The organism is Mucilaginibacter puniceus (assembly GCF_054783175.1).
The window spans coordinates 576,257-631,530 of record NZ_BAAGRB010000001.1; the positions used below are offsets into that span (position 1 = coordinate 576,257).

At 40.7% G+C, this 55,274-nt stretch carries 71 protein-coding genes (2 of these 71 running past the window's edge); 59 read left to right on the top strand and 12 right to left on the bottom strand.

Going from position 1 to position 55,274, the window contains the following annotated elements:
* Together ACYVJ6_RS02625 and ACYVJ6_RS02630 are read left to right on the top strand one after the other, a co-directional pair.
* A protein-coding gene (locus ACYVJ6_RS02625; RefSeq protein ID WP_460692477.1) for a type IIG restriction enzyme/methyltransferase crosses the window boundary here: on the top strand, positions 1-245 show its 3' portion. Its footprint begins 3,514 nt before the window's first position; the window shows 245 of its 3,759 coding nt (coding positions 3,515-3,759); its start codon lies off the left edge, out of view; the stop codon is at positions 243-245.
* Complete coding sequence (locus ACYVJ6_RS02630) at positions 242-910, top strand: hypothetical protein (RefSeq protein ID WP_460692478.1); 669 nt, start codon at positions 242-244, stop codon at positions 908-910. The genes ACYVJ6_RS02625 and ACYVJ6_RS02630 overlap by 4 nt, the downstream gene beginning before the upstream one ends.
* Positions 911-985: 75 nt before the next feature.
* Here ACYVJ6_RS02630 and ACYVJ6_RS02635 read toward each other — a convergent pair whose 3' ends face one another.
* Positions 986-1,177 carry a hypothetical protein gene (locus ACYVJ6_RS02635; protein ID WP_460692479.1) on the bottom strand — a complete coding sequence of 64 codons (192 nt, stop codon included), beginning with the start codon at positions 1,175-1,177 and terminating at the stop codon, positions 986-988.
* A gap of 90 nt (positions 1,178-1,267) precedes the next feature.
* On the opposite strand from ACYVJ6_RS02635, the gene ACYVJ6_RS02640 reads away from it, so the two are divergent.
* Positions 1,268-1,486, top strand: a complete 219-nt coding sequence (locus ACYVJ6_RS02640; protein ID WP_460692480.1) for a helix-turn-helix domain-containing protein — start codon at positions 1,268-1,270, stop codon at positions 1,484-1,486.
* 216 nt (positions 1,487-1,702) lie between these two features.
* Here the strand turns inward: ACYVJ6_RS02640 and ACYVJ6_RS02645 are convergent, their stop codons facing one another.
* Positions 1,703-2,410: a 3-keto-disaccharide hydrolase gene (locus ACYVJ6_RS02645; protein ID WP_460692481.1), complete on the bottom strand. Its 708-nt coding sequence runs from the start codon at positions 2,408-2,410 to the stop codon at positions 1,703-1,705.
* A 1,183-nt stretch (positions 2,411-3,593) separates the two neighbouring features.
* On the opposite strand from ACYVJ6_RS02645, the gene hemC reads away from it, so the two are divergent.
* The 13 genes from hemC (at position 3,594) to ACYVJ6_RS02710 (ending at position 15,000) form a co-directional block, all read left to right on the top strand.
* Positions 3,594-5,168, top strand: a complete 1,575-nt coding sequence (hemC, locus tag ACYVJ6_RS02650; RefSeq protein WP_460692482.1) for a hydroxymethylbilane synthase — start codon at positions 3,594-3,596, stop codon at positions 5,166-5,168.
* A gap of 81 nt (positions 5,169-5,249) precedes the next feature.
* Positions 5,250-6,221 (top strand): porphobilinogen synthase, encoded by a 972-nt coding sequence (gene hemB / locus ACYVJ6_RS02655; RefSeq protein WP_460692483.1) that lies wholly within the window; start codon positions 5,250-5,252, stop codon positions 6,219-6,221.
* Position 6,222: 1 nt separating this feature from the next.
* Complete coding sequence (gene hemL, locus ACYVJ6_RS02660; protein ID WP_460692484.1) at positions 6,223-7,539, top strand: glutamate-1-semialdehyde 2,1-aminomutase; 1,317 nt, start codon at positions 6,223-6,225, stop codon at positions 7,537-7,539.
* A gap of 6 nt (positions 7,540-7,545) precedes the next feature.
* Complete coding sequence (locus ACYVJ6_RS02665; protein ID WP_460693292.1) at positions 7,546-8,421, top strand: sensor histidine kinase; 876 nt, start codon at positions 7,546-7,548, stop codon at positions 8,419-8,421.
* Positions 8,422-8,432: 11 nt separating this feature from the next.
* Positions 8,433-9,137: a response regulator transcription factor gene (locus ACYVJ6_RS02670; protein ID WP_460692485.1), complete on the top strand. Its 705-nt coding sequence runs from the start codon at positions 8,433-8,435 to the stop codon at positions 9,135-9,137.
* Positions 9,137-9,658, top strand: coding sequence for a tetratricopeptide repeat protein (locus tag ACYVJ6_RS02675; protein WP_460692486.1), 522 nt, complete (start codon positions 9,137-9,139; stop codon positions 9,656-9,658). Before ACYVJ6_RS02670 ends, ACYVJ6_RS02675 begins: the two co-directional genes overlap by 1 nt.
* A gap of 75 nt (positions 9,659-9,733) precedes the next feature.
* A complete protein-coding gene (gene hemE, locus ACYVJ6_RS02680; protein WP_460692487.1) occupies positions 9,734-10,759 on the top strand; it encodes a uroporphyrinogen decarboxylase in 1,026 nt (341 codons plus the stop codon).
* Between the two features lie 104 nt (positions 10,760-10,863).
* Positions 10,864-11,403, top strand: a complete 540-nt coding sequence (locus tag ACYVJ6_RS02685; RefSeq protein ID WP_460692488.1) for a CopD family protein — start codon at positions 10,864-10,866, stop codon at positions 11,401-11,403.
* A 122-nt stretch (positions 11,404-11,525) separates the two neighbouring features.
* Complete coding sequence (locus ACYVJ6_RS02690) at positions 11,526-12,098, top strand: RNA polymerase sigma factor (RefSeq protein WP_460692489.1); 573 nt, start codon at positions 11,526-11,528, stop codon at positions 12,096-12,098.
* Complete coding sequence (locus tag ACYVJ6_RS02695; RefSeq protein WP_460692490.1) at positions 12,088-12,840, top strand: hypothetical protein; 753 nt, start codon at positions 12,088-12,090, stop codon at positions 12,838-12,840. The genes ACYVJ6_RS02690 and ACYVJ6_RS02695 overlap by 11 nt, the downstream gene beginning before the upstream one ends.
* 40 nt (positions 12,841-12,880) lie before the next feature.
* Complete coding sequence (locus ACYVJ6_RS02700) at positions 12,881-13,729, top strand: outer membrane beta-barrel protein (RefSeq protein WP_460692491.1); 849 nt, start codon at positions 12,881-12,883, stop codon at positions 13,727-13,729.
* Positions 13,730-13,804: 75 nt separating this feature from the next.
* Positions 13,805-14,803, top strand: coding sequence for an ABC transporter ATP-binding protein (locus ACYVJ6_RS02705; protein ID WP_460692492.1), 999 nt, complete (start codon positions 13,805-13,807; stop codon positions 14,801-14,803).
* A gap of 74 nt (positions 14,804-14,877) precedes the next feature.
* Positions 14,878-15,000: a hypothetical protein gene (locus ACYVJ6_RS02710; RefSeq protein WP_460692493.1), complete on the top strand. Its 123-nt coding sequence runs from the start codon at positions 14,878-14,880 to the stop codon at positions 14,998-15,000.
* Between the two features lie 99 nt (positions 15,001-15,099).
* Here the strand turns inward: ACYVJ6_RS02710 and ACYVJ6_RS02715 are convergent, their stop codons facing one another.
* Complete coding sequence (locus tag ACYVJ6_RS02715; RefSeq protein WP_460692494.1) at positions 15,100-16,395, bottom strand: sensor histidine kinase; 1,296 nt, start codon at positions 16,393-16,395, stop codon at positions 15,100-15,102.
* A 197-nt stretch (positions 16,396-16,592) separates the two neighbouring features.
* Between ACYVJ6_RS02715 and rpsL the strand changes: the two genes are divergently transcribed.
* From rpsL to ACYVJ6_RS02745, 6 genes are all read left to right on the top strand, one after another.
* Positions 16,593-17,003 carry a 30S ribosomal protein S12 gene (gene rpsL / locus ACYVJ6_RS02720; RefSeq protein WP_460692495.1) on the top strand — a complete coding sequence of 137 codons (411 nt, stop codon included), beginning with the start codon at positions 16,593-16,595 and terminating at the stop codon, positions 17,001-17,003.
* Between the two features lie 19 nt (positions 17,004-17,022).
* Positions 17,023-17,490, top strand: a complete 468-nt coding sequence (gene rpsG / locus ACYVJ6_RS02725; protein WP_460692496.1) for a 30S ribosomal protein S7 — start codon at positions 17,023-17,025, stop codon at positions 17,488-17,490.
* Between the two features lie 102 nt (positions 17,491-17,592).
* The gene (fusA, locus tag ACYVJ6_RS02730) at positions 17,593-19,704 is read left to right on the top strand and encodes an elongation factor G (RefSeq protein WP_460692497.1); all 2,112 of its coding nucleotides are present in this window, start codon (positions 17,593-17,595) and stop codon (positions 19,702-19,704) included.
* A gap of 132 nt (positions 19,705-19,836) precedes the next feature.
* Positions 19,837-20,142, top strand: coding sequence for a 30S ribosomal protein S10 (rpsJ, locus tag ACYVJ6_RS02735; protein WP_022830652.1), 306 nt, complete (start codon positions 19,837-19,839; stop codon positions 20,140-20,142).
* Positions 20,143-20,238: 96 nt separating this feature from the next.
* Positions 20,239-20,445, top strand: a complete 207-nt coding sequence (locus ACYVJ6_RS02740; RefSeq protein ID WP_460692498.1) for a hypothetical protein — start codon at positions 20,239-20,241, stop codon at positions 20,443-20,445.
* Positions 20,446-20,449: 4 nt separating this feature from the next.
* The gene (locus tag ACYVJ6_RS02745; RefSeq protein ID WP_460692499.1) at positions 20,450-20,737 is read left to right on the top strand and encodes a type II toxin-antitoxin system RelE/ParE family toxin; all 288 of its coding nucleotides are present in this window, start codon (positions 20,450-20,452) and stop codon (positions 20,735-20,737) included.
* A gap of 38 nt (positions 20,738-20,775) precedes the next feature.
* Here the strand turns inward: ACYVJ6_RS02745 and ACYVJ6_RS02750 are convergent, their stop codons facing one another.
* Together ACYVJ6_RS02750 and ACYVJ6_RS02755 are read right to left on the bottom strand one after the other, a co-directional pair.
* Positions 20,776-21,468 (bottom strand): DUF92 domain-containing protein, encoded by a 693-nt coding sequence (locus ACYVJ6_RS02750; RefSeq protein ID WP_460692500.1) that lies wholly within the window; start codon positions 21,466-21,468, stop codon positions 20,776-20,778.
* Positions 21,469-21,505: 37 nt separating this feature from the next.
* Positions 21,506-22,291 (bottom strand): hypothetical protein, encoded by a 786-nt coding sequence (locus ACYVJ6_RS02755; RefSeq protein WP_460692501.1) that lies wholly within the window; start codon positions 22,289-22,291, stop codon positions 21,506-21,508.
* A gap of 131 nt (positions 22,292-22,422) precedes the next feature.
* Between ACYVJ6_RS02755 and ACYVJ6_RS02760 the strand changes: the two genes are divergently transcribed.
* Positions 22,423-23,682 (top strand): NAD(P)-binding domain-containing protein, encoded by a 1,260-nt coding sequence (locus tag ACYVJ6_RS02760; RefSeq protein ID WP_460692502.1) that lies wholly within the window; start codon positions 22,423-22,425, stop codon positions 23,680-23,682.
* Between the two features lie 42 nt (positions 23,683-23,724).
* Here ACYVJ6_RS02760 and ACYVJ6_RS02765 read toward each other — a convergent pair whose 3' ends face one another.
* On the bottom strand, positions 23,725-24,117 hold the full coding sequence (locus tag ACYVJ6_RS02765; protein ID WP_460692503.1) for an acyl-CoA thioesterase: 393 nt from the start codon (positions 24,115-24,117) through the stop codon (positions 23,725-23,727).
* A gap of 243 nt (positions 24,118-24,360) precedes the next feature.
* Between ACYVJ6_RS02765 and rplC the strand changes: the two genes are divergently transcribed.
* From rplC to ACYVJ6_RS02925, 32 genes are all read left to right on the top strand, one after another.
* A complete protein-coding gene (gene rplC, locus ACYVJ6_RS02770) occupies positions 24,361-24,978 on the top strand; it encodes a 50S ribosomal protein L3 (RefSeq protein ID WP_460692504.1) in 618 nt (205 codons plus the stop codon).
* A 1-nt stretch (position 24,979) separates the two neighbouring features.
* On the top strand, positions 24,980-25,609 hold the full coding sequence (rplD, locus tag ACYVJ6_RS02775; RefSeq protein WP_460692505.1) for a 50S ribosomal protein L4: 630 nt from the start codon (positions 24,980-24,982) through the stop codon (positions 25,607-25,609).
* A gap of 1 nt (position 25,610) precedes the next feature.
* Complete coding sequence (gene rplW / locus ACYVJ6_RS02780) at positions 25,611-25,901, top strand: 50S ribosomal protein L23 (RefSeq protein WP_460692506.1); 291 nt, start codon at positions 25,611-25,613, stop codon at positions 25,899-25,901.
* A 7-nt stretch (positions 25,902-25,908) separates the two neighbouring features.
* Complete coding sequence (gene rplB / locus ACYVJ6_RS02785; protein WP_460692507.1) at positions 25,909-26,736, top strand: 50S ribosomal protein L2; 828 nt, start codon at positions 25,909-25,911, stop codon at positions 26,734-26,736.
* A gap of 2 nt (positions 26,737-26,738) precedes the next feature.
* A complete protein-coding gene (gene rpsS / locus ACYVJ6_RS02790) occupies positions 26,739-27,005 on the top strand; it encodes a 30S ribosomal protein S19 (RefSeq protein ID WP_114005430.1) in 267 nt (88 codons plus the stop codon).
* 2 nt (positions 27,006-27,007) lie between these two features.
* Positions 27,008-27,436: a 50S ribosomal protein L22 gene (gene rplV / locus ACYVJ6_RS02795; RefSeq protein WP_460692508.1), complete on the top strand. Its 429-nt coding sequence runs from the start codon at positions 27,008-27,010 to the stop codon at positions 27,434-27,436.
* A gap of 6 nt (positions 27,437-27,442) precedes the next feature.
* A complete protein-coding gene (rpsC, locus tag ACYVJ6_RS02800; RefSeq protein ID WP_460692509.1) occupies positions 27,443-28,303 on the top strand; it encodes a 30S ribosomal protein S3 in 861 nt (286 codons plus the stop codon).
* A gap of 49 nt (positions 28,304-28,352) precedes the next feature.
* Positions 28,353-28,775, top strand: a complete 423-nt coding sequence (gene rplP, locus ACYVJ6_RS02805; RefSeq protein WP_460692510.1) for a 50S ribosomal protein L16 — start codon at positions 28,353-28,355, stop codon at positions 28,773-28,775.
* An 81-nt stretch (positions 28,776-28,856) separates the two neighbouring features.
* Positions 28,857-29,066, top strand: a complete 210-nt coding sequence (gene rpmC / locus ACYVJ6_RS02810; protein ID WP_460692511.1) for a 50S ribosomal protein L29 — start codon at positions 28,857-28,859, stop codon at positions 29,064-29,066.
* Between the two features lie 18 nt (positions 29,067-29,084).
* Positions 29,085-29,339: a 30S ribosomal protein S17 gene (gene rpsQ / locus ACYVJ6_RS02815; protein ID WP_091149797.1), complete on the top strand. Its 255-nt coding sequence runs from the start codon at positions 29,085-29,087 to the stop codon at positions 29,337-29,339.
* Position 29,340: 1 nt separating this feature from the next.
* Positions 29,341-29,709, top strand: coding sequence for a 50S ribosomal protein L14 (gene rplN / locus ACYVJ6_RS02820; protein WP_073405786.1), 369 nt, complete (start codon positions 29,341-29,343; stop codon positions 29,707-29,709).
* Positions 29,710-29,711: 2 nt separating this feature from the next.
* A complete protein-coding gene (rplX, locus tag ACYVJ6_RS02825; RefSeq protein ID WP_460692512.1) occupies positions 29,712-30,056 on the top strand; it encodes a 50S ribosomal protein L24 in 345 nt (114 codons plus the stop codon).
* Positions 30,056-30,631: a 50S ribosomal protein L5 gene (rplE, locus tag ACYVJ6_RS02830; protein ID WP_460692513.1), complete on the top strand. Its 576-nt coding sequence runs from the start codon at positions 30,056-30,058 to the stop codon at positions 30,629-30,631. Before rplX ends, rplE begins: the two co-directional genes overlap by 1 nt.
* Positions 30,624-30,893 (top strand): 30S ribosomal protein S14, encoded by a 270-nt coding sequence (rpsN, locus tag ACYVJ6_RS02835; RefSeq protein ID WP_460692514.1) that lies wholly within the window; start codon positions 30,624-30,626, stop codon positions 30,891-30,893. Before rplE ends, rpsN begins: the two co-directional genes overlap by 8 nt.
* 136 nt (positions 30,894-31,029) lie before the next feature.
* Positions 31,030-31,428 carry a 30S ribosomal protein S8 gene (gene rpsH / locus ACYVJ6_RS02840; protein WP_460692515.1) on the top strand — a complete coding sequence of 133 codons (399 nt, stop codon included), beginning with the start codon at positions 31,030-31,032 and terminating at the stop codon, positions 31,426-31,428.
* Positions 31,429-31,443: 15 nt separating this feature from the next.
* On the top strand, positions 31,444-32,001 hold the full coding sequence (gene rplF / locus ACYVJ6_RS02845) for a 50S ribosomal protein L6 (protein ID WP_460692516.1): 558 nt from the start codon (positions 31,444-31,446) through the stop codon (positions 31,999-32,001).
* Positions 32,002-32,006: 5 nt separating this feature from the next.
* Positions 32,007-32,366 carry a 50S ribosomal protein L18 gene (rplR, locus tag ACYVJ6_RS02850; RefSeq protein ID WP_460692517.1) on the top strand — a complete coding sequence of 120 codons (360 nt, stop codon included), beginning with the start codon at positions 32,007-32,009 and terminating at the stop codon, positions 32,364-32,366.
* Between the two features lie 12 nt (positions 32,367-32,378).
* A complete protein-coding gene (gene rpsE / locus ACYVJ6_RS02855; RefSeq protein WP_460692518.1) occupies positions 32,379-32,897 on the top strand; it encodes a 30S ribosomal protein S5 in 519 nt (172 codons plus the stop codon).
* A 5-nt stretch (positions 32,898-32,902) separates the two neighbouring features.
* On the top strand, positions 32,903-33,082 hold the full coding sequence (gene rpmD / locus ACYVJ6_RS02860; protein ID WP_460692519.1) for a 50S ribosomal protein L30: 180 nt from the start codon (positions 32,903-32,905) through the stop codon (positions 33,080-33,082).
* A 4-nt stretch (positions 33,083-33,086) separates the two neighbouring features.
* Entirely contained in the window at positions 33,087-33,533 is a 447-nt protein-coding gene (gene rplO, locus ACYVJ6_RS02865) for a 50S ribosomal protein L15 (RefSeq protein ID WP_460692520.1), read from the top strand.
* A gap of 7 nt (positions 33,534-33,540) precedes the next feature.
* Positions 33,541-34,884 carry a preprotein translocase subunit SecY gene (gene secY, locus ACYVJ6_RS02870; RefSeq protein WP_460692521.1) on the top strand — a complete coding sequence of 448 codons (1,344 nt, stop codon included), beginning with the start codon at positions 33,541-33,543 and terminating at the stop codon, positions 34,882-34,884.
* A gap of 6 nt (positions 34,885-34,890) precedes the next feature.
* Positions 34,891-35,682, top strand: a complete 792-nt coding sequence (map, locus tag ACYVJ6_RS02875; RefSeq protein ID WP_460692522.1) for a type I methionyl aminopeptidase — start codon at positions 34,891-34,893, stop codon at positions 35,680-35,682.
* A gap of 64 nt (positions 35,683-35,746) precedes the next feature.
* On the top strand, positions 35,747-35,965 hold the full coding sequence (gene infA, locus ACYVJ6_RS02880) for a translation initiation factor IF-1 (protein ID WP_008506260.1): 219 nt from the start codon (positions 35,747-35,749) through the stop codon (positions 35,963-35,965).
* Positions 35,966-35,973: 8 nt separating this feature from the next.
* The gene (rpmJ, locus tag ACYVJ6_RS02885) at positions 35,974-36,090 is read left to right on the top strand and encodes a 50S ribosomal protein L36 (protein WP_082855993.1); all 117 of its coding nucleotides are present in this window, start codon (positions 35,974-35,976) and stop codon (positions 36,088-36,090) included.
* A 70-nt stretch (positions 36,091-36,160) separates the two neighbouring features.
* Complete coding sequence (rpsM, locus tag ACYVJ6_RS02890) at positions 36,161-36,538, top strand: 30S ribosomal protein S13 (RefSeq protein ID WP_460692523.1); 378 nt, start codon at positions 36,161-36,163, stop codon at positions 36,536-36,538.
* Between the two features lie 118 nt (positions 36,539-36,656).
* The gene (rpsK, locus tag ACYVJ6_RS02895) at positions 36,657-37,046 is read left to right on the top strand and encodes a 30S ribosomal protein S11 (protein ID WP_134335657.1); all 390 of its coding nucleotides are present in this window, start codon (positions 36,657-36,659) and stop codon (positions 37,044-37,046) included.
* A 73-nt stretch (positions 37,047-37,119) separates the two neighbouring features.
* A complete protein-coding gene (gene rpsD / locus ACYVJ6_RS02900) occupies positions 37,120-37,728 on the top strand; it encodes a 30S ribosomal protein S4 (protein ID WP_460692524.1) in 609 nt (202 codons plus the stop codon).
* Between the two features lie 95 nt (positions 37,729-37,823).
* Positions 37,824-38,816, top strand: a complete 993-nt coding sequence (locus ACYVJ6_RS02905; RefSeq protein WP_460692525.1) for a DNA-directed RNA polymerase subunit alpha — start codon at positions 37,824-37,826, stop codon at positions 38,814-38,816.
* 203 nt (positions 38,817-39,019) lie between these two features.
* A complete protein-coding gene (gene rplQ / locus ACYVJ6_RS02910) occupies positions 39,020-39,700 on the top strand; it encodes a 50S ribosomal protein L17 (protein ID WP_460692526.1) in 681 nt (226 codons plus the stop codon).
* 280 nt (positions 39,701-39,980) lie between these two features.
* A complete protein-coding gene (gene dnaK, locus ACYVJ6_RS02915) occupies positions 39,981-41,891 on the top strand; it encodes a molecular chaperone DnaK (protein ID WP_460692527.1) in 1,911 nt (636 codons plus the stop codon).
* Positions 41,892-41,982: 91 nt separating this feature from the next.
* The gene (locus ACYVJ6_RS02920; RefSeq protein WP_460692528.1) at positions 41,983-42,447 is read left to right on the top strand and encodes an RNA polymerase sigma factor; all 465 of its coding nucleotides are present in this window, start codon (positions 41,983-41,985) and stop codon (positions 42,445-42,447) included.
* A complete protein-coding gene (locus ACYVJ6_RS02925) occupies positions 42,437-42,922 on the top strand; it encodes a hypothetical protein (protein WP_460692529.1) in 486 nt (161 codons plus the stop codon). The genes ACYVJ6_RS02920 and ACYVJ6_RS02925 overlap by 11 nt, the downstream gene beginning before the upstream one ends.
* On the opposite strand, the gene ACYVJ6_RS02930 is transcribed toward ACYVJ6_RS02925, so the two are convergent.
* Positions 42,919-45,174 carry a glycoside hydrolase family 31 protein gene (locus tag ACYVJ6_RS02930; protein ID WP_460692530.1) on the bottom strand — a complete coding sequence of 752 codons (2,256 nt, stop codon included), beginning with the start codon at positions 45,172-45,174 and terminating at the stop codon, positions 42,919-42,921. The two genes, ACYVJ6_RS02925 and ACYVJ6_RS02930, sit on opposite strands and share 4 nt — an antisense overlap.
* Before the next feature lie 116 nt (positions 45,175-45,290).
* On the opposite strand from ACYVJ6_RS02930, the gene nhaA reads away from it, so the two are divergent.
* Positions 45,291-46,472 (top strand): Na+/H+ antiporter NhaA, encoded by a 1,182-nt coding sequence (nhaA, locus tag ACYVJ6_RS02935; RefSeq protein WP_460692531.1) that lies wholly within the window; start codon positions 45,291-45,293, stop codon positions 46,470-46,472.
* A 12-nt stretch (positions 46,473-46,484) separates the two neighbouring features.
* Here nhaA and ACYVJ6_RS02940 read toward each other — a convergent pair whose 3' ends face one another.
* The 4 genes from ACYVJ6_RS02940 to ACYVJ6_RS02955 form a co-directional block, all read right to left on the bottom strand.
* A complete protein-coding gene (locus ACYVJ6_RS02940) occupies positions 46,485-47,405 on the bottom strand; it encodes a nucleotidyltransferase family protein (RefSeq protein ID WP_460692532.1) in 921 nt (306 codons plus the stop codon).
* 59 nt (positions 47,406-47,464) lie between these two features.
* Entirely contained in the window at positions 47,465-48,580 is a 1,116-nt protein-coding gene (locus ACYVJ6_RS02945) for a M42 family metallopeptidase (protein WP_460692533.1), read from the bottom strand.
* Positions 48,581-48,679: 99 nt separating this feature from the next.
* Positions 48,680-49,087, bottom strand: a complete 408-nt coding sequence (locus ACYVJ6_RS02950) for a GNAT family N-acetyltransferase (protein ID WP_460692534.1) — start codon at positions 49,085-49,087, stop codon at positions 48,680-48,682.
* Between the two features lie 2 nt (positions 49,088-49,089).
* The gene (locus ACYVJ6_RS02955) at positions 49,090-50,685 is read right to left on the bottom strand and encodes a S8 family peptidase (protein ID WP_460692535.1); all 1,596 of its coding nucleotides are present in this window, start codon (positions 50,683-50,685) and stop codon (positions 49,090-49,092) included.
* Positions 50,686-50,980: 295 nt separating this feature from the next.
* On the opposite strand from ACYVJ6_RS02955, the gene ACYVJ6_RS02960 reads away from it, so the two are divergent.
* The 3 genes from ACYVJ6_RS02960 (at position 50,981) to can (ending at position 53,683) form a co-directional block, all read left to right on the top strand.
* A complete protein-coding gene (locus tag ACYVJ6_RS02960) occupies positions 50,981-51,238 on the top strand; it encodes a hypothetical protein (RefSeq protein ID WP_460692536.1) in 258 nt (85 codons plus the stop codon).
* 75 nt (positions 51,239-51,313) lie between these two features.
* Positions 51,314-52,921: a SulP family inorganic anion transporter gene (locus ACYVJ6_RS02965; RefSeq protein WP_460692537.1), complete on the top strand. Its 1,608-nt coding sequence runs from the start codon at positions 51,314-51,316 to the stop codon at positions 52,919-52,921.
* Between the two features lie 105 nt (positions 52,922-53,026).
* Entirely contained in the window at positions 53,027-53,683 is a 657-nt protein-coding gene (can, locus tag ACYVJ6_RS02970; RefSeq protein ID WP_460692538.1) for a carbonate dehydratase, read from the top strand.
* A gap of 52 nt (positions 53,684-53,735) precedes the next feature.
* On the opposite strand, the gene pruA is transcribed toward can, so the two are convergent.
* On the bottom strand, positions 53,736-55,274 hold the 3' portion of the coding sequence (gene pruA, locus ACYVJ6_RS02975; protein ID WP_460692539.1) for an L-glutamate gamma-semialdehyde dehydrogenase. The gene runs 99 nt beyond the window's last position; 1,539 of the gene's 1,638 nt are visible here — the last part of the coding sequence; its start codon lies beyond the right edge, outside the window — the gene reads right to left on this strand; it ends in the stop codon at positions 53,736-53,738.

A 55,274-nucleotide genomic window follows, 5' to 3' on the forward strand; every position in this document is an offset into this window, starting at 1 on the left:
ACTTGAAAAATTACCCACTAGTATATGATTTAGCGAAGTATAATAACGAGATTAACACTATTTATAATTCATTGTCTTCACGTCAGGCTTATTCAACAGATATTGAATTGCTCAGTTCAGAACATTTACAATTAGACAAAATAATATTTTCTTGTCTTGATATAGTTAAGAAGGATCAAGATCGGATACAATATACAATTAAAGAGTTAATTAATCTAAGAACCCTTAAATCACAAAAAAAATGATTTTACTGGAATATATTACTGTAGTCTATCAGCACGGCGATAAGTCATATCAAATAAGTGGACATACAAATCGGAATCAAAATCCAGCAATTATAATTAGACATGAAGGTCGAAAAGTTACCTTTAATATTATAGGCATTAATGCAGGGCAAATAGAAGACTTATCAAATCAAGAGCCCAGAGAAAACCATTTAGGAATTTATATTTCACTAGATAATTTAACTGAGCAAATTTCAAAATTTCCAATTAAATTATCCCCATTTGCATATCCAGCAGATCCGCCTGTAAATTATACTGATCCAAGAGGTACTGAACGGAGAGCTGGAGCTCGCGTACACATGGTAAATCCACTATATATAATCAGAGGACGTAATTTAAAGATTAATTTTTGCAAGAGTCCTGGTGCGCCTGGAGCAAAAATAGTGCAAGAGGAAATTGATATTAATTTGGATATAGAACATACGCCGAGATATGTTCCTATAATAAGTTTGAGCAAGTGGTTTAGAACTACTCAGCAACTACATATTGGAATTGGATTTAGCACTGGAAGAACCAATAATTCAATTACTATACCTAGAATATCTTTTGAAATGTCTTATGATGAATATGACCAATTTATAGAGGCTTTGAGAGTAATTATTAATGGACATACCATGGGTTATTAGTCAATACGGTGTATAATTCACTTTCCGCCCCCCCCCCAGGGTCTCCTGAAAGTGACCCCGGGATGCGCTAACCTGCTACTTATCGATCGTTATATCTTCTATGTTATTGTCGGTTAACCATTGCCTGAACGCATGTTTATCCGCAGCTGTATAATGAATGATCTCTCCGTTTTTAAGCAAAATAGTAACTACCCCGGCAGAGGAAAGGTACTTCGAAAGTTGGTTGGCTTCGTAATCAAAGCCCGGGTATCTGCTGGATGGTTTCATAAGCAATACCAAGTTAACAACTATTATTTATAAATACAACGGATTTGTTGTACAACATTTAAGTTGTTTATTATACTTATGTACTTCCAAATGGAAAAGGAAGTATTACTTAAAAAGCTGGGCGAACGCATCCGTGAACTACGGAAGGAGAAAGGTATAACCCAGGTGCAACTGGCCCACGCCATTGGTAAGGACCAACAATCTATACAGCGCCTGGAGGCGGGTAATGTAAACGCATCCCTGTACTACCTGCACCAAATAGCCACAGGCCTTAATGTAAGCTTAGGGGCCATCTGTCAAGATATTTAATATGTTTTCCGCTCCCCTCGCTACCGCAAGCACCCCGCTTGTGGAATAATTGCGTTAGGGATAGGAGCGGATACCGGCCCGTGGCTAAGGCCTCGCGCAGTATGAGCGGATAGCCCGGCCAACGCCCAAAACATTAAACTTTTGATGAATATTCCGTTCCGTCTCCGCAGGGTCCTCTGCGAGAGACCCTGCGGGAACAATTAGCGGAACAAGTTTTTATTTCAGCTCGCGCACATACAGCGATTTTACATCAACCACCGTAGGGTTATGCAAATGGCATAGCTGAAAGCCTATCTTCCCGCTATCGAAGCCGCCGGGGTGCACCATATCGATGGTTTTAACGCCATTGAGCCATGCCTGTATATGATGGCCCCTGGCTACTATATAGTAATGGTTCCAGTCGTTAAATTTTACCACTTTAGGTACCAGCGCGTCCGGAAACTTTTGTACCATACTGGCCCTGCGTTCTTCCCAAAGCGATCCCCAGTAGCCTTTGCCCATATCTACCTGGTAGCCGGGTGCATCGTCAAAACTGGTGGGGTTAATACGCACGCATACGCCCGAGTTGGCATCCTCGTCGCCCACCATTTTTATCATGACGTTCAGTTCAAAATCGGTATAGGTTTTTTTGGTATAGCTGTAGTGGTGCTCTTTTTCTTTACCAATGGTGCCGTGCAGTTCATGGTTGCTTAGCTTCCAAAAGGTATCCTCCATGTTCCAGTCGGCGGCGCTGGCCAGCAGGTCAACCCAGCCTTTGCCTTGCGGCTTACCATTGGCCATGATACCGCCGGCGGGTAAGGTGTTTTTTAGCGTGGTATCGGCCTGCGCACAGGCAGATGAATAAATAAATAACGGCAATAAAAGCGCGGTGAGCAAATGCACGGCGCGTTGCTTAAAGTTTTGGTTTAACTTAAGGGTGATCATAAGGTTGGTTTTTTAAAGTAATTGGTTATTAGGTTAATAAAGGTAGTAAAATGTTTTGGTGTTTAAATTGCTGTGGTAAATGTAAGCTTCGCCGGAGGTAGGTAGTGGTAAATGACAACATCATCCCGCTCATGGCCGCGGGGGCTAGTTAGTTTTTAGTAAGTTGTTTTGTTTTTTATAGGTACTCAAGAAGGCTACGCCATTTACCTTAGATGCAAAGTAACCAAGACTAAGCGCAGCGATCTCATGAACTCCATTAAAAAACAAAAACACAAGTGAATACATCAAGCCGGATGCTTCGACAAGCTCAGCATGACAATTGTGTGGGCGGGTGTCACCCTGAGCACCGTCGAAGGGTCCGGCAGGCCTTTGCCCGCTTATGTGCACGGTGGTGTTTATGCTTACGTGCTTATTAATGGTAGTAAAATTTCGTCAGCAGATAAGCTTCGGGCGAAATCAGGTAAAAGCGATGATGGGTTGTGCGGCTGCGGGGCATACAACATTTGCAGAAGCGTGGCTGCGTGCGCCTTGGGGCAATTTTTGCGGCCCCCGCTTTTACCTGATTTGCAGGGCAAAGGCCCCGTGCGGCAAAGAAGCCTCTCTGCTGACTTGATTTTTTGGTACTTTTTCATCAAGGAAAAAGGACTAGGCCACCCGCGGCCATGAGCGGGCGGATGTTATAATCTGGGACTACCTATCTCTGCGAAGCAACCAACCACCTGCGGCCATGAGCGGGACGATGCCCAAACTTAGAATACATACCTCTTAAAATTAGCGTTACGGGCAGTATCCGTTCCCGCGGCCATGGCGGGCCGATGCCCTAATTTGGGACTAAATACGTCTGCGCAGCAACCCATCCCGATAGCTATCGGGGCGGGCATTTTAAATTCAAATATGCTGACAATGGTTTGTCAGTATAAAGGACTAACCGCCGCGTATGGTGGTAAAAATCATGGTTTACACTTTTTGACCTGTTAATTTTATAAACTACTGATTATCAATTAAATAATAAAAAAAATTCTCAAAATGTGTTAAGTTGTGTAAACCATGATTTGCATAGCCGCATAGCTGCCTATTTGCATGACTGCACATCCGCAAAGTCAGCCCAATTTCATATCCTCAATTAATACTATAATGATGTTACTAAAAAGTTAAATTTGCCACAGTAAAAACACCCATCCCGTTGGAAAGAACATTAATAATAGGCACGCGCGGCAGCGATTTAGCTTTATGGCAGGCCAATTTTGTAAAAGATAGCCTGGCAGCAGCCAACATAAAAGCCGACCTGAAGATCATTAAAACCCAGGGCGACCGCATACTTAATTTAAGTTTCGACAAACTGGAAGGCAAGGGTTTTTTCACCAAAGAACTGGAAGAAGAGCTTTTAGCCGGAACTATTGACCTGGCCGTACACAGCCACAAGGACCTGCCCACCGAGAACCCTCCGGGCTTGACCATAGCCGCAGTATCCGAGCGCGAGGACCCCTCTGAATTGCTGTTGATATTGAAGGATTGCGTGGATGTTAAGCAGAAGCTATCGGTAAAATATGGTGCTATTGTGGGTACATCATCCAACCGCCGCAAGGCACAACTATTAGCCTACCGCCCGGACTTAGAGATTGAAGAATTACGCGGTAACGTACCCACCCGCATAGGCAAACTGCGTGACGAAAATTATGATGCCATTATGCTGGCCAAAGCCGGTGTTAGTCGTTTAGGGATAGATCTGAGCGAATTTCACGTAGAGGAACTAACCCCTACTGAACTGGTGCCTGCCCCTGCACAGGGCGCATTAGCCATCCAGATACGCGAAAGCGACACCGAGTTATACCAGGCTTTACAGGTATTACACCACCCCAACGTAGCCGAAGAACTGGCGGTTGAGCGTAAGGTGCTATCACTTTTTGGCGGCGGATGCCATTTGCCTTTAGGTTGTTATTGCCGTAAAGAGGATGGCCAATACCAGGTGTTCACCTCAAAAGCAGATACCGGCGAAGAATTCCCCGACAGGTTGTTTTTAGAAGCGCCAACGGTAGAGGGGTTGTCGCAAAAAGTAGTTTCCTATTTTGAAAAGGACAGGAAGTTGCCGGGCAGTGTATTTATATCTCGCGAGGTATCGGAGCAAAGCTATTTTAGGCGCGCTTTAGAGAAACATGGCATACAGATAGAGGGGCGGTCGTTAATACGCACCGTGCCCATGATAAACAAACTGGATCCGTACATACTTAAACACGTCGACTGGATATTTTTCTCTAGCAAAAACGCGGTTGATTATTTCTTCCGTTTGGAGCCAACTTTACCAATCGGTGTAAAATATGGAGTGATGGGAGCGGGGTCAGAAGAAATGCTGCGCCTGCAAGGACACTTTGCCAATTTTACCGGATCAGGTGGCGATACCGCTGATGTTGCTGTTGAATTTGCCAAATTGGCTAACGGTGGTACTATATTGTTCCCGGGTGCAGAAGACTCATTGAAGAGTATACAAAAAGGCTTATCTGATACCACCAAGATCATTGATCTGCCTATATATGAAACCGTATTAGAAGATGATGTAGAGGCATCGGGTGCTGATGTGTTGGTGTTTACCAGCCCGTCAAACGTGGATGCTTATTTTGAAAATAATTTGTTAGACCCCTATCAAAAAGTTATTGCCATAGGTAAATCAACCGGCAAAAAATTTGACGAAATGGGCGTAAAATATACCCTGCCCTTTGCCCCCGACGAAGTTGGGCTGGCCGAGGCGGTGTTTGGGATTTAAAAAGTCATTAGGTCATTGGGTCACTAGGTCACTGGATAGTGAAAATGACTCAATGACTCAATGACCCAATGAACTAAAAGAATGTTACAACGACCAAGAAGAAATCGCAAAAGCGAAGTAATAAGGCAGATGGTTCAAGAAACGCATATCAGTGCGGCTAACCTGATATTTCCGCTGTTTATTGTGGATGGTACCAATCAGAAAACTGAGGTGACATCTATGCCGGGTATTTTTAGATATTCCATAGATAATTTGCTGCGCGAGGTAGAAAACTGCATGAAACTGGACTTGAAGTCGTTTGATCTGTTCCCTAATATTGAAGAAGCATTAAAAGATAAGTACGCTACTGAAGGAACCCGTGAGGGTAGTTTATACCTGCGTGCCATTAGCGAAGTAAAGAAAAACTTTCCCGAGGCTTGCGTGGTTACCGACGTGGCCATGGACCCATACAGTAGCGATGGCCATGATGGCATAGTAGAGAATGGTGAAATATTAAACGACGAAACGCTGGAAGTTTTAGGCAAAATGGCTTTGGCTCATGCACAATCAGGCGCGGATATTATTGCGCCAAGCGATATGATGGACGGCAGGGTTGGATACATACGATCGGTATTGGATGAGGGTGGATTTACTAATGTATCTATCATGTCCTATACAGCCAAATATGCCAGTGCGTTTTATGGTCCGTTTAGGGATGCTTTAAACTCGGCACCTAAGTTTGGCGATAAAAAAACTTACCAGATGAATCCGGCCAACCAGCGAGAAGCTTTAATAGAGGCCGATTTGGACGAAGCAGAAGGCGCCGATTTTTTAATGGTAAAGCCTGCATTAGCCTATTTGGATGTTATCAAATTAATAAAAGACAATACCGAACTGCCTGTAGCAGCGTATAATGTAAGCGGCGAATACGCTATGATCAAAGCTGCCGCGCAAAAAGGCTGGATAAACGAGCAGCGTGCTACTACCGAAGTGCTAACCAGCATCAGGCGGGCAGGTGCTACCGCGATATTAACCTATCACGCTAAAGAGGTGTTGGAGAATAAATGGATTTAAAATGGTGCAAATAGAAGATATCAGTAGGGAAAAGTCGGCTGAATTATACGCTAAAGCGAAAACATATTTTCCGGGTGGTGTAAACTCGCCGGTACGTGCGTTTAAGTCCGTTTACGGTACACCGCTTTTTATTAAAAAAGGTGATAGCAGCCATATATGGGATGCCGATGATAACGAGTTTATTGATTTTTGCTGTTCATGGGGACCGCTTATTTTAGGTCACAACCACCCAAAGGTTAAAGAGAAAGTGATTGAGGTAATGCAAAACGGCATGTCGTTCGGCGCGCCTACAGCTTTGGAGAATGATCTGGCCGAACTGATCCTTAAAAACAATAAGTTTATTGAGAAACTGCGTTTTGTAAGCTCGGGCACCGAGGCGGTGATGTCGGCCATCAGGCTGGCGCGTGGCTACACCAAACGTGATAAGATATTAAAGTTTGAAGGCTGTTATCATGGCCATTCAGATTCATTGCTGGTAAAGGCAGGTTCAGGACTGGTTACTTTTGGTGAGACCTCATCTGCAGGTGTGCCAAAGGCTTTTGCTGATGAAACTATAGTTGTTGCCCTGGATGATACCGAAGCCCTAAAAAAAGCTTTCGCTGATTTTAAAGATCAGATAGCGGCGGTTATTATAGAGCCTATACCGGCTAATAACGGGTTATTATTGCAAACCAAAGAGTACCTGCAAAACCTGCGAGACATTTGTACCCAAAACGGTACTTTATTAATATTTGATGAAGTGATATCCGGTTTCCGTGTAGGTTTTGAAGGTGCTGCCGGTCATTACCAAATCAAGCCCGACATCATTACTTATGGCAAGATCATCGGTGGTGGTTTGCCGGTGGGTATGTACGGCTCTTCTGCCGAGATAATGGGGCATATTTCTCCCGATGGCGGGGTTTACCAGGCGGGTACTTTATCAGGTAACCCGGTAGCTATGGCAGCAGGTATTGCCCAGTTAACCGAGTTGTTAAAGCCCGGTTTTTATGATGACTTGAAAAGTAAAACCGACGCGTTTGTGGGTGATATTGGAAAATACGCTAACAGTAAAAATTACCAGTTTAAAATATTTAGCATCGGCTCCATATTTTGGTTTGCTTTTAGCGATCAGGAACACATCCGCAAAGCGGAAGATATTGACCCGGCCAGCATGGATAAATTTAAAAAGCTGCACCGCGAATTATTAAATCGTGGTGTTTATATGGGCCCTTCGGGCTATGAGGTTGGCTTCATATCGTCGGCGCATACCAAAACCGATCTGGAAAAAACAAAAACAGCTATATTTGATAGCCTTGACCTGGTATTTAACGAGAAGTAAGTTATGCTGAAGAAGCCACTTGTTATATTTTATGCCCTTATTATTTATGCTGTTGCTCAGCTAATATGGTGGGGTTATCAGCTGGTTAGCCTGCAACCTAACCGTGTAGGTATGGTTTGCAGCGAAGGCTCCATGTTTGTAGTGGTATTGGCGGTAGGTGCTTTTTACCTGCATCGCTCTATTAATAAAGAGCGCAAATTACAGGAGCAAAAGAAGAACTTTTTACTTTCTGTAACGCATGAGTTAAAATCGCCCTTGGCGTCAATTAAGCTATTACTACAAACTATCCAAAAGCGCGACCTGACAAAAGTGCAGATAAAAGATTTTATTGATAAGTCTTTATTGGATATTGAACGCCTTGATGACATGGTAGAGAATATGTTATTGGCATCAAAAATTGATAACCAATCCTATACTTTTCCTAAGGCCAGTTTCAATTTATCGGTATTGGTAGATAGCATTGTTAACCGCCTGCAATTAACCAAATGTGATTGCAACCAAATGATCATTAATGCGGAAATTGAACCTAAAATTGAGATTACCGGGGATAAATTTGCGCTGACATCAGTAGTAACTAACTTAATTGAGAACGCTGTTAAATACTCCAAGCCCTGCCAAACAGTTGATGTTAAATTGTTTGCCAAAAATGGCGAAGTGCATTTTCAGGTTGCTGATCATGGCATTGGTATTGCTGATGAAGAAAAGAGCCGCATTTTTAACAAGTTTTACCGTGTGGGTAGCGAGGATACACGAAATACAAAAGGTACAGGGTTGGGCCTATATATTGTTAAAGAAGTACTGGATAAGCACCAGGCCAGCATCAGGGTCAAAGACAATCGCCCTGAGGGAAGCATATTTGAGGTTGTTTTTGGATTAACATAAATCACAATTAAATGCAAAGCAAAAAAAGAATTTTATTAGCCGAGGATGAAGAGCATCTTTTAGATGCCATTAAGTTAAACCTTGAGCTGGAAGGTTACAAGGTATCAACCGCAAATAATGGTAAAAAGGCTTTACAGATATTTAAAGAGGAGCGTTTTAACCTGGTTATACTGGATGTAATGATGCCCGAAATTGACGGATTTGTAGTAGCCGAAACTATCCGGTTGGAAAACTCGGAAGTGCCTATCATGTTCCTTACCGCTAAAAACACTAACGAGGATAAAATAGCCGGCTTAAAAAAAGGGGCGGATGATTATTTAACCAAACCATTTAACCTTGAGGAGTTGATCTTAAGGGTAAATAACCTGGTTAAACGCAGCTTAAAAGGCGATGACCTGAAAGAGTTTAACAGCTATAAAATTGGCGAAAAAACAATTCATTTCAATTCATTTGAGTTGGTTAATGAGGATGGGTCTATCACCCCGTTAACTAAAAAGGAAACCATGTTGCTGAAGCTATTGATAGAGCGCAGGAATGATGCGGTATCGCGTGAGCAAATACTGGAAACGGTATGGAACTATGATGTTTACCCATCAACACGCACCATTGATAACTTTATATTGACGTTCCGTAAGTATTTTGAGCCCGATCCAAAAAATCCGGTTTACTTTCATTCTATCCGTGGCGTAGGTTATAAATTTACAGATCAGCATTAATGTTTACCAACCGGGTACGGATATTAGTTGTAGGGGCTTTTGTGATCATGATGGTTATTGCTATCGATATGAAAGTATATTCGATAGCGGCAGCCACTGCAATGTTTATAGGTATAGTGATATGGGGCTATTTTAACGAGAGCACCATCATATTAGCCGCCAAAGCGTTTCATAATAAGGATTACGAAAAGACCGAAAGATTACTGGCGCAAGTGCCCAACCCTAATTGGTTAAGCAAAAAGCGCAGGGGCTTTTATGAGTTTATAGCCGGGGGTGTAAGCCTGCAAAAGCAGGATTTTGCCAAGGCCGAAAAACATTACGAACTGGCAGCCCAATATCCGTTACGATCAGCAAATGACCATGTGGCGGCATTGGTGCATGTGGCTAATATTAATATCAGGTTTAATAACATTGAAAAGGCTAAGGCCTATTTACAATTAACCGATAAATACGCAGAGAAAACAACAGCAAAAATGAAGGATGTAATTGCGCGCCTTCATAAGGAGCTGGATAATAAATAATCGTAGAGACACGATACTTCGTGTCTCTTATAATAATACCGGAGTCGCAAAGTATTGCGCCTCTACAAATAAATTATGAGAGATTCATTACTAATAAAAGCCGCATTTTCAGAACAAACCGAGCGACCACCCGTATGGATGATGCGCCAGGCCGGACGCTTTATGCCCCAATATTGGGAGATAAAAAATAAGTATTCGTTTTTGGAAATGTGCAAAACCCCCGAGATCGCTGCCGACGTTACCATGCTGCCGGTTGATCTGCTGGATATTGATGCCGCTATTTTATTTTCGGATATATTGGTTACCGGTGAAGCGATGGGCGGCGACTTGAGTTTTACACAAAACGTTGGGCCAAGGTTTGCCAACCCGGTACGTACCCAACAGGATATTGATAATTTGAATGTTGATTGCATTGATAAGTTACAATATGTAGCTGATGCCATTAAGGTAATTCAACAGCGTTTAAATGGTAAAATACCGTTGATAGGTTTTGCGGGTGCACCATTCACCGTAATGAGTTATTTGGTTGAGGGAGGATCATCAAAAGATTTTAAGCTGACCAAACTAATGCTGCATAACGAGCCCGACATGGCGCATCAGTTATTATCAAAAATTGCAACGGTTACGGCTGATTATCTGAACCTGCAAATTGCAGCCGGAGTAAACGCCGTACAAATATTTGATAGCTGGGCGCAGGCATTGGCTTGGGATGATTATAAAGAATTTTCGCACCGTTACATTGCCGAGATCATCAGCAAGCTGAATAGAAAAGATATCCCGGTAATTTCTTTCTGTAAAGGAAGTTCGGTATTTGCGCCGTTAATGGCCGAGGCCAAACCGGATGTAGTTTCTATAGATTGGAACGTTGACCTGTTAGATATTAAAAAACGCTTACCGCAAGGTGTAGCGGTACAGGGCAATTTGGACCCGCATATTTTGTATGCCGATAAAAAGGTTATTAAAGAACGTATTTACCGCCTGTTTGACCGTATGAAAGGCGAGAATGGGTTTATATTCAATTTAGGCCATGGCATTATGCCGGATATCCCGTTTGATAATGTAAAATACGCGGTAGAGGTGATAAAGGAGTTTAAATATTAGATAAGAAGGGGTGTCACCCTGAGCCCGTCGAAGGGTGTGAGCGTAAAGGCCTTTGCCCACATGCTTCGAGAGCCTCAGCAGGACATCCCGCAAAAAAAAACAATATGGAAGAGTATTACCCATATCTTCTTTCCATACACATCATATTTGTAGTCTGCTGGATGGCGGGGCTGTTTTACATGGTACGTCTTTTTATTTACCATACCGAAGCACAAGCTAAACCCGAGCCTGATCGTACCATCCTCTCTAAACAGTTTGAGATCATGGAAAGTAAGCTGTGGTGGATAATTACTACCCCATCAATGTACCTGGTAATAGTTGCCGCCATCGGCATGTTATACATAAGGCCTTTTTGGTTGCAGCAACCCTGGATGCATGTAAAACTCACCTTTGTAGCAGGATTGATAGTTTATCATTTTATCTGCCAAAATAAAATGAACCAAATGCGTATCGGCATCTACAAATGGACATCCACCCAGCTACGCTTATGGAATGAGTTGGCTACCTTGTTGCTTTTTGCCATTGTGTTTTTAGTGGTACTTAAAAACGCGGTTAACTGGATATATGGCGTAATAGGTATTGTCGCCTTGTCCATAGTATTGATGATGGCGGTTAAAATTTACAAGCGCTTCAGGACTAAATAAGCCCCTCACTTAGCTTTATTCTTTTCCTTCTCATTGCCCTTATATCTCTATATATTTAGGTAATCAAAAAATATTTCATTTACCATGCAACCATTTGCAGCCAGGTTCCATCTTAGCATTAAATGATTTTATTGAAACCTACTTACACAATTGCTGAATTATTAAATCGTTGCCTGTCGGGCGAACGGAAAGCGCAGGAGATGCTATACAAACAGTTTGCATCAAAAATGCTGGGGGTTTGCACGCGCTATGCGACAGATAGGATGGAAGCCGAGGATATGTTACAAAATGGTTTTATTAAAGTGTTTAAAAATTTAAAGGATTACCGTGGCGATGGGTCGTTTGAGGGTTGGATGAGGCGTATAATGGTGCATTGCAGTATTGAATACTATCGTAAGCATCATAAAATGATGCAGATCGCTGATGGTAGTGATATCAGTGATGAGCCATCAGTAAACCCGGCGGCTATAGCAAATATGGATGCAAATGACCTTTTAGGTTTAATACAGCAATTGTCGCCGGGTTACCGTATGGTATTTAATTTATATGCTATTGAAGGGTACTCGCATAAAGAGATAGCTGAAATAGTGGGTATTACAGAGGGTGCTTCAAAGTCGCAGCTATCAAGGGCCCGTACCATATTAAAGGAACAAATTAGTAAAATGGAGAATAAAGGATATGGATATGCAGGATAAAGAATTTGACCGTTTATTTAATTCAAAACTGGACAATTTTGAAATTCAACCATCGCCAATGGTTTGGGACAAAATTGCAGATGAGTTGCACGAAAAAAAAGCAAGACGCAGTATAGTGCCTTATATAAGTATAGCGGCAAGCATTGTAATATTGGTATCAGCAGGCTTGCTGTTTTTCAACCAAACAGAAGAGACCTATGTAAAGCCGGTTAAGCGGGGTGAAGGTGTAGCAAAAGCTACTAAACCTGAAACATTTGTTAACACGATTAAAAGTACTGTAATAACGACACCGGAAATAACAAAGGCATCCACTAATAAACTTGCAACTGTGTCAAAACATCCAGTATTTATAGCGCCTAAAGTAATTGCTGATGAGCCAGTAAATCGAATTATAATAGAATCGAATGACCAGGTAATGCCCGACCCACTAACAAGTAATCAACCTTCGTTGGTAATAATAGCGCCGGTGCAAAAGGATCCGGTTATGGAAGTGCCGGATAAAGAAACATCGTTTGTAGCAGTAATTGAAAACAAACAACAGGTAACAGAAACAACTTCTACCGAAATAATTGAAACATCTGTTAAAAAACGTGGTATACATAGTCTGGGAGGTTTAATAGGCGCTTTGGTAGCTAAAGTTGATAAGCGCGAAGATAAACTAATAGAATTTACCGAGAACGAAGAGAACGGATCAACCATAACCGGTTTAAACCTGGGGTTGATAAAAATTAAAAGGAAATAATCTACTTATAACATTATACACAATTTAAACACACATTTATATGAAACGCATATTACTTACCGCCATAATTTGCGCGGTAGCCAATTTAAGCTTTGCACAACAAACCACCACTACATCCACCGTTACTACTACAACCATAGTAAAAAAAGATACAACTGTTGTTAAAACTGACACTACCATAGTAAAAAACACTTCAAAGAGATACAGGTTTACCTTTGGGGATAGACAAAAATTTCGCGATAGCGTTAGAAAAGAAGCTGAGAAAAGGGATAAAGTTAACTTCGATATTGTTTTCAGGTTTGATCTGGGTTTTACTATGCTGATAGATAACGGAAGCTTTACACTGTCGCCGCAGAATGATTTTTTAAGTTACAGGGGTAGTAAAACAAGCAATGTTGGTTTTGAGGTGGCACAGTTTGGATACCGCTTCAATAATAATTTTAAGATGTCATTAGGTGCCGGGTTTGACTGGACATTAATACGCCTCAACCAAAACATTACCATACAAAAAAACACCCCAACACTAACCTATGTAGTGGATAATATAAACTACAGTAAAAACCGTTTTTCGTCAACATATCTGCGGGTTCCTCTGGGCTTCGAGTTCAGAACCAACGAAAGTCATAAAGGAAACCGTTTAATCTGGATAGTTGGTCCGGAAGCCGGATTATTATTAGGCGGCCGTGTTAAGCAAATAAGCGCAGAAAATGGCAAGCAAAAAATAGATGACAATTACCATTTCACCAAATTACGGTATGGTGTATTTACCCGCTTAAGCTATGAATCAATAGGAATTTATGCCAAATACTATATGAACGACATGTTTGAGAATAGCCCTGCACAAGCGGGTTTAAAAAACTTCGCTGTAGGACTTAGCCTCGAGCTTTAAACCTGCATTTACTTTTAATACAAAGCAAGGCTGTTTTAATCGACAGCCTTTTGCCGTTTTATATATATTTGTGCCATGTCAGCTATCCCGTTTCTACAAGCCCTTTCTATCAGTAAAATTTATCCGGGCGAGCGCCAGTCGGGAGTTAAAAATACCAGCCTCCAGATACGGCAGGGCAAAATTACAGCTATTATAGGCGAAAGCGGCAGCGGGAAAAGTACGTTGCTGCGTATGTTGTATGGTTTGCTATCGCCGGATGAAGGCGAGGTGCAATTTAAAGGTGAGCGCATTTGGGGGCCCGAAGAAAAATTGATACCCGGTCATGACGATATGAAAATGGTTACGCAAGATACCGACGGGTTAAATATATACGCCAAGGTTTGGGATAATATAGCCGTACTGATGCCTAATACAAATGTTACTGCTAAAGAAGAAGGAACTCAAAAAGTTTTAAAGCAACTTAACCTGACCAACCTGGCCGATAAACGGGTAGCCGACCTGAGCGGTGGCGAAAAACAACGTGTAGCCATTGCCCGTGCCTTAATTACCCAACCCGAAGTTTTATTGCTGGATGAACCCTTTAACCAGGTAGATACTTCATTTAGGGAGGGGTTGCAACAGGACATCAGGCAAATAGTACAGGATACCGGCTTAACAGTTATCATGGTATCGCATGATCCGGCTGAGGTGCTATCAATGGCGGATGAATTATTGGTGCTGCAGGATGGCGAGATACTGGAATCGGGACACCCTAAAGAGTTATATCAAAACCCACAAAACCTGTATACCGCACGCTTGCTTACCAATTGTAATGTATTAACGCAGGAAGAAGCCAGGCTATGCGGCATCAAAACCAATAAGGATTGTGTAGTTATATACCCCGAATGGGCCATCACCACCAACAGCTGGACCCGCAAAAACTGGACGGTGAAGCAAGTGCTTTTTAAAGGCAGTTATGAAGATCTTTTACTGGAAAACAAGGAAGTAACCCTACGGTTGTTAAATGATCAACCCGGCAAGTATAATGAGGGCGATAAGCTGCATTTGAAGATTAAAAGATATTTGGAGTATTAAACAGATAATGGATAGTTGGATATTTTTTAAACAAATTCTCCCCAACGAATATTATATCTAAAACATTTACAGCTATGAAAAAGAGAATATTAAGTATGGTACTCCTTGCAGCTATATGTGCCACTATTGGTACGGGTTGTGGGGCGCAAATACGTAAACCACCTGCACCTCCGGGAGCACCGGCGCTGCCAAGGTAATATTGTCAGAACCATGATTTTTAGGATTAAAAGATTACTTGATTAATCAGATAGTCAAATCATGGCTATCCTGTAATCAAAAAATCATGGTTCTGACAATTACGCGCAAGGGAAACTTAAAAAAAAGGTAGTGCCTGCACCTTCGGTACTGGTAAACCAAATTTTGCCGTTTTGCAGTAGGGTATAATCTTTACAAAGAACCAGGCCCAGGCCTGTGCCTTTTTCATTTTCGGTACCGTAGGTTGAGTTGGCTTTTAAGGCGAATATATCACCATGTTTATTGGCAGGGATGCCAATACCATTATCTTTTACAGATATTACACAATCGTCACCTTGCTTAATGGCCGTTAATTCAATTTTACCGCCGGCAGGGGTAAACTTAATGGCGTTATTTAATAAGTTACGAATGATCAACCGCAGCATATCCGTATCGGCTTTAACATTTATGTCTTCACTAACATTAATGGTTAGCTGAATATCTTTTTTTAAAGCGATATTTTGAAATATCTCCATCTTTTTCTCCAAAAGCTGGTTGAGGTTGATCTTCTTAATTTGAGGAGTTGCATTCTGCATCTGGTTTTTGGCCCAGTTAAGCAGGTTGTTTAACAATTCTTCAGCGTTGGATAAGTTGTTAACCAATTCTTTTTCCAGTTCCTGCCGTTCTTCGTTATCCATATCCACCTCCTTTAACGCGCTAAAATATTGTTGGGTTAAAGCCAATGGGCTGCGCAGATCATGTGATATAATCGAGAAAAGCTTATCCTTCTCGGCATTCAACGACTGAAGCGTAAGTGTTTTTTCGTCGGCAAGTTGCTTTTGCGCGGTATAGTTTTTTCGGATAGACGAAGTGCCTACATATAAAATAACAATAATGATAATATAAGTACTCACATTATCAGTAAAAAGTTCCTTTCTACCGGCATAATGAATTTTTATAACTGTAGGGTCAAGGTATTCCATACAGGTAATAGTAAGCACAAAGGCGGCATTAAGGCTAAACCAAATGATCCAATGTTTTTTTTGGGACACCGATATGATCATGAATAGCGATATAGCATACAACAGTAAGGTACTACCTGCAATACCCGCGTTTAAAAAGTAATTAAAAGCGGTAAGTACATTTATTTCCAATGCCGATAGTATAACAGCAATATTTAATCGGTGCCTTATCCTGCTGACATAATATAAAAGCAATTGTATTAATAAAACAATAGTAGTAATTAACGCAGATCCCCAAAGGCCGATAATTAAATTCAAAACAACCTGGATAGGTAGTACTACAAAGGCTATTGCAGAAAATGAGTGGAATATTCTACTTTCCAGCGAAAACTCATCCGTGCTCCCGATAACTAATAATCGGAGTTTTTGATAGGTGGATTGTTTTCTGTGGGGCATAATTAAGGTTCAAATTTAAAAAAAGAACGGTTTAAATCCGCCATAAATAAATAATAACCCATTTTTATCTAAATATTTACACTCTTGTTTTTTATCAATTTAAAATTTTTCATCCAACCACTTGAAAATCAAAAAATAAGTACCTACCTTTGCAGTCCTTAAAATAAGGATAAAACTGTAAATACAAAAAAGGAAAAATGCCTACTATTCAACAATTAGTTAGAAAAGGTAGAGTAGCTATGGTTGACAAGAGTAAGTCACCAGCGTTGGACAGCTGTCCACAGCGAAGAGGAGTATGTACACGTGTATATACCACTACCCCTAAGAAACCAAACTCAGCAATGCGTAAAGTTGCCCGTGTGCGCTTAACCAACGGGAAAGAAGTAAATGCTTACATCCCTGGTGAAGGACACAACTTGCAGGAACACTCAATTGTATTAATCCGCGGTGGTCGTGTTAAAGACTTACCGGGTGTACGTTACCACATCATCCGTGGTGCGTTAGATACTTCAGGTGTTGCAGGTCGTAACCAACGTCGTAGTAAATATGGTACTAAACGCCCTAAACCGGGAGAGGCAGCAGCCGCCGGAAAAGGTAAAAAGAAATAATTAAGGAGGATAGATAGCAATGAGAAAGTCAAAACCAAAAAAGAGAATTATCCTTCCTGATCCAAAGTTCAATGATACTTTGGTAACAAGGTTTGTAAATAACATGATGTATGATGGTAAAAAATCTACCGCGTACGCTATATTTTATAACGCAGTTGAAATTGTTGAAAAGAAAACCAGCGAAAATGGTTTAGAGACCTGGAAAAAAGCTTTAAACAATGTAATGCCTGCAGTTGAAGTGAAAAGCCGCCGTGTTGGTGGTGCAAACTTCCAGGTACCTACCGAGGTTCGTCCGGAGCGTAAAATTGCTTTAGGAATGAAATGGTTGATCAGCTATGCACGTCGTCGTGGCGAAAAAACCATGATGGAAAAATTAGCAGGCGAGATCATGTCGGCAGCTAAAGGTGAAGGTGCAGCAGTTAAAAAGAAAGAAGATACGCATAAAATGGCCGAGGCTAACAAAGCGTTCTCACACTTTAGATTCTAATTAAAGGATTACACGGATTTAATATAGGGTTACACCGATTTTGTTATGATTGCAGATCGGTGTAATCATTAAAAATAATCAGAGCAATCAAAAAACAACAAAATGTCAAGAGATCTAAGATATACAAGAAATATAGGTATTGCCGCTCACATTGATGCCGGTAAAACCACCACTACAGAGCGTATATTGTACTATTCTGGATTTAGCCATAAAATTGGCGAGGTTCATGAGGGTGCAGCTACAATGGACTGGATGGCGCAAGAGCAGGAGCGTGGTATTACCATTACCTCTGCTGCTACCACTATCGATTGGAAATACAGGGGCCATAGCTACCATATTAACATTATTGATACACCGGGCCACGTGGATTTTACCGTTGAGGTAAACCGCTCATTGCGTGTATTGGATGGTTTGGTTTTCTTATTTAGCGCGGTTGATGGTGTTGAGCCACAATCAGAAACTAACTGGAGATTAGCTAATAACTACAACGTTGCCCGTATAGGCTTCGTTAACAAAATGGACCGTAGCGGTGCCGACTTTTTAAATGTTGTAAAACAGGTAAAAACTATGTTGGGCAGTAACGCGGTACCATTACAATTACCAATTGGTGCCGAAGAGAGCTTTAAAGGTGTGGTTGACTTGATTAACTGGAGAGGTATTGTTTGGAATGAGCATGATAAAGGTATGACCTTTACTGAAGTGCCTATTCCTGAGGATATGATCGAGGAAGCAACCGAGTGGAGAGAGAAATTATTAGAATCAGTAGCTGAGTATGACGAAAGCCTGATGGAAAAATTCTTCGATGCTCCTGATACCATTACCGAGCGTGAAGTATTGGATGCTTTACGTAAAGCGGTTTTAGATGCTAAGATCGTTCCTATGGTTTGCGGTTCATCATTCAAAAATAAAGGTGTACAAACCATGTTGGATTATGTGATGGAATTACTTCCTTCACCTATGGACGTGGAAGGTATCGTAGGTACTAACCCTAACACCGGCGAAGAAATTATCCGTCAGCCATCAGAAAAAGAACCATTTGCAGCATTAGCGTTTAAAATTGCAACCGATCCATTCGTGGGCCGTTTATGCTTTATCCGCGTATACTCTGGTAATTTAGAGGCTGGTTCATATGTACACAATATGCGTTCAGATAACAAAGAGCGTATATCACGTATATTCCAAATGCATGCTAACAAGCAAAACCCTATACCTAATGTAGGTGCAGGTGATATTGCTGCGGTAGTAGGCTTTAAAGATATTAAAACAGGTGATACCCTTTGCGACGAAAAACACCCTATCGTGTTAGAGTCAATGAACTTCCCTGAGCCGGTTATCGGTTTAGCAATTGAGCCTAAAACTCAGGCTGATGTTGATAAATTAGGTATGGCTTTAGGTAAATTATCTGAAGAGGATCCAACTTTCCGTGTAAACTCTGACGAAGAGACCGGCCAAACTGTAATTTCAGGTATGGGCGAGCTTCACTTAGATATCATCATGGACCGTTTAAAACGTGAGTTTAAAGTTGAGGTTAACCAAGGTGCGCCGCAGGTAGCTTATAAAGAGTCTATCACCGGTACTACCCAACACCGCGAAACTTACAAGAAACAAACCGGTGGTCGTGGTAAATTTGCTGATATCCAGGTTATACTTTCTCCCAACGATGAAGGTAAAGAAGGTTTAACATTTGTGAATGAGATCTCTGGTGGTGCTATACCGCGCGAGTTTATTCCATCTGTTGAAAAAGGCTTCCAGGCTTCAATGGTTAACGGTGTGTTAGCAGGTTATCCATTAACAGGCTTAAAAGTACGTTTAATTGATGGTTCGTTCCACGCAGTCGATTCAGATGCGCTATCTTTCGAGTTAGCTGCTAAGATGGCTTACCGCGAGGCATTGCCAAAATGTAAACCAATGTTGTTAGAGCCTATCATGAAGATCGAGATATTAACCCCTGAAGAAAACATGGGTGATGTTATCGGTGATATGAACCGTCGTCGTGGCCAGCTGTTAGGTATGGATTCACGTGCGGGTGCACAGGTAATTAAAGCAACTGTACCACTTTCAGAAATGTTTGGTTATGTAACCCAGTTACGTACTATCACTTCTGGCCGTGCTACTTCAACCATGGAGTTTGATCACTATGCTGAAGCACCACGTAACGTACAGGAAGAAGTAGTTGCTAAAGCAAAAGGCAAAAGAGCCGCTGCAAATGCGTAAATAAGTAAAGTTGTTGATTGGGTTGATTAAGTGAGTAGTTTACTCCTAACCAATTCAATCAACTTAATAAACATAATCAACCCAATCAACTATAACTAATAGCTCTTATAGTTGGTATAAATTAAAATTAACATGAGCCAAAGAATCAGAATCAAATTAAAATCTTACGATTACAACCTGGTTGATAAATCAGCTGAGAAGATCGTAAAAACAGTAAAGCCAACAGGCGCTGTAGTTAGCGGACCGCTTCCGTTACCAACCGAAAAGAAAATTTTTACTGTTTTGCGTTCACCGCACGTAAACAAAAAAGCACGTGAGCAATTCCAATTATGTTCTTACAAACGTTTATTGGATATCTACAGCTCAAACTCAAAAACTGTAGATGCTTTAATGAAGCTTGAATTGCCAAGCGGTGTTGAAGTTGAGATCAAAGTGTGATAGTACCGGAAGATCCGATAATATTGAAACGCCCATCCGATTATTTGGATGGGCGTTTTTGTGTTTTAATTAAATGTGAATTTTGTATATTTGAGTATGAGCACATTTGTAATCAATCCAACAGCTGAGCAGGAGAAAATTATCACTGCTTTTTTAAAAGAGCAGCAAATTGATTTTTTTAAAGAAGAGGAAGAAGAATTACCGCAGCATGTGTTAGATGGCATAGCAAGAGGGCAGGCGGATATTGCGGCAGGTAGATTTATCACTTTTGATGAATTCAAAAAAAAATATCCGATAAAATAGCCTAATGCAATTTAATGTTGTTTTTACTGATGAGGCGGATGATACGTTTGATTCTATAGGAAATCAAAGCTTAGATAGATGGGGAGAATTGGAGCGTTTTAAGTTTAGAGAAAGGGTTTATGAAATTGTAGACAAGATCAGTAAGTCTCCATTAATATTTCAGGAAGTAAAAGGATCAACTAATATCAGAAAGGCGGTTATTCATAAAAATTGTTCTTTATTTTATAGTATAAAGGACACAAGAATTGAAATTCTATTCTTTTTGGATAACAGACAGGAACCAATTTTGTAAACCTTTCCTATTTTCTCACTTGTTTCTACAAATCAAGACTACGCCAAGATATAACACACCAACGCTCCGATAAGCGTATTTAAAAAGTTAACCGTGTTGTTGCCTATTAGTTTTTTGCGTTCAAGTACGGCACCTAAAACAGAATCAACAATGTTGCCCATGAAGCCCGCAGCCGTGATAATAAATAAACTCTTATCCCAATCAGTATACAAACAAAACACAATGGCGGTTACAAATGCTGCTGCCAGGCCAATCAAAGTTCCTTCGATACTAACTACACCATCAAGTCCGCGTTCATCTTTTTTTAACGTGATAATATTAAAAGAGCGCTTGCCGTAAACCATCCCCAATTCTGATGATAAGGTATCAGCCATGGCAGATGCAAAGCTCCCTGCTATCATCACCAGTAATAAAGGGGATAGACCAGGTTTTATAAACGAAATGGTTGCTAACACGGTAGCAACACCACCATTAGCCAAAACTTGCCACGCAGTGCGCGGTTGCGAGGCTTCATTAATGTTTTTCTTATCCTTATGCCAGGCGGTGGCCCAACTACCTGCAATAAAAAACAGGCATAACATAGTGAATCCGGTTAGTCCCGTTCCTTCATAAATTAGTAACCCAACTATTATTCCGGTTACTGTACCGGGTAAGGTAAGTTTGTTTTTAATAAAACTAAATGATGCCCCTGATGCTAGTAGAAGGTAGATGAGGATGTCTTGTATCGTCATGAAATGTATATACTCCCCCTTTAGGGGGTTGGGGGGCTTATCCCCTGCCCATCAATTCATCAACCTTATTGCGTTCGGTCTGCAGTTCGCGGGCCAGTTTCTTTTCCTTTTCGTTGGCTTTAGTTTTATGAGCTTTAAACTCTTCTTCCAGTTCGTTATATAACTGGATGCGATAAGCAGCTTCTCTCTTATTACTGCCTGATCGGGCAATTACTATAGCTGCAATGCTGCCGGCTACAATAACCAATCCCCACATAATTAAATTATAAGCTGATTTTGACAGTGAGGCGCCGAAAAGATTGATAGAATCAGCAACTGCTAAAGATTCTTCTTTCTCGGTAACATCCCCTTCAAGGCCTTTTATAGTTTGCGTTTGAGTAGCAATAGTGGCTTGAGCCTCCTTTAATTTACGGCGGTTGCTATTAATAGTATCCGTAACATTTTTCCATAATGCCGAAACAAAGGGCTTTTGGTAATTATATACTTTGGTTAAAAGGTCCTGATATTGGGCGTTAAGGCTTTTATCAACCGTAACGGGTTGTTGGGTAATTGCTGCCGCCTTTTTTAAGCTATCGGCTGCACGGGCAGTTTTTGTAGCATCATATTTTTGGGTTGCATAAGCACCATAACCATATTTAGTGTATGGCCTGCCTGTTTTAGGATTGATGGGTATACCGGTTTTACTATCAACGGCTTTAGTTGTTGCTGCAGTCTTTTTAACAGTAGTTGCTTTTTTTACAGTATCCTGGGCATGTCCATGAAGGGTACAAACCGATAAAATCAGCATTAAAACGCTTATCCTTAACAAAAAATAATTATTCATATCGTAAAATTATACAATCATCTGTTAATAAAACAAACAATGCCCGGTTAATATTGGCTTTTAGGTTACTTTTATTAACCGAATGTAGGGTTTTATGGGTTATTTTTATTACTCATGGTTATATTAGCGCCATGAATATCGGAATTATTGGTTTGGGGGATATGGGTAAACTATATGCCAAAGCTTTTGCCAAAGCTGGTTATACCGTTTGCGGATGCGATTTGCCTGCTAACCGTAACCTGCTGGAAGAAGAACTTACACCTTTTGGAATAAAGATACTGGACAGCGGTAAGGAGGTTTCGGCCAACAACGATCTGATCATCTATTCTGTTGAGGCTGACAAACTGGATAGGGTAGTAGCAGAATTTGCACCATATACTAAGCCGGGTGCTATAGTTGCCGGACAAACTTCTGTAAAAACACCCGAGATAGCAGCGTTTGAAAAGCATTTGCCCGATAGCACACATATCATAACTTTTCATGGGATGCATGGCCCTGGGTTTGAACCAAAGGGACAAACCTTGATACTAATCAATCACCGTTCAACAGAAGATGCCGCACAACGGATGTTTGACCTGTTTACGGCTATAGGGTCGGATATTGTGGAGATGACCGACTATCATGCCCATGATAAAATTGTAGCCGATACACAAGCAGTAACCCACGTAGGTTTTGAAAGCATGGGTACAGCCTGGAAAGAAGCCGGGTTTTTCCCTTGGGAAAATGCGTCATACATAGGCGGTATTGATAATGTGAAGATATTAACCACCCTGCGCATATTTAGCTATAAGGCACACGTATATGCCGGGTTGGCTATACTAAACCCGTATGCCAAACAACAGGTTAAAAGATATGCGGTATCTGAGTCGGAGTTGTTTAAGCTAATGATACAGGAGGAGGAAGCTACTTTTAGGGCAAGGCTTTACCGCGCGCGCGATTTTGTTTTTCATGAAAGCCGTAAGCCTATTATGTTAAGCGATAAGGTGATGAAGGAGTTTTCGCTATCGCAAAATCATGAGCTGCAGAAACCCAACTCGCACCTAAGTATATTAAGTATGGTTGATGCCTGGTACCATTTAGGTGTAAACCCTTATGACAACCTGATCTGCCAAACTCCACCATTTCGCCTGCGGTTGGGCATAGCCGAGTATTTGTTTAAAAACGAGGAACTCCTGGAAGAATCTATAGTGGCTGCTTTATACGATAAGACCATTCGTGGTGATGATTTGGAGTTTCATTCAGCCGTGCGCGAGTGGTCGTCAATTATTGGTTATGGCGATATGGAAGGCTACAAAAAGCACTTTAATGAAGTGCAGGCTTTTTTTGACGGGCGATTAGAAGAGGGGAAACAACAAAGCGCTGAGCTGATAAGAAGGTTGATGATGGAATAATTCTGATTTCGTCCCGATAGCTATCGGGACGAAATTTCGAAATTATTCTTCTCTCAATCTTTCGTCAGTATAAATTATTTCCGTACGGCCATGTGGTACCGGTTTGCCTTCTGCATCTACACTCACAAAAACAATTTTATCAACGGTAATAATGGTTTTTTGAGTGATCTTGTTCCGCACCTCGCAGGTTAAGGTAAGAGATGTTGTGCCAAAACGGATAGCTTTGATGCCCAACTCAACAATATCGCCCTGTTTGGCCGAGTTCACAAAATTGATCTCAGAGATATATTTAGTAACAACCGAGTTGGTGCCTAACTGTATAGTAGTATATATAGCAGCTTCCTCATCTATCCATGAAAGTAATCGTCCGCCAAACAATGTATTGTGTGCGTTCAGGTCCTCGGGCTTTACCCATTTACGCGTATAAAAATTCATAGTGCAAAGATAAAACAATTGAACTGCTGAGATAGTACAGATTATGGTGTTATTTACAGCATTTAGCTTCAAATACACTTGATTTACTAATTGGTTTTATCCTGTTTGAAATATTTTAAAAAATAACTGAGTAACTATTTGACATTTAATGTAAAGTTCCTATCTTTGCCGTCCCTTTAGAGGGGAATAATATGCCTTGAACGAAGCCCTACTGCTTCGATGGGCACAAATAAAATAGAGAAAATGTCAGGAATTATTGGTAAAAAAGTAGGAATGACCAGCATTTTTGATAACTCAGGGAAAAACATTCCTTGTACAGTTATTGAAGCTGGCCCTTGCGTGGTAACACAAGTAAGATCTGTTGATACAGACGGCTACGCCGCTGTACAATTGGCTTATGGCGAAAAGAAGGAAAAAAACACTTCGGGCCCATTAAAAGGCCATTTCCAAAAAGCAGGCACTACCCCAAAACGTAAACTTGTTGAATTTAAATCTTTCGAAGATGAAAAAGGTCTTGGTGATACTGTCACTGTAGATATTTTTGCTGAGGGAGATTTTGTTGATGTGGTTGGTACGTCAAAAGGTAAAGGTTTCCAGGGTGTTGTAAAACGTCATGGTTTTGGTGGTGTGGGTATGCAAACTCACGGTCAGCATAATCGTTTACGTGCACCGGGTTCATTAGGTGCTTCATCATGGCCTTCTCGTGTATTCAAAGGAATGCGCATGGCAGGTCAAATGGGAAACGAGCGTGTGAAAGTTCAGAATTTGGAAATTTTGAAAGTTTATCCGGAACAAAATCTGTTAGTTGTTAAAGGTTCCATACCTGGAGCTAAGGGTTCATTCGTAATAGTGGATAAATAAGATGGAAGTTAAAGTATTAAACGTATCAGGTAAAGAAACAGGTGCCAAGGTGCAGCTTCCTGAAGCCATATTCGGTATTGAGCCAAATGATCATGCTATTTATCTTGATGTTAAGCAGTTTTTAGCTAACCAACGTCAAGGTACGCATAAATCAAAACAGCGTAACGAAATTGCAGGTTCAACCCGCAAATTGCATAAACAAAAAGGTACAGGCGGTGCCCGTGCAGGTAGTATAAAATCACCATTGTTTAATGGTGGTGGCCGTGTATTCGGTCCTCAGCCTCGCGATTACAGTTTCAAATTAAATAAGAAATTGAAATCGTTAGCACGTAAATCAGCCTTATCATATAAAGCAAAAGATAGCAACGTTATAGTTTTAGAAGATTTCAGTTTTGATACTGTAAAAACTAAAAACTATGTACAGTTGGTTGCCGACCTAAAAGCTACTGATGTAAAAACATTATTAGTATTAGGCGCAGCAAATAACAATGTGTATTTATCAAGCAGAAACCTGAAAAGAACTAAGGTTATCACCGCTGACCAGTTAAACACTTATGATGTGTTAAACGCAGGCAAGCTGGTATTAACTACAGGCGCTGTTAAAGTATTGGAGGAAGCATTCGCTAAGTAATATGGAAATTTTAAAGAAACCCCTACTTACTGAAAAAGTAACTCAATTAACTGAGAAGCTTAACCGTTATGCTTTCATAGTTGATCCAAGAGCTAACAAAATTCAGATCAAATCAGCCATTGAAACCATGTATGGTGTTAATATAGAGGCTGTAAATACAATGAGATACGTCGGAAAACTTAAAAGTCGTAATACCAAAGCCGGACCGGTATCAGGTCGTGCTGCAGCGTATAAAAAAGCGATTGTTACGTTGAAAGATGGTGAGGCAATAGATTTTTATAGCAGTATATAATATAGAGATGGCAGTAAAAAGATTTAAACCGGTTACGCCGGGTACCCGCTTCAGAGTAGGTGCCGATAACTCAGATATCACTACAAACGTACCTGAAAAGTCGTTAGTGGTATCGGTTAATACAAGGTCAGGCGGACGTAACAACAGCGGTAAAATGACTATGCGCTACTTAGGTGGTGGTCATAAACAAGCCTACAGATTAATCGATTTTAAACGCGATAAATTTGATATCCCTGCAAAGGTTGCAACTATCGAGTACGATCCTAACCGTTCGGCCCGCATAGCGCTACTTCACTTTGTTGACGGAGAAAAAAGATACATGATCGCGCCGGAAGGTTTAACAGTTGGTACAACTGTTTTATCAGGCGAGACTGCTCCACCAGAGGTGGGTAACACTTTACCATTAAAAACCATACCATTGGGTTCTATCATTCATAATATTGAATTGAACCCTGGTCAGGGCGGTGTATTAGCACGTTCTGCAGGTACTTACGCGCAGTTATCTGCACGTGATGGTAAATATGCAATCATCAAATTGCCTTCGGGCGAAACACGTATGATATTAGCTACTTGTTTAGCAACTATCGGTACAGTTTCAAATGGTGAGAAACAAAACGAAGTATTAGGTAAAGCCGGCCGCAAACGTTGGTTGGGCCGTCGCCCAAGAGTTCGTGGTGTTGCTATGAACCCGGTAGATCACCCTATGGGTGGTGGTGAAGGTAGATCTTCAGGTGGTCATCCACGCTCACGTAAAGGTTTATTAGCTAAAGGCTACAAAACTCGTGATAAGAAAAAAGGGTCTGATCGTTATATCATTGAAAGAAGGAAGAAATAATAATGGCACGTTCAATAAAAAAAGGACCTTATATTGATCATAACCTGGACAGAAAAGTCCTGGTATTAAATGAATCAAATAAAAAATCAGTTGTGAAAACATGGTCACGTCGTTCCATGATCTCTCCTGATTTCGTTGGTCATACATTCGCAGTACACAACGGTAATAAATTTATACCTGTGTACGTAACAGAAAACATGGTTGGTCACAAGTTGGGAGAATTTGCTCCAACCCGTACATTCCGCGGACACGCAGAGAAGAAAAAATAAGCATGGAAGCAACAACAAAAATTAAAAAGTCTGTACTGATCAGACAACGCAAAGAAGAAGCGAAAGCTCTAAAAGGCGGGGCTTCTGCTGCTAAATTACAGAACTGCCCAACTTCACCACGTAAAATGCGTTTGGTGGTTGATTTGATACGCGGTAAAGAAGTATTTTCTGCACTAAGCATATTAAAGTTCACTAATAAAGAAGCCGCTATACGTGTTGAGAAACTTTTGTTTTCAGCTATCAGAAACTGGGAAGCTAAAAACGAAGGTAAAAGAGCAGAAGAAAGCGCGCTTATTGTTAAAGAAGTTTCAGTAGGTGGTGGCCGTCAGGCAAAAAGATTACGCCCTGCTCCGCAAGGAAGAGGATACCGTATCCGCAAACGCTCAAACCACGTAACTCTTATTGTGGATAGTAAAAACGATAACAATTAATTTGAAATGGGACAGAAAGCACATCCAATAGGTAACAGATTAGGAATCATCAGAGGTTGGGATTCTAACTGGTTTGGTGGTAATAAGTATGCCGACAAATTAGTTGAAGACGAAAAGATCCGCAAATATCTTTCAGCACGTATTAACAAAGGTGGCGTATCAAAAGTAGTTATTGAGCGTACTTTAAAACGTATCACTGTAACTATACACACTGCCCGTCCGGGTATTGTGATTGGTAAAGGCGGTACCGAAGTTGATAAGATCAAAGAAGAGTTGAAAAAACTAACTAAAAAGGAAGTTCAGATCAACATATTCGAGATCAAACGCCCTGAGCTTGATGCACAATTAGTTGCAGAAGGTATAGCAAAACAACTTGAAGCACGTATTTCATTCCGTCGTGCCATGAAAACTACAATTGCTTCAACCATGAGAATGGGTGCAGAAGGAATTAAAGTAATGACATCAGGCCGTTTAGGTGGCGCTGAGATGGCACGTAGCGAACAATATAAAGAAGGTAGAATACCATTGCATACTTTCCGTGCAGACATTGATTATGCATTGGCAGAGGCTTTAACCACTTATGGTAAAATAGGTGTTAAAGTATGGATTTGCAAAGGCGAAGTTTACGGAAAACGCGATTTATCACCAAACATTGGCGGTACTGCAAGCGCAAGCGGAAAAGGTGGACGCCCTGAAGGAGCACCAGGTTTTGGTGGCCGTAATGAAAGAGGTGGCGAACGTGGCGGAGAGCGCAGAGGCGACCGTAAACCAGGACAAGGTGGTGACCGCAGAGGTGGTGGTAACCGTCCGGGTGGACAAGGTGGACCTAACCGTGGTGGTGGTAACCGCCCAGGTGGATCAAGATAATAATTTAGTAAAAAGTATATATCCGTGACGGATATTAAAGAATAAGAAAATGCTACAGCCAAAAAGAACGAAGTTCAGAAAGATGCAAAAAGGCAGAATGAAAGGTTTAGCCAGTCGTGGTACTGAGCTTTCATTCGGATCTTTTGGTGTAAAATCACTGGAAGCGGCCTGGATCACCAGCCGCCAGATTGAAGCTGCACGTATTGCTGTTACACGTTTTATGAAACGTGAGGGACAGGTTTGGATCAGGATATTCCCTGACAAACCGGTAACTAAAAAACCGGCAGAGGTACGTATGGGTAAAGGTAAAGGTGCTCCGGAATATTGGGTGGCGGTAGTTCGCCCGGGCAGGATCATTTTTGAAGCAGAAGGTGTACCATTGAATGTTGCAAAAGAGGCATTGCGCCTTGCAGCACAAAAGTTACCTGTGCAAACAAGATTTATAGTACGTAACGATTACGTAGAGGCATAAACAAGTTATAGGTTTTGAGTTTGCAGTTATCAGTTGATATCGTGAGCTTGGGACTAAAAACTCAAAAACTAATAGAATAAAATGAAGAACTCAGAAATTTTAGAGCTGGCAACTGAAGAGTTGGCTGCAAGATTAGGCGAGGAAAGAGCAAATCTTACCAAGCTTAAATTTGCGCATGCAGTTTCGGCCATTGAAAATCCAAGCCGTATTACTAAAGTACGTAAGGATATTGCTCGTTTAAATACTGAATTAACAAAGCGTAAAGCGGCGTCAGCTTCTGAAAAACAATAATTTTACGCGTCGACGAAAATGGAAAGAAATTTAAGAAAAACACGTACCGGCCTGGTAGTTAGCAATAAGATGGAGAAATCTATTGTTGTAGCTGTGGAGCGGAAAGTGAAGCACCCGATCTATGGTAAGTTCGTAAAGAAAACTACCAAATTTATGGCTCATGACGAGACCAATACATGTGGCATTGGCGATACCGTATTGATTATGGAAACCCGTCCGTTGAGCAAAAGCAAAAATTGGAGATTAGTTCAAATTATAGAAAGGGCTAAATAAGATGGTACAACAGGAATCAAGATTAAACGTAGCTGATAACAGCGGTGCTAAAGAAGTTTTAGTGATACGCGTATTAGGCGGTACCGGTAAAAGATATGCCTCAATTGGCGACAAGATTGTAGTGACCGTTAAAAGCGCGCTACCATCAGGTAACGTTAAAAAAGGAACAGTATCTAAAGCCGTTGTGGTTAGAACTAAAAAAGAAATCCGTAGAAAAGATGGATCATATATCCGTTTTGACGATAACGCGGCTGTTTTGTTAAACAACCAGGATGAGCCGAGAGGCACACGTATTTTTGGCCCCGTTGCAAGAGAATTGCGTGAAAAACAATTTATGAAAATTGTATCATTAGCACCGGAGGTATTGTAATAATGGAAAAGAAGAAACAAGCAACACCTGCTAAATTAAAGATTCGTAAAGGAGATTTAGTAAAGGTAATGGCCGGAGATTCAAAAGGATCACAAGGTAAAATAGTTGAAGTTATATTAGCTAAAAACAGGGCTATTGTTGAAGGTGCCAATATGGTATCAAAACATACTAAGCCTAATGCTGCTAATCCTAACGGAGGCATAGTGAAACAAGAAGCTGCTATACATATTTCAAACCTGGCGTTGATCGATCCTAAAACAGGAGTAACAACCCGCGTTGGAAGAAAAAAGAATGCCGATGGTAAATTGGTAAGAGTAGCTAAAAAATCAGGGGAGGAAATTAAGTAATGGCAACTACATACGTACCAAGACTAAAGTCAAAATATAAGGACGAAATACGCACTGCACTGAAAGATAAATTTCAGTACAAAAGCGTTATGCAAGTACCTAAGTTAGAGAAGATAGCTATCAACCAGGGTGTTGGCGCTGCTACTACTGACAAAAAATTGATTGAAACTGCAATTACTGAGCTAACCACTATTACCGGTCAGCAAGCAGTATCTTCAAAATCTAAAAAAGATATATCAAACTTTAAATTACGTAAAAATATGCCTGTAGGCGTACGTGTTACATTACGTGATAATACAATGTATGAATTTTTAGATCGTTTAATTGCTGTTGCTTTACCACGTATACGTGATTTTAAAGGCATCAACGATAAAGGATTTGATGGAAGAGGTAATTATACTTTAGGTATTACTGAGCAAATTATCTTCCCTGAGATCGACATTGATAAAATTAACAAAATACAAGGTATGGATATTACCTTTGTAACCTCTGCCAGCAACGATGTTGAAGCATTAGAGTTACTAAAACAATTTGGGTTACCATTTAAAAATCAAACTCCAACTAACAATGGCTAAAGAAGGTGTAAAAGCGCGCGAAGTTAAACGTGCTAAGTTAGTAGCAAAATATGCTGAAAAAAGAGCGGCCCTTAAAGCTGCAGGTGATTTTGTCGGTTTAGATAAATTACCTAAAGCGTCATCACCGGTTAAATTGCATAACCGTTGTAAATTAACCGGCCGCCCTCGTGGTTATATGCGCCAGTTTGGTATATCACGTGTAACATTCCGTGATATGGCTCTGGAAGGTAAAATACCGGGAGTAAAGAAAGCGAGCTGGTAATAAGCTGATAGCTGAAAGACTAAAGCAGAAAGCTTTATGCCTTCGGCTTTTTGCTTTGAGCTTAAACAAAAAGAATTAACCGATAGCAGGTCGCCCGAAGGGTCGGGAAGGAAACCACTATCATAAACAATAAATAATGAATACAGATCCAATAGCAGATTATCTTACCCGCGTAAGAAATGCCATCAAAGCCAACCACAGGGTTGTTGAGATACCGGCATCAAATCTGAAAAAGGAAATCACGAAAGTGCTTTTCGAAAAAGGTTACATTGCTAACTACAAGTTTGAGGCTAATGGTCCGCAAGGCATCATTAAAGTGGCATTAAAATACCACCCGATAACTAAGATCCCTGCCATCCGCAACATTTCGCGCATAAGCAGACCGGGTTTAAGAAAATATGCAGGTATGGATAACCTACCACGTGTATTAAATGGTTTAGGTATCGCTATCCTATCAACTTCTCACGGTGTAATGACCGATAAAGAAGCGCGTCAGCAAAACGTAGGTGGCGAAGTTTTATGCTACGTTTATTAATAGGAGGAATTAGCAATGTCAAGAGTAGGAAAAGCACCAATAGCAATACCCGCAGGCGTAACTATTACCGTATCTGATAGTAATTTAGTTACAGTAAAAGGCCCCAAAGGTGAATTGCAGCAACAAGTTGATGGCGACATCATTGTTGCACAGGAAGATGGCAACTTGTTAGTACAACGCCCTTCTGAGCAAAAACGTCATAAAGCATTACATGGTTTATACCGTGCGCTTTTAAATAATATGGTAACAGGTGTAACCACTGGTTACAAAGTTGAACAAGAGTTAGTAGGTGTGGGTTATCGCGCAACTAACGTTGGTAACACTTTAGACCTGGTACTGGGTTTCTCTCACCACTATGTGTTTGAGTTACCAAAAGAAATTAAAGTTTCAACAACTGCTGAAAAGGGTAAAAACCCAACCATTATTCTGGAATCAAATGATAAACAACTGATTGGCCAGGTAGCGGCAAAAATACGCTCGTTACGTGCACCTGAACCTTACAAAGGAAAAGGTATCAAGTTTGTGGGCGAAGTATTAAGAAGAAAAGCAGGTAAATCAGCATCTAAAAAATAATCGTCATGGCAGCTAGAGCGAAATTATCAAGAAGAGATAGGATTAAAATGGGTATCAGGAAGCGCCTTTCAGGTTCAACTGAGCGTCCTCGCCTATCAGTATATAGGAGTAATAAAGGTATTTATGCGCAGATCATTGACGATGTATCCGGAAAAACAATTGTTTCGGCTTCATCTTTATCAAAAGATTTTGTTGCAGCAAATGGTACCAAATCAGATCAATCAGTAGCCGTTGGTAAACTGGTTGCTCAAAAAGCAATTGCCGCAGGCATTAAAGATGTGGTTTTTGACAGGAACGGATACTTGTATCACGGCCGTGTTAAATCACTGGCTGAAGGTGCACGTGAGGGTGGTTTAAACTTTTAATCGAAAAGAGAAATGTCAACAATCAACATAAAAAGAGTAAAAACAAGCGAAATCGAATTAAAAGACCGCTTGGTGAGCATACAACGTGTAGCCAAAGTAACCAAAGGTGGCCGTACATTCAGCTTTTCTGCCATTGTGGTAGTAGGTGATGAGAACGGAGTTGTAGGTTACGGTTTAGGTAAAGCTAAAGAGGTTACTGAAGCCATTGCCAAAGGCGTGGATGATGCTAAAAAGAATTTGGTGAAAGTGCCGATTTTAAACGGTACTATCCCTCATGAGCAAATAGGTAAGTTCTCTGGTGGTTTTGTATTCATTAAACCAGCTGCAAACGGTACCGGTGTTATAGCCGGTGGTGCGATGCGTGCAGTATTAGAATCAGCGGGTGTACATAACGTATTGGCAAAATCAAAAGGATCATCAAACCCACACAACGTGGTAAAGGCAACTGTATCTGCATTATCGCAATTACGTGATGCGCATACTGTAGCACAGCAACGTGGTGTTAGTTTAGGTAAAGTATTTAACGGATAATCATCATGGCAAAAATCAAAATAACTCAGATTAAAAGCGTGATCGATAGAACGGAGCGCCAAAAAAAGACAATCGAAGCTTTGGGCTTGAAAAAAATCAACCACAGCGTTGAAGTTGAGGCAACTGCAGCTATCATTGGTATGGTAAGAAAAGTTAATCATCTGGTAGCAGTAGAAAATATTTAGTATTATGAATTTAAGTAATCTTAAACCTGCAGAAGGTTCTACTAAAAATAGGAAAAGAATAGGCCGTGGTACAGGTTCTGGCCGTGGTGGTACGTCAACCCGTGGCCACAAAGGTGCCGGTTCACGTTCTGGTAAAAAAACTAAAATTGGTTTTGAAGGTGGTCAAATGCCTTTACAGCGTCGTGTACCTAAGGTAGGCTTTAAAAATCCTAACCGTGTAGAGTACGTTGGTGTAAACCTTGATGTTTTACAAGGCTTAACTGAGCAATATTCAATTGCTACAATTAACTTTGATACTTTAAAAGAACATGGTTTAGTTTCAAAAAACGACCTGGTAAAAATATTAGGCCGTGGCGAACTGAAAGCCAAATTAGAAGTTACAGCACATGCATTTACAGCTACTGCGCAAAAAGCTATTGAAGCTGCCGGTGGCACTATAGTTAAGCTATAAATTTCAAATGAAGAAATTTTTCACCACATTATCCAATATCTGGAAAATCGAAGATCTAAGAGTGCGTATAATCAACACACTCTTATTTCTTTTAATATATCGTGTAGGTTCATACGTAGTTCTTCCGGGGGTTGACTATGCGTCTTTGAGCAATCAGAAAGAAGCCACAGGCTTAGCCGGATTGATAAATATGTTTGCCGGGGGATCATTCTCGCGGTCTTCTATTTTCGCGTTAGGGGTGATGCCTTATATTTCGGCTTCCATTGTGATGCAGTTGCTGGGTATTGCTGTTCCTTATTTTGCTAAAATGCAAAAAGAGGGCGAAAGTGGCCGTAACAAGATCAACCAATGGACGCGTTACCTTACTATTGCTATTACTGCTCCACAGGCAGTTGCCTATTTACACTCACAAATACCGGCTGATTCACTTTTAATGCCTTACACTACATTTGTTATACTTAATACATTTGTATTAACCGCAAGTACATTATTTGTAATGTGGCTGGGCGAAAAAATAACTGATAAAGGTATTGGTAATGGTATATCATTAATTATAATGGTGGGTATTATTGCCTCATTGCCTGGTGCATTCATGGTTGAGTTTGAATCGCGCACAGGCGGACCAGGTGGATTAATTACTTTTATTGTTGAACTGGTAGCTTTATTAGGTGTGGTAATGTTTACCATACTAATTGTACAAGGTACCCGTAAAATAGCGGTACAATACGCTAAGCGTATTGTAGGTAATAAACAATATGGTGGCGTGCGCCAGTATATACCTTTAAAGGTAACTGCTGCAGGTGTTATGCCAATTATATTTGCTCAGGCATTAATGTTTATACCTGCAACTGTAGCGTCGTTTTTTCCTTCAATGGCTTCAAACAGCATTATAATATCATTATCTAACTATAATTCATGGTTGCATAATTTATTATTTGCTTTACTGATCATCGTATTTACTTATTTCTATACAGCTATTACGGTTAACCCTAACCAAATGGCTGATGATATGAAAAAGAACAGCGGCTTTATACCAGGTGTAAAACCAGGCAAATCAACTGCTGATTATATTGATGATATCATATCAAGAATTACTTTACCTGGTTCGATATTTTTAGCCATAGTAGCTATTATACCAGCTCTGGTAAGCTTGGCCGGTGTTAGCAGTTTGTTCTCTCGCTTTTTCGGAGGTACATCTCTAATAATTTTGGTGCAGGTTGTTTTAGACACTCTGCAACAAATAGAAAGTCACTTGCTAATGCGTCATTATGATGGTTTGATGAAGACCGGAAGAATTAAAGGACGCACTGCAATACCTGCTGCACCGGGAACAACGCCGACAGCAATTTAATTCAGAATGTCGAAAATTCATTACAAGTCTGCCGAAGAGATTGAGCTGATCAGACAAAGCTCAATGTTAGTAGCAAAAACACATGGCGAGATAGCTAAAGTTATTGGACCGGGAGTAAAGACTATTGAGTTAGACAAACTTGCAGAAACTTTTATACGTGATAATGGCGGGATTCCCGCCTTTTTAAACTATGGGGGGTTCCCTTATTCTCTTTGCATCTCATTAAACAATCAGGTAGTTCATGGTTTTCCGGGTGATTATGCTTTAAAAGATGGTGACCTGGTATCCGTTGATTGCGGCGCCATACTTAATGGCTATTATGGCGACTCGGCTTTTACCTTTGCTATTGGCGAAGTTGATGAGCAAACCCAAAAACTAATGCGCGTAACACGGGAGTGTTTGGATTTAGGGATAGCAAAAGCTGTAGTAGGTAATAGAGTAGGCGATATTGGTTACGCTGTACAAGAACATGCCGAAAAAAATGGATTTGGTGTGGTGAAGGAATTAGTGGGCCACGGTGTTGGTTTAAAATTGCACGAAAAACCTGAAGTACCTAATTACGGTAAACGCGGATCGGGCATAAAATTAGAGGAGGGAATGGTTATTGCCATTGAGCCTATGATTAATGCAGGCCGTGCCGGTGTTAAATTTTGGGATGATGGTTGGACAGTGTCAACCAGCGATGGTAAACCATCCGCACATTATGAGCATACCGTAGCTGTAGGTAAGGGTAAAGCCGACATATTATCATCGTTTGAGTACGTAGATAATGTTTTAAAAGAAAAAATTAAAAATTAAAAATATTTTATTAATTTTGCATCCCGCTTTAAGGGGTGGATAATTAAGTAATAATCAATAAAATATGGCTAAACAAGCCTCAATTGAACAAGACGGTACAATTAAGGAAGCATTATCGAATGCTATGTTCAGGGTTGAACTTGAAAACGGACATGAGATTATTGCGCATATTTCAGGTAAAATGAGGATGCACTACATCAAAATATTACCTGGCGACAGAGTGAAACTGGAAATGAGCCCTTATGATCTAACAAAGGGAAGAATAACTTATAGATATAAATAATAACCGAGATGAAAGTAAGAGCATCCATTAAAAAAAGAAGCGTTGATTGCAAGATCATTCGCCGTAACGGGAAACTTTATGTGATCAACAAAAAGAACCCAAAATTTAAACAACGTCAGGGATAATTAAAAATAAATGGTAATAGCCCGTACAACGGTGGCCCGCCGTTCGGTATTACTGAATTAAACAATAAATATGGCAAGAATTTCAGGTATTGATTTACCAAAAAACAAAAGAGGAGAGATAGGTTTAACCTACATTTACGGTATCGGCCGCACAACAGCTCAAAATATTTTGACTAAAGCCGGTATTGATTTCAATACCAAAGTGCAAGATTGGTCTGACGATCAGTTAACCGCTATACGTAACATCATTAATGATGAGATCAAAGTAGAAGGTGCATTACGTTCAGAAGTTCAATTGAACATTAAACGTTTAATGGATATTGGTTGCTACCGTGGTACCCGTCATCGTAAAGGCTTACCATTACGTGGCCAACGTACCAAAAACAACTCACGTACCCGTAAAGGAAAACGTAAAACAGTTGCTAACAAGAAAAAAGCTACTAAATAATAAATAACTGATTAGTGGTGGAATTTACCATCATTAGGAATAGATAAATTAAAAAGATTAATGGGTCCGAATTATTCGCTAATTCAGTAATTCATTAAATCAATAATTAAAAAGCAAAATGGCTAAAAGTAAAAAAGTTACCAAAAAGCGTATTGTTGTTGTTGAGCAAGTAGGCGAGGCACACATCAATGCAACTTTTAACAACATTATTATCACCCTTACCAACAAAAGCGGACAAGCTATATCATGGTCGTCAGCAGGTAAAATGGGTTTTAAAGGTTCAAAAAAGAATACCCCGTATGCTGCCGGTCAGGCTGCTGCCGATTGCGGTAAAGTTGCCTATGATTTAGGTTTACGCAAGGTTGAGGTTTTTGTAAAAGGCCCGGGTTCTGGACGTGAGTCGGCTATCCGTACTTTACAAACTACCGGTATTGAGGTAACTACTATAAAAGATATCACACCGCTTCCGCACAACGGATGTCGTCCTTCAAAAAGAAGAAGAGTTTAATAATTAACAGATTTTTTTAAAGCTAAGATTCTGCAGCGTAAGGTTGCACGATACTTTAAAAGCAAACAAACAAATGGCTAGATACACAGGTCCAAAATCCAAAATTGCGCGTAGGTTCCGCGAGCCAATCTTCGGCCCGGATAAAGCGTTAGACAGAAAAAATTACCCGCCGGGTATGCATGGTGCTTCTAAAAGAAGAGGAAAGCAATCAGAGTATTCAACTCAGTTAATGGAGAAACAAAAAGTTAAATACACTTATGGTGTATTAGAGCGTCAGTTCGAAAACTTGTTTCACCGTGCTTCAGCTAAAGAAGGTATTACCGGCGAAAACTTATTGAAGTTTTTAGAAGGCCGTTTAGATAACACGGTTTACCGTTTAGGCATTGCGCCAACACGTTCTGGCGCACGCCAGTTAGTGGGCCACAAACACATCACTGTTAATGGTGAGGTGGTTAACATTGCTTCTTATTTATTAAGAGCAGGTGATGTTATCGCGGTTCGCGAAAAATCAAAAACTTTAGAGGCTATTACAAATTCAGTAGCTGGCAGAAGTGTTAATAAATACAGCTGGTTAGAGTGGGATGCTAGTAATTTATCTGGCAAGTTCCTAAACTATCCAAATCGCGATGAGATCCCTGAAAACATCAAGGAAAACCTGATCGTCGAGTTGTACTCAAAATAATAACGATACTTATCCGCATAATGATTGGCAATGCTGCCAATCATTTTTGTGGTTTAAATCAGTCCAATTAATCAAACAATAAATAAAGGATATAAATGGCAATTTTAGCATTTCAAAAACCAGACAAGGTTATCATGCAGAAATCAACTGATTTTGATGGCACGTTTGAGTTTCGTCCATTAGAACCAGGCTTCGGTGTAACCATTGGTAATGCTCTGCGTCGTATCTTACTTTCATCTTTAGAAGGTTATGCAATTACTTCTGTACGTTTTTCAGGCGTGATGCATGAATTTTCAACCATTAAGGGTGTTGTTGAAGATGTTACCGAGATCATATTGAATCTTAAACAGGTACGCTTCAAAAAAACAGGTGAATCAGGCGATAGCGAGAAAGTATTTGTGATCATTAATGGCCAGGATGCTTTCCGTGCCGGCGATATCACTAAATTTTCAAATAACTTTACGGTATTAAACCCCGATCTTGTTATCTGTAACATGGATTCAGCGGTAACGCTTGAAATTGAGTTTACTATAAACAAAGGACGTGGTTACGTTGCAAGCGAGGAAAATAAAAACCCGGATGCAAATGTTGGTGTAATAGCTATTGATTCTATTTACACGCCAATTAAAAACGTAAAATACACTATCGAGAACTATCGTGTTGAGCAAAAAACAGACTATGAAAAATTAGTATTGGATATTGCTACTGACGGTTCAATCCATCCTGAAGATGCTTTAAAAGAAGCTGCTAAGATATTGATCCAGCACTTTATGCTATTCAGCGATGAGAATATGATGTTGGAGGCACAGGCTAAAGAAGAAACTAAAGAAGTTGACGAAGAAATTTTACACATGCGTAAGATCCTTAAAACTGAGTTAGTTGACCTTGACCTGTCTGTACGTGCATTAAATTGCCTGAAAGCTGCTGATATCCGCAGCCTGGCTGATTTAGTATCATACGATGTGGCTGATATGTTAAAATTCAGAAACTTTGGTAAAAAATCATTAACTGAAATTCAGGACCTGGTTAAATCAAAAGGATTATCTTTTGGTATGAACCTGTCTAAATTTAAGTTAGACGAAGATTAATTTTAGTGATTAGAGATTAGAGATCAGTGATTGGTCTTTAATCTCTTTTCATTTATAGCATAGGTTATTGAATAGATAGTGACTAATCTCTAACCTCTAATTAACTAATCACTAACAACAAAATTAAGCGACCGCATAATTCCGAGGGCTTGACCTAAACAAGAGCCGCCCAACGGTATGCACGTGAAAATTCAAACAAAACAATGAGACACGGAAAAAAACACAATCACTTAGGCCGTACTACCAGCCACCGCAGAGCGATGCTGGCTAACATGGCAACATCGCTTATCTTACACAAGCGTATCACTACAACTTTAGCTAAAGCAAAAGCTTTACGCGTTTATGCTGAGCCAATTTTAACTAAAGGAAAAGACGATACCACGCACTCACGTCGTACTGTATTTAGCTATTTACAAGATAAAGACGCGGTTTCTATATTATTCAGAGACATCGCTCCTAAAATTGCAAGCCGCCCGGGTGGTTATACCCGTATCATCAAATTAGAAAACCGTTTAGGTGATAATGCGGAAATGGCGATCATTGAGTTAGTGGATTACAACACTACTTACACCAGCGATAGCGAAGCACAAGCCGCTAAAAAATCAACCCGCCGTCGTGGTGGTAAAGGTAAAGGTGGCGCAACCGCTGCTGCTCCTGTAGCTGCTGCTGCAACTGCCGAAGTTACTCCTGTTGATGATGCAGTTGTTGTTGACGCGGTAATTGATGCACCGGCTGACGAAGTTGAAGCACCTGCTGCTGAGCTTGGCGAAACCGCTGCTGACGAGATAGAAATTGAAACTCCTGCTTCACAACACGAAGCTGATGAGCATTCTGAGCCGGAAGCACCTGCTGATAACGAAGAGAACGCAGAAAAAGGCGAATAATATTCGACTTTATAATATTAAAAAGCCCCGTCCCGACTATGTTGGGATGGGGCTTTTTTGTTGAAGCAATTTTTGTAGCGACGCAATGCCTTCGGTCTCTACGAAGATATTTCCTGCCACTCTGTCACCGTTTCCATTCAAAATTCTGCCTAAATATTACCTTTCTGCTTTAGCCTTTCCGCTTTCTGCCTAATAATACTGCCATAGCTAAATTGGCACAAGCATTGATAAATAGCTGTAGGTAGTAAACAATCAATCACGTAAAAAACAATATAATCATATGTCTAAAATAATTGGAATCGACTTAGGAACAACAAACTCGTGTGTTGCGGTAATGGAAGGTAATGAGCCTGTAGTTATTGCCAACAGCGAGGGAAAACGTACTACGCCGTCTGTGGTAGCTTTTATTGACGGTGGAGAACGCAAGGTAGGAGATCCTGCAAAACGCCAGGCTATTACAAATCCTACAAAAACCATTTCATCTATAAAACGCTTTATGGGTAACCAGTTTAACGAGGTTACTAAAGAGGCAGACCGTGTACCTTATAGCGTGGTTAAAGGCGATAACAACACCCCGCGTGTTGAAATTGGTGATAGAAAATATACCCCGCAGGAAATTTCGGCTATGATTCTTCAAAAAATGAAGAAAACTGCCGAAGACTTTTTGGGTACCGAAGTTACCGAAGCGGTTATTACCGTACCGGCTTACTTTAATGATGCACAGCGCCAGGCTACAAAAGAAGCAGGCGAAATAGCAGGTTTAAAAGTTCGTCGTATTATTAACGAGCCTACTGCAGCTGCTTTGGCTTATGGCTTTGATAAAGCACATAAAGACATGAAAATTGCCGTGTTTGATTGCGGTGGTGGTACGCATGACGTATCTATCCTGGAGTTGGGCGATGGTGTATTTGAAGTAAAATCAACCGATGGTGATACTCACCTGGGTGGTGACGACTTTGACCAGGTAATTATTGACTGGATGGCTGACGAGTTTAAAAGCGACGAAGGTATTGACCTGCGTAAGGACCCAATGGCTTTACAACGTTTAAAAGAATCGGCAGAGAAAGCTAAAATTGAATTATCAAGCTCGGCACAAACCGAAATTAATTTACCATACATTACTGCTGCTGACGGTATGCCTAAGCACCTGGTTAAAACTTTAACCCGTGCTAAATTTGAGCAACTGGCGGATGGCCTGATCAAACGTACTATTGAGCCTTGCAAATCAGCATTAAAAAATGCAGGTTTAAGCACATCAGATATTGATGAGGTAATTTTGGTAGGTGGTTCAACCCGTATCCCAGCTATACAGGAAGCGGTTGAGAAATTCTTTGGTAAAGCGCCATCAAAAGGTGTAAACCCTGATGAGGTAGTAGCTATTGGTGCTGCTATACAAGGTGGTGTATTAACCGGCGAAGTTAAGGATGTGTTATTGTTAGATGTTACCCCGCTTTCATTAGGTATTGAAACTATGGGTGGTGTAATGACCAAATTAATTGAATCTAACACTACTATCCCTACTAAAAAATCTGAAACATTCTCTACAGCGTCTGATAACCAACCATCTGTTGAGATACACATTTTGCAAGGTGAGCGCCCTATGGCTTCGGCTAACCGTACAATTGGCCGTTTCCACTTAGATGGTATACCTCCTGCACCGCGTGGCGTGCCACAGGTTGAAGTAACTTTTGATATTGATGCCAACGGTATATTAAACGTGTCTGCAAAAGATAAAGCAACCGGTAAAGAGCAAAAGATCCGTATTGAGGCTTCATCAGGCTTAACTGATGCCGAGATCAAGAAAATGAAAGACGAGGCTGAAGCAAATGCTGAAGCAGATCAAAAAGCGAAAGAGGAAGTTGAAAAACTAAACGGTGCTGATGCGTTGATCTTCTCGACTGAAAAGCAATTGAAAGAGTACGGTGATAAAATACCTGCTGATAAAAAAGCGCCAATTGAAGAAGGTTTAACTAAACTAAAAGCAGCTTACGCTTCTAAAAACTTAGCGGATATTGAAGTCGCCCAAAACGAGTTAAACACCGCGTGGACAGCAGCTTCTGAGGATATGTACAAAGCTTCGGCAGAAGGTGGCCAACCAGGCCCTGATGCAGGCGCCGGTGCCGGTCCGCAGGATCAAGGTGACACTGTAACTGATGTTGACTTTGAAGAAGTAAAAGACGACAGTAAATAAGGTTTAAATCTATATAGTTAAAAGCCCGGCCTGGTAAATTAGGTCGGGCTTTTTTTGTTAAAAGCAATAACTAAGCTATATTTATGGCTTTATGGTGCAAACAACTCATCAGGCTATCCAAATCCGAAACTCGGCAATATTGCAGGAGGCGTATAAAAAATACGGCGGCATGCTGTATGGTTATTTGTTAAGTGTGCTCAAAGACGAAGCCAGGGCCGGGGAGTTTTTGGTTAGTATTTTTGACGAACTGTCAAAAACTATTGACGAAAACGGCGAATGCGGCCCTTACACCTGGTGCGGGCTATACCGTAACGCAAAAAGTAAGTTGATCCATCTGATAAATGATGATGAAGAGGCCGACCATAATTTATTGGTATTTGCATTGGGCCGAAAAATGTATGAGGAAATGAGCGATTTGCAGAGGCAGGTTTTTTATGAAACCTACTACAATTGCAAAATGGTTAGCGAGCTTGCAGCTAAATTAAATCAAACAGAAGAAATAATCCGGAAGGCTTTAAAGGAGGCTTTCCTAATACTACGCAGAGGTGGAAATTAAGGAATATATAGAAAGCGGCGTATTAGAAGCCTTTGTGATAGGCTCGGCATCTGAACAGGAGGTGCAGGAGGTGTTGCGCTATAAAGAGCAATACCCCGAGGTACAGACTGCCCTAAATGAAATTGAAGTGGAGATGGAAAAGGTGGCCCAATACATGGCCGTTCCGCCACCACCAAAACTATGGGTAAAAATTGAAGAAAGAATTGATGGGTTGGTCATAGCACCTGATTTAAAGCCTACAAAAAAAGTTGAAGAGCACTACCGCCAAAACGGCAATACCAATCAGCAGCAATTTATTGAGGTAGAAGGCTCCAGCACCCATATGCGCATACACAAAGCCTGGCGCTGGGTATTTGCTGCCGTATTTGTATTGGGTAAAATATTCTTAGGCTTTGCCATATACTATTACCTGGAAAACCGCCAGGCAAAGGAGCAAATAAAGGAGTTAAAAACCGAGTTGAAATTGCGACGCTAATAACTTATTTCCATAATCGCATTCTCGTTCTCCAATTCTTTATCTGAGTTATCCTCAAAGCCATGCATCACCAATTTAATGGTTTTGTACTTGGATTGATAAGAACCTTCAACTTGGGCTAATGTTATTGACTTGTTTTCCGGGTCAAAACTGATGCTTCGTTTATAGTAGTTCCCCTCTTGATAATCATAAGTTGTGCCATCATCTTCATAATAAACAAACTCGGTCGGCTCATTACCGTTCCATACATGTAGCAATAAAACTCCATCTCCAATTTCATTGGTGCTTTGAACTACGTTTTGCATAGGGATGATAGCCCCTGCTTTAACAAATACCGGCAGGTCAGTTAGCGGAGCCTCTACATTAATTAACTGTTTGCCGCTAAATTTTTCATCAGTACTTAACCGGTACCAATCGCCCTCAGGTAAATAAACTTCTGTTGTTAACTCCGTGCTAATCACGGGCGCAACTAACATACTATCGCCAAATAAAAACTGGTTTTGGTATTTAATATCGTAAACTGTTTCATCATCAGTATAGTCAATAGCCAATGTTCGGCTTATTGGCAAACCAGTTTGGGTTGATTGGTAAAAGCCGGAATAGATATAAGGCAGCAAGCGATAACGTTGCTCAATATCTTTTTTGATGATAGCCTCATTTTCCTCGCCCCATTGCCAGGGTTCGCGCATTACCATGCCTTGGGCCGCATGGTTGCGAAACATGGGCGTATAGGGCCCTAATGAGTTCCAGCGCACCATTAACTCGGGGGTAGGGTTACCCATAAACCCGCCGATATCTACTCCTGTGAATGACATACCCGTTAAGCCTAAACTATTTACCAAACGATGGCCCAATAGTAAATGCTCATCCGTAGCAGCATTATCCCCCGTCCAAATGGCCGAGTAACGCTGTGTGCCCGCATAGGCCGCGCGGGTAAGTACAAACGGACGTTTGTTGCCTAATATTTGCCGAACGCCATTATAAGTAGCTTTGGCCATTTCCATCCCGTACACGTTGCGTATCTCGGGCATAAAGCGTTCGCCGAATTTTACCAGCCAGGGCATATTTTGACCCCATGCGGCGGGTTCGTTCATGTCGTTCCAAAATCCCTCTACACCCGGCTCGGTCAAAGCCGTAAATGCTGCACCCCACCACTCCTTTACCTCGTCATTTAAAAAGTCAGGAAAATGGCAGCGGCCCGGCCAAACGCTGGCGGTGTATGGCTCGCCATCAGGGTAGGTAGCAAAGTAATTTTTGGCTATACCTTCATCATATTGTTTATATCCCTCTTCAATTTTTATCCCGGGATCAACAATGGTGACCAATTTAAAGTCCATTGCATTTAATTGGTCTATCATCCCTTTCGGATCGGGGAAACTGCTTTTGTTCCAGGTGAAAATTTTAAAGCCGTCCATGTAATCAATGTCGCAATACATTACATCGGCAGGTATTTGTTTTTCACGGAATTTGGTGGCTACTTCCAACACTTCCTGCGCGCTCATATAGCTCCAGCGGCATTGCTGATAACCTAAACTCCATAATGGCGGCATTTCCATACGCCCGGTTAGCCAGGTATAATCCTGCAAAATTTGGCGGATGCCCTGTGCGCCGAAGAAATAATAATTCATATCCCCGCCATCGGCACCAAACCAACTGATTTCTTCATCGGTAGTGGCACCAAAATCAAAGTAGCTTTTGTGGGTATTGTCAAAAAATAGCCCATAGGTTAATCCGCTATGCAGGCCAATAAAAAACGGGAAGGTTTTATATAAAGGATCATCATTTACCCCATGCAATGCGGCATCCGTGTTCCAGTTTACATAATGGCTGCCGCGACGGTTAAGGTTGCCTGTTTTTTCGCCCAGGCCAATAAATTTTTCATCCGGGTATAATTTGCGGTAATTGATAACACGCGAGTCCTGCCAGTTGGTGCCAAAGCGGCTGTCATCGCGGCTTAATTCCTGCCCATCTGCCGTAAAAAAATTAAAACGTAAAGGTGATTTATTGATGATCAATTTTAATGTAGACGTATTGATCTCTATCTCAGTTGCAGATTCTTTATGATCCGGCATTTCGCCCGGCTCTTTTATCACCGCGAACGAAGCATCAGCCTCTTTATTCCGGGTAATACAAACCCGTATAATGGTGGGGCTATAAACAATTACCCTTGCTTCAGCTTGCGGTGTATTTATAATTAAAGCTCGGTTTTGAGCATTGATAGTATCGGCATTACCTAATATTTCTAACTGCATATATTTTTAACATGATATAGGTTTTTTAGTTTAATAAAGTTGTATTGGCGCAATACTTTACGCCTCAAATTGCCCCTTTGGCTGCTTTTTTGTACCTTTGGCCATACTACCTGCTAATGATAAAACGTACAAAAAATGGTTTCCAAAAATTAATAGATTCCGGCCAGGCAGGTGGCGCATTGCTTATCTTATGTGTCATTATTTCTTTAATTATTGCCAATACCGGTGCAAATGAGCCATTTAAAAAGCTGCTTGCTGTTGAGCTGGGTTTTGAAACACCAACCATCCATCTAAAATACAGTTTATTAAATTGGATAAATGATGGGTTAATGGCCATTTTCTTTTTACTTATCGGTATTGAGATCAAGCAAGAACGCATCGATGGCCATTTGGCAAATTTTAAAATTGCCTCCGTACCTATATTAGGAGCGTTGGGAGGCGCGTTGCTGCCTGCAATAATATATGCAGTTTTTAATTATAGCAGTGATACAGCCGCAGGCTGGGGTATACCTATGGCTACTGATATTGCTTTTGCCTTAGCGGTATTAGGCTTGGTTGGCAAACTGGTACCACCCGCACTAAGGGTGTTATTGTCAACCCTGGCCGTGGTAGATGATCTGCTGGCTATTTTGGTTATCGCTATATTTTATTCGTCTGATATTCATTGGTTAAACCTGGGCATAGGCATAGGTATATTTGGTATTTTGCTGTTGTTTAATAGGTTAGGTGTGCAAAAAATTATATTTTACATGATACCTGGTGTAATAATGTGGTACTTTATTCATCACTCGGGTATACATGCTACTATTGCAGGCGTACTAACCGCTTTAACTATTCCGGCCGGGGCAAAAGGTGGTTTTGTTTTAAAAAAACTGGAGCATTCATTAGCTATACCGGTAGGGTTTATTATTATGCCCCTTTTTGCATTGGCTAATACCAATATACATTTTGAGGCAGCCATGATAAGTGGGGTTGCAGGTACGTTAGGATTAGGAATAATTATAGGGTTGGTAATAGGCAAACCTGCGGGTATAATGTTGTTTTCATTATTGTCCGTAAAGTTTAATATCGGTAAATTGCCTAAAGGTATTGTATGGCGGCATATAGTGGGCATTGGTATGTTAGCCGGCATAGGTTTTACCATGTCTATATTTATTGCACTACTTTCCTTTGGTGTTAATACCTTATATGGCGCAGAAGCTAAATTTGCTATCCTGATAGCTTCCCTGCTTTCAGGAATTGGTGGGTTTGTTTTTTTGAAGAAGAAGGTGATAGCAAAGAAAAAATCCCGCGTTTAGCGGGATCTTTTATTATACTTTAGCAGGTTTTACATCCCACAAATTTTCGGGGTAGGTGCCATTGGCTACCAACTCCGATATTGATTTTTGCACTATAGGCTTATCTTCCTTATAAGTAACCCCAAACCATTTTGACGGGGTAGGGATAACTTTAAAATTGGCTTGACCTGTTTTAATCAGGTTGTCGGCTACTAACGGAATGAAAAATTCGGCCTTAGGGTTATCCGCATTAGCATCCACAAAGTCGCGGAACATTTGCTCGCTTTGTTTGAATACAGCAGGAGTAAATCCCCAAAAATTCATAGAAACGCGTTTATCATTAGGTAGCGGATGTTCGCCTGTAGCATCTTTGTACGCTACACTGCCATCGTCTTTAAAATAAACTTCGGTGCGCTCGTTTACTTCCGTCATGTTACCATCAGCATCAACCTCGCATACACCGCGGGATACTGAACCATAATCAGACAAAGTTTTATCTATCTGGTATCCTACCAACGCGTACTGGCTGTCTGTAGCCTCGGTAGTTAAAAATTTAGCCATTTTTTCAAACGCATCATAACCATAATAGTCATCCGCATTTATTACGCAAAAAGGCTCATTTACCTGGTTGCGCGCGGCTAAAACCGCGTGTGCCGTTCCCCAGGGTTTAGCACGCTCCACAATTTTGTCAATGCCGAAGGGTTTCAGGTCAAAGCTTTGGAAGATATAGTCTGTTTCCACTTTGCCTTCCAGCTTAGGCTCAAATATCTCTTTAAATTTATCAGCAAATTCCTCACGAATAATGAAGCCTATTTTGCCGAACCCGGCTTTAATAGCATCATGTATAGAGTAATCAATTATAGTTTCGCCGTTGGGGCCAAACCCGTCAACTTGCTTCATGCTGCCATAACGGCTGGCCATTCCTGCGGCTAATATTAGTAGTGTAGGTTTCATTTTGTTAGATATAGTGTGCAAGCTAAGACAATTATGCCAAGCTAAATGTTTGCTTCCGGTTATTTAATGTAGTTAAAGTTTTGACCCGATTTGATATTTAGCAATACTTCGTATATCAAACGGATCACATTGTCTACATCCTCTTTGTGTATCATCTCCACAGTAGTGTGCATATAGCGCAATGGTAAAGATATCAATGCCGATGGTACACCTTCGTTGCTATAAGCAAAAGCATCCGTATCGGTACCTGTTGAGCGTGAAGATGCCTGGCGCTGGAAAGGTATGTTTGCTTTCTCGGCAGTTTCAATTAGTAATTTATTCAGGTTGTTTTGCACTGCAGGGGCATAAGACACCACCGGCCCACGACCGCAAGCCAAATCACCCTGTGCAATTTTGCTGATCATTGGGGTTTGGGTATCATGGGTAACATCAGTAACAATAGCTACATTTGGTTTAATGCGGTGTGCAATCATTTCGGCACCGCGCAGGCCAATTTCTTCCTGTACAGCGTTAACAATATATAAGCCGAATGGCAGCTTAACTTTGTTTTCTTTTAATAAACGGGCAACCTCGGCTATCATAAAACCACCGGCACGGTTGTCCAACGCGCGACCAACATAATAGCGATCGTTCAAGGTTATAAACTCATCTTCATAAGTTATTACACAACCTACGTGTATGCCCAGTTTTTCTACTTCTTCTTTAGTAGTACAGCCGCAATCTAAAAATATGTTTTTAAGTGATGGTGCTTCTTCTTTTTCGCCGCCTAAACGGGTGTGGATGGCGGGCCAGCCAAATACTGCCTTAACTACACCTTTATCAGTATGGATGTTTACACGTTTTGAAGGTGCTATTTGATGATCAGAACCACCATTGCGTATCACATATATTAATCCATCGCTGGTAATGTAATTTACAAACCATGATATTTCATCGGCATGTGCCTCAATAACTACTTTATATTCGGCTTTTGGGTTAATAACCCCAACCGCGGTACCGTAGCTGTCCACATAATGCTCATCAATATAAGGTTTGATATAGTCAAGCCATAGCTCCTGGCCTTTCCATTCAAAACCGGTTGGGGATGGGTTATTGATATAATTTTCAAAAAAAGATAGAGATTTATCGGTTACTATAGCGACGTGTTTTTGATCGTCAGTTTTCTTTTTAGCCATATTTATATGTTAAGAGGCCGGCATTACCCGGTCTGCAAATATAATAAAGCTGTTGATAAACATGGTTATAAACAGCTGTTAATAACCCGAAAGAAAGTATTAAAATTTCATTTCCAGTACCTCGTAATCAAACCTGTTTTTGGTGAAAAATTGGCCGGTGTGCGTAAATCCATATTTTAAATAAAACCCGATGGCGGTTACCCGCGCGTTGCACCATAGGCGTTTAGCATTTTCATTCAGCGCGAAATTAATGAGGTGTTTCAGCATAGTTTCCCCAATGCCTTTACCCTGCATAGGTTCATCCACCGCAAATTTACGAAACTGGAAATCATCACCATTTTTAAAAAGAGAAACCACGCCCACCAATTCGTTATCCATAAAGGCACCGAAATGATAGCCGTGGTTATCCTCCTCCATTTCCATCTCGTACAGCTTTTGCGCCGGGTACAACACTTTTTGGCGCATGCGCCAGGTTAGTTCGGGGCGTATCTGTTCTATATAAAGCATTGCTATTTATAGGTAGCGGCCAATTGTAGTGCATTGTAAGCATTTACAACGCCACCGGTAACGCAAAGTTCATCAAAAGCAAGATCAGTGTCTTTGTCGTCAATTTCAAGGCTGATAGGGTGTGTTATTTTAATAACCGATTTCATAATAATATCCTTAACCTGTACTGCGGTTAACTTCGGATAGTATGAGCGTATCACCGCGGCTAAACCTGCCACAACCGGGGCAGCCATACTGGTACCGCTATGATTGGCGTATTTTGAGCCCGGAGTTGTGGAGTAAATAGCTACCCCCGGTGCAAATACATCAACCGAAGTTTTGCCGTAGTTAGAGAATGACGCTTTTAAAGTTTTATCATCAGTTGGGCCCGATGCGCCAACCTCTATCCATGCCTTTGCCTCGCCTGATTTATCTTCATAAATCCGGGTAGGGAAGTTGTTTTCAACTGTGGTGTTTTTATTGTCGTTACCTGCGGCATGTACAATTAATACGTCTTTGCTCATGGCAAACTTAACAGCGTCATCTACAACTTTTTTATTGTATGAGTAGGCTTTGCCAAAACTCATGTTGATCACTTTTGCACCGTTGGCGGCTGCGTAACGTATGGCGTTAGCCACGTCTTTATCACGTTCATCACCATCAGGAACAGTACGCACCGACATGATCTTTACATCATTTGCAATACCTGTAATACCTAAATTGTTGGTCCGGTCGGCACCAATAATACCTGATACGTGCGAGCCATGATCGGCATCAGGGCCGGTAACGTCATTATTGCCATAAAAACGTTCGTTACTATTGGTGTAGTTATCGCCAACAATATCGCGCGGGTCATAGTTAATATTGTAATGGTATTCTAATTGTGATTTGTAATGCTCCAGCCCGGCAGTAACTTGCTGGTCCACAAATTCATTGAGGTCCTTATACTTGGGTAAATTGTTCAATAATATGCGCTTAGCCCTCGTGTCATTTTGGCTTTTTGGTTCGTAAGCTCTAATCTCTTCAAGTGTTGGGTTTGTTTTATTCATACCTGCCAGCAAACCATCAAGTGCTATTTTAAAACCATTAATATTGTTATAGCCGGCTTGCGCTTCTTTTATCTCATCATTCAACTCGTTTCTAAGTTTATGATAAGTAGTAAAATCAGCCAGTTGTTGCCCGGTTAAGGCATTGGTATCTAAATTGGCAAATTGTTTTTTATACATTCTTACCAGGCGGGTCAGTTCAAGGTTATCATGATGCACATCGCCTTTTGCACCACCTATAAAATCCCAGCCATGTATATCATCTACATAGCCATTTTTATCATTATCAACCTTATTGGCAGTTTTGTCGCCGGGGTTGGTCCATATAACCGATTTAAGGTCCTCATGGTCAATATCTACACCGCCATCAATTACGGCTACTAATACAGGTACATGTTTTTTATTTTTAAGTAGTTCGTTATAGGTTTTTTCAATACTTATACCAAAAACGGTATCGGTTTTTAAATCTCCGTTTTGCCAGTTTGGTTTGGGGTTGGCTTGGGCGAACAGGAAGTTAGGAATACAGATACCTGCTACAAGTATTAGTTTTTTAAATAGCAATAATTTTTTCATCTATGTTAAATCAAAATTGAACAGTTAATTATGTGGTTAAAATAGTAAACATAACGGTGATATTAATAGCATATTTTATAAAAGACGTAAGTAATATATTTCTGTTACAAGCAAATTAAATCATATATTGTATTATGAGGAAAATAACAATAATATTACCGATCATCCGTTTCAGGTAAATACTTGCTAAATCATTTTTTGTATATTTGCCACAATGGTTACCTCAAAACAGATCAAAAAAAATATTAGTATGATATTTTTGTTCGTCTTTTTCACAAAGATGGTCATATCTGTTATGCCTTTATTTTCTTTCCTGGATAGCAAATTAGCGGTAGCAGTTATTATGCAGTTGGAGCACGAAAACAAAACAGATAAGGATGATTTGGAGAAGGATGCCTTTAAAGAAAAGAAATCTTTTGACGAACATACACTCGCTGTTTTTGAGTTTCGCCCGTTGCAATTGCGAGAATCAAATTTGCTGCATAATTTAGAGAAAACTTTATTGGTACAACCGTATCACCCTATAGTTCCTACCCCGCCTCCCAACGTTTAAATTAATATACGCCGGTCATTTATGAGCCGGTAAATCCTCTATTAATTTAAATTTTCCATTTAAAATTATTGTGTTATGCAATTTAAGCAAGATGAAGCTGCTATGGGCAGTCTTAGTCTAAAAAATTATTTTTCGTCAAAAAATCTTAAAAAAGATATTCCCTCAAGTATTGTAGTCTTTTTAGTCGCCCTGCCGTTATGCCTTGGTATAGCCCTGGCATCGGGTGCGCCCTTATTTGCCGGTATATTAACCGGCATAATCGGTGGTATAGTAGTTGGTTCTTTAAGTGGCTCGCAGCTTAGTGTTGCGGGCCCGGCCGCCGGTTTAACTGTAATTGTATTTAATGCCATTACCAGCCTTGGCTCGTACGAGGTTTTTTTAATGAGTTTGGTGTTGGCGGGTGGTATCCAATTGCTATTGGGTGCGGTTAAAGCAGGCACTATAGCCAACTATTTTCCGTCCGCAGTAATTGAGGGGATGCTGGCAGCTATAGGTATTATACTTATCATGAAGCAATTTCCGCATGCGGTGGGTTATGATGCCGATTTTGAAGGTGACGAAACTTTTGTACAGGCCGATCAGCATAATACCTTTTCGGGTATATTGGGTGCTTTCTCAAAGATCAATTATGGTGCTGTAATTATAAGTGTGACATCAATTTTGATCTTGATCTACTGGCCTAAAATTAAAAAGGTTGCTATCGTACCCGCTCCGCTAATAGTAGTGGTAGTAGGCGTATTGCTTAGCTTTTTATTTTCAGGGTCAGATTTTGCATTAAAAGCAAAACAGCTGGTAACCATACCGGTAGTTGGCAGTATAAATGAATTTTTTGGATTATTTAAATCTGCCGACTTTTCAGCAATAGGCCGCAAGGATGTTTGGATCACAGCATTTACTCTGGCTATTGTAGCCAGTTTAGAAACCCTTTTAAGTTTAGAAGCGGTAGATAAAATTGACCCTATTAAAAGGGTGTCGCCAACAAACCGCGAATTATTTGCACAAGGTACTGCCAATATTGTAAGTGGTATGTTGGGTGGTTTACCAATGACAGCTGTTATTGTTCGTTCGTCAGCCAATGTCAGTTCAGGCGCGCGTACCAAAATGAGTGCTATTATACACGGTTGTTGGTTATTAATGGCCCTTTTATTAATACCGGGGTTAATTAATTATATACCACTATCATGTTTGGCAGCCATACTATTAATGGTAGGTTATAAACTTGCCCGCATTAGTTTATTTAAACATATGTGGCATTTAGGATGGAACCAGTTTATTCCGTTTGTGGTCACTATTGTTGCAGTAGTATTTACCGACTTATTGATAGGCGTTGGTGTTGGTATGGTAGTGGGGGTATTTTATATACTACGTACTAATATGCGTAACCCTTATTTCTATCATATTGAAAGCAATGAAAATAAAAAAGTACTTCGTATCAGGCTTTCTGAAGAGGTAACCTTTTTAAATAAAGCGGCTATACAGGTAATGCTTACCAAATTACCAAACGAATCGGAAGTGGTAATAGATGGATCAAACTCCAAGTATATTGACCCTGACGTGATAGAGATCATCAAAAATTATAAGCATAATGCTTATAGTAAAGGCATTATTGTGACCTTGCATGAAATTAAAAGCAAGTATGATATGCCACGTCTTAAAGAGTTGATTTACGAACCCAACAAATAAAATAAATAATAGGAGGTTGTAGTAATCTTGTTCAATATGTCGGGATACTATAATATTACTATTGTTAATTGTTTAATTTTATAACTTAATAAAAACTTACAAGCCATGTGCGCTAAAATTGAAAATATAACTTACGACGACCTTTTAAAAGGAAATGAACAATTTGTTGCAGATACATTAAAGCAAGATCCTGAATACTTTAATACTTTGGCACAGGGACAAAACCCACCGGTATTATGGATTGGTTGTGCCGATAGCCGTGTACCTGCCAACCAGATAACCAACACCAAACCCGGCGAAATATTTGTACACCGTAATATTGCCAATATGGTTGTGCATACTGATATGAATATGTTAAGTGTATTGGATTACGCGGTAAATGTGCTTAAAGTAAAACATGTTATTGTAACCGGCCATTATGGTTGCGGAGGTATAATTGCTGCGATGGGTAATAGCCAGGTTGGACTTATTGATAACTGGCTGAGACACATTAAAGATGTTTACCGTTTACATGCTGAAGAGTTAGATGCTATTGCTGATAACGGAAAACGTTCAGACAGGTTGGTAGAGTTAAATGTAATTGAAGGGGTTTATAACTTATGTAAAACTACCATCGTGCAAAATGCCTGGAGAAACGGCCAGGAGTTAAGTGTACATGGTTGGGTTTATGCATTATCAACCGGTATAATTAAAGATTTGAAGGTTAGTGCTACTAATACTTCAAATTTGGACGAAGTGTTTAAACTAAACGCTGCATCGTAAACCAAAAGGTAATAAATGAAAAGCCTGATCTAATTGGATCAGGCTTTTTTTGTTATAGCTCTTTACTCAGAAAAGGATACCTGTAATCCTTAGGCGGATCAAAAGTTTCTTTAATAACCCGTGGCGATACCCACCGCAGCAGGTTGATCATTGATCCTGCTTTATCGTTTGTTCCCGACCCACGAGCACCGCCAAATGGCTGCTGGCCCACTACCGCGCCTGTGGGTTTATCATTAATATAAAAATTACCTGCCGCGTTACGTAAATGGTGGGTAACCTTACTAATAATATTCCTGTCCTGCGCTATAATACTGCCCGTAAGCGCGTAAATAGAAGTTGTATCAACTATATCAAGTAGTTCATCAAACTTTTCATCCTCATAAACATATATGGTTAGTACCGGGCCAAACAATTCGGTACACATAGTTATGTAATAAGGATCGTTTACTTTTAAAATGGTAGGTTCAATAAACCAGCCTTTGCTTTTATCATAATTGCCGCCGGTTACTATCTCAACCTTACTGTCGCTCTTTGCTTCATCAATATATTTAGCCAGTTTATCAAATGATACCTCGCTGATAACCGCGTTTATAAAATTGCTGAAATCTTCTACCGGGCCTATCTTTAATGAACTAATATCACGTTTTAAACGTTCTTGAAGTGCGGACCATAACGATGCAGGGATATAAGCCCTTGATGCTGCCGAGCATTTTTGTCCCTGGTATTCAAACGCGCCACGTACCAACGCGGTATTCAATACATCAATATCCGCGGTAGGATGCGCCAGCACAAAATCTTTGCCGCCGGTTTCGCCAACTATGCGTGGGTAGGTTTTGTATTTGTGGATGTTATTACCAATGGTTTGCCATATGTTTTGAAAAACAGCTGTTGAGCCGGTAAAATGTATACCTGCAAAGTCAGGGTGGTTAAATATTACGTCGCCGGCAACCGGGCCATCTACATAAATTAGATTGATAACTCCGGGGGGCAATCCCGATTCGCGGAAAACCTGCATAATAACATTAGCCGAATAAATTTGGGTATAAGCAGGTTTCCAAACCACTACATTACCCATCATAGCGGCTGATGATGGCAGGTTACCTGCAATAGCTGTAAAGTTGAAAGGGGTAAGCGCAAAAACGAAACCCTCTAGCGGGCGCTGTTCCATGCGGTTCCAAACGCCTTTTGGTGATATTAATGGCTGCTGACTGTAAATTTCAGTCATATAATGCACATTGAAGCGCAAAAAATCTATCAACTCACAAGCAGAATCTATCTCGGCCTGGTAAGCGTTTTTAGATTGGCCCAGCATGGTAGCCGCGTTTATTTTAGCGCGATAAGGCCCGGCTAATAAATCAGCAGCTTTTAAAAATATGGATGCCCGTTGTTCCCAGGGCAAGTTTTCCCAACCGGCTTTAGCAGCAAGCGCAGCATCAATAGCAGCTTCTACGTGTGTTTTATCGCCTTCGGAAAATGTGGCCAGTACACGTTGATGGTCATGAGGGGGGCGTATCTCTAATTTCTTATCGGTGCGCACCTCTTTATCGCCAATATACATGGGGATGTCTAAGTGAGCAGTACGGGTATTAGT

Coding starts and splice junctions, on each gene's coding strand:
- ACYVJ6_RS02630 (WP_460692478.1), top strand. CDS start 242: ATGATTTTACTGGAATATATTACTGTAGTCTATCAGCACGGCGATAAG.
- ACYVJ6_RS02635 (WP_460692479.1), bottom strand. CDS start 1,177: ATGAAACCATCCAGCAGATACCCGGGCTTTGATTACGAAGCCAACCAA.
- ACYVJ6_RS02640 (WP_460692480.1), top strand. CDS start 1,268: ATGGAAAAGGAAGTATTACTTAAAAAGCTGGGCGAACGCATCCGTGAA.
- ACYVJ6_RS02645 (WP_460692481.1), bottom strand. CDS start 2,410: ATGATCACCCTTAAGTTAAACCAAAACTTTAAGCAACGCGCCGTGCAT.
- hemB (WP_460692483.1), top strand. CDS start 5,250: ATGTTACAACGACCAAGAAGAAATCGCAAAAGCGAAGTAATAAGGCAG.
- hemL (WP_460692484.1), top strand. CDS start 6,223: ATGGTGCAAATAGAAGATATCAGTAGGGAAAAGTCGGCTGAATTATAC.
- ACYVJ6_RS02670 (WP_460692485.1), top strand. CDS start 8,433: ATGCAAAGCAAAAAAAGAATTTTATTAGCCGAGGATGAAGAGCATCTT.
- ACYVJ6_RS02675 (WP_460692486.1), top strand. CDS start 9,137: ATGTTTACCAACCGGGTACGGATATTAGTTGTAGGGGCTTTTGTGATC.
- hemE (WP_460692487.1), top strand. CDS start 9,734: ATGAGAGATTCATTACTAATAAAAGCCGCATTTTCAGAACAAACCGAG.
- ACYVJ6_RS02685 (WP_460692488.1), top strand. CDS start 10,864: ATGGAAGAGTATTACCCATATCTTCTTTCCATACACATCATATTTGTA.
- ACYVJ6_RS02690 (WP_460692489.1), top strand. CDS start 11,526: ATGATTTTATTGAAACCTACTTACACAATTGCTGAATTATTAAATCGT.
- ACYVJ6_RS02695 (WP_460692490.1), top strand. CDS start 12,088: ATGCAGGATAAAGAATTTGACCGTTTATTTAATTCAAAACTGGACAAT.
- ACYVJ6_RS02700 (WP_460692491.1), top strand. CDS start 12,881: ATGAAACGCATATTACTTACCGCCATAATTTGCGCGGTAGCCAATTTA.
- ACYVJ6_RS02705 (WP_460692492.1), top strand. CDS start 13,805: ATGTCAGCTATCCCGTTTCTACAAGCCCTTTCTATCAGTAAAATTTAT.
- ACYVJ6_RS02710 (WP_460692493.1), top strand. CDS start 14,878: ATGAAAAAGAGAATATTAAGTATGGTACTCCTTGCAGCTATATGTGCC.
- ACYVJ6_RS02715 (WP_460692494.1), bottom strand. CDS start 16,395: ATGCCCCACAGAAAACAATCCACCTATCAAAAACTCCGATTATTAGTT.
- rpsL (WP_460692495.1), top strand. CDS start 16,593: ATGCCTACTATTCAACAATTAGTTAGAAAAGGTAGAGTAGCTATGGTT.
- rpsG (WP_460692496.1), top strand. CDS start 17,023: ATGAGAAAGTCAAAACCAAAAAAGAGAATTATCCTTCCTGATCCAAAG.
- fusA (WP_460692497.1), top strand. CDS start 17,593: ATGTCAAGAGATCTAAGATATACAAGAAATATAGGTATTGCCGCTCAC.
- rpsJ (WP_022830652.1), top strand. CDS start 19,837: ATGAGCCAAAGAATCAGAATCAAATTAAAATCTTACGATTACAACCTG.
- ACYVJ6_RS02740 (WP_460692498.1), top strand. CDS start 20,239: ATGAGCACATTTGTAATCAATCCAACAGCTGAGCAGGAGAAAATTATC.
- ACYVJ6_RS02745 (WP_460692499.1), top strand. CDS start 20,450: ATGCAATTTAATGTTGTTTTTACTGATGAGGCGGATGATACGTTTGAT.
- ACYVJ6_RS02750 (WP_460692500.1), bottom strand. CDS start 21,468: ATGACGATACAAGACATCCTCATCTACCTTCTACTAGCATCAGGGGCA.
- ACYVJ6_RS02755 (WP_460692501.1), bottom strand. CDS start 22,291: ATGAATAATTATTTTTTGTTAAGGATAAGCGTTTTAATGCTGATTTTA.
- ACYVJ6_RS02760 (WP_460692502.1), top strand. CDS start 22,423: ATGAATATCGGAATTATTGGTTTGGGGGATATGGGTAAACTATATGCC.
- ACYVJ6_RS02765 (WP_460692503.1), bottom strand. CDS start 24,117: ATGAATTTTTATACGCGTAAATGGGTAAAGCCCGAGGACCTGAACGCA.
- rplC (WP_460692504.1), top strand. CDS start 24,361: ATGTCAGGAATTATTGGTAAAAAAGTAGGAATGACCAGCATTTTTGAT.
- rplD (WP_460692505.1), top strand. CDS start 24,980: ATGGAAGTTAAAGTATTAAACGTATCAGGTAAAGAAACAGGTGCCAAG.
- rplW (WP_460692506.1), top strand. CDS start 25,611: ATGGAAATTTTAAAGAAACCCCTACTTACTGAAAAAGTAACTCAATTA.
- rplB (WP_460692507.1), top strand. CDS start 25,909: ATGGCAGTAAAAAGATTTAAACCGGTTACGCCGGGTACCCGCTTCAGA.
- rpsS (WP_114005430.1), top strand. CDS start 26,739: ATGGCACGTTCAATAAAAAAAGGACCTTATATTGATCATAACCTGGAC.
- rplV (WP_460692508.1), top strand. CDS start 27,008: ATGGAAGCAACAACAAAAATTAAAAAGTCTGTACTGATCAGACAACGC.
- rpsC (WP_460692509.1), top strand. CDS start 27,443: ATGGGACAGAAAGCACATCCAATAGGTAACAGATTAGGAATCATCAGA.
- rplP (WP_460692510.1), top strand. CDS start 28,353: ATGCTACAGCCAAAAAGAACGAAGTTCAGAAAGATGCAAAAAGGCAGA.
- rpmC (WP_460692511.1), top strand. CDS start 28,857: ATGAAGAACTCAGAAATTTTAGAGCTGGCAACTGAAGAGTTGGCTGCA.
- rpsQ (WP_091149797.1), top strand. CDS start 29,085: ATGGAAAGAAATTTAAGAAAAACACGTACCGGCCTGGTAGTTAGCAAT.
- rplN (WP_073405786.1), top strand. CDS start 29,341: ATGGTACAACAGGAATCAAGATTAAACGTAGCTGATAACAGCGGTGCT.
- rplX (WP_460692512.1), top strand. CDS start 29,712: ATGGAAAAGAAGAAACAAGCAACACCTGCTAAATTAAAGATTCGTAAA.
- rplE (WP_460692513.1), top strand. CDS start 30,056: ATGGCAACTACATACGTACCAAGACTAAAGTCAAAATATAAGGACGAA.
- rpsN (WP_460692514.1), top strand. CDS start 30,624: ATGGCTAAAGAAGGTGTAAAAGCGCGCGAAGTTAAACGTGCTAAGTTA.
- rpsH (WP_460692515.1), top strand. CDS start 31,030: ATGAATACAGATCCAATAGCAGATTATCTTACCCGCGTAAGAAATGCC.
- rplF (WP_460692516.1), top strand. CDS start 31,444: ATGTCAAGAGTAGGAAAAGCACCAATAGCAATACCCGCAGGCGTAACT.
- rplR (WP_460692517.1), top strand. CDS start 32,007: ATGGCAGCTAGAGCGAAATTATCAAGAAGAGATAGGATTAAAATGGGT.
- rpsE (WP_460692518.1), top strand. CDS start 32,379: ATGTCAACAATCAACATAAAAAGAGTAAAAACAAGCGAAATCGAATTA.
- rpmD (WP_460692519.1), top strand. CDS start 32,903: ATGGCAAAAATCAAAATAACTCAGATTAAAAGCGTGATCGATAGAACG.
- rplO (WP_460692520.1), top strand. CDS start 33,087: ATGAATTTAAGTAATCTTAAACCTGCAGAAGGTTCTACTAAAAATAGG.
- secY (WP_460692521.1), top strand. CDS start 33,541: ATGAAGAAATTTTTCACCACATTATCCAATATCTGGAAAATCGAAGAT.
- map (WP_460692522.1), top strand. CDS start 34,891: ATGTCGAAAATTCATTACAAGTCTGCCGAAGAGATTGAGCTGATCAGA.
- infA (WP_008506260.1), top strand. CDS start 35,747: ATGGCTAAACAAGCCTCAATTGAACAAGACGGTACAATTAAGGAAGCA.
- rpmJ (WP_082855993.1), top strand. CDS start 35,974: ATGAAAGTAAGAGCATCCATTAAAAAAAGAAGCGTTGATTGCAAGATC.
- rpsM (WP_460692523.1), top strand. CDS start 36,161: ATGGCAAGAATTTCAGGTATTGATTTACCAAAAAACAAAAGAGGAGAG.
- rpsK (WP_134335657.1), top strand. CDS start 36,657: ATGGCTAAAAGTAAAAAAGTTACCAAAAAGCGTATTGTTGTTGTTGAG.
- rpsD (WP_460692524.1), top strand. CDS start 37,120: ATGGCTAGATACACAGGTCCAAAATCCAAAATTGCGCGTAGGTTCCGC.
- ACYVJ6_RS02905 (WP_460692525.1), top strand. CDS start 37,824: ATGGCAATTTTAGCATTTCAAAAACCAGACAAGGTTATCATGCAGAAA.
- rplQ (WP_460692526.1), top strand. CDS start 39,020: ATGAGACACGGAAAAAAACACAATCACTTAGGCCGTACTACCAGCCAC.
- dnaK (WP_460692527.1), top strand. CDS start 39,981: ATGTCTAAAATAATTGGAATCGACTTAGGAACAACAAACTCGTGTGTT.
- ACYVJ6_RS02920 (WP_460692528.1), top strand. CDS start 41,983: ATGGTGCAAACAACTCATCAGGCTATCCAAATCCGAAACTCGGCAATA.
- ACYVJ6_RS02930 (WP_460692530.1), bottom strand. CDS start 45,174: ATGCAGTTAGAAATATTAGGTAATGCCGATACTATCAATGCTCAAAAC.
- nhaA (WP_460692531.1), top strand. CDS start 45,291: ATGATAAAACGTACAAAAAATGGTTTCCAAAAATTAATAGATTCCGGC.
- ACYVJ6_RS02940 (WP_460692532.1), bottom strand. CDS start 47,405: ATGAAACCTACACTACTAATATTAGCCGCAGGAATGGCCAGCCGTTAT.
- ACYVJ6_RS02945 (WP_460692533.1), bottom strand. CDS start 48,580: ATGGCTAAAAAGAAAACTGACGATCAAAAACACGTCGCTATAGTAACC.
- ACYVJ6_RS02950 (WP_460692534.1), bottom strand. CDS start 49,087: ATGCTTTATATAGAACAGATACGCCCCGAACTAACCTGGCGCATGCGC.
- ACYVJ6_RS02955 (WP_460692535.1), bottom strand. CDS start 50,685: ATGAAAAAATTATTGCTATTTAAAAAACTAATACTTGTAGCAGGTATC.
- ACYVJ6_RS02960 (WP_460692536.1), top strand. CDS start 50,981: ATGCCTTTATTTTCTTTCCTGGATAGCAAATTAGCGGTAGCAGTTATT.
- ACYVJ6_RS02965 (WP_460692537.1), top strand. CDS start 51,314: ATGCAATTTAAGCAAGATGAAGCTGCTATGGGCAGTCTTAGTCTAAAA.
- can (WP_460692538.1), top strand. CDS start 53,027: ATGTGCGCTAAAATTGAAAATATAACTTACGACGACCTTTTAAAAGGA.